This window comes from Streptomyces sp. NPDC049970, assembly GCF_040660235.1.
GTDB lineage: Bacteria > Actinomycetota > Actinomycetes > Streptomycetales > Streptomycetaceae > Streptomyces.
This window is the reverse complement of record NZ_JBFALP010000005.1, coordinates 339241-396911: the sequence shown is the minus strand read 5'-3', so window position 1 is coordinate 396911 and position 57671 is coordinate 339241. Positions and strand designations below refer to the sequence as shown.

Genomic DNA, 57671 nt, shown 5'->3' with positions numbered 1-57671 from the left:
GCAGCTCGCCGAGCCGGAGAAGACTCCGGCAGTCTGACCTGTCCCCCAACTCCACACTCCCCCGAAGCTAAGGAGGCCGCCGTGGCCGGCGCCCTGAAGAACGTAACCGACGACTCCTTCGATGAGGACGTCCTGAAGAACGACAAGCCCGTCCTGGTCGACTTCTGGGCCGCATGGTGCGGACCGTGCCGACAGATCGCTCCTTCTCTGGAGGCCATCGCTGCGGAGCACGGCGACCAGATCGAGATCGTCAAGCTCAACATCGATGAGAACCCCGCCACTGCGGCGAAGTACGGCGTGATGTCGATCCCGACACTCAACGTGTACCAGGGCGGCGAGGTGGCCAAGACCATCGTCGGTGCCAAGCCGAAGGCTGCGATTCTTCGCGACCTCGAGAACTTCATCGTCCAGAAGTAACAGCTGACTGTTTCACGTGAAACGGGCCCTCCCCTCGGGGTGGGCCCGTTCTGCATGATCTCCGATCATCGGGAGCCGCGGTCAGAGAGGCCGCAGTGCCGGCTCCTTCTGCACGGCGCCCAACAGCCGATCCAGTGCCAGCTCGACGTCTTCCTTCCAGGACAGCGTCGAGCGGAGCTCGAGCCTCAACCGGGGATATCTGGGATGTGTGCGCACCGTCTTGAATCCGACCGCGAGCAGGTGCTCCGCGGGCAGGACACACGAAGGCTCTCGCCACCTCGCGTCACCGAATGCCTCGATCGCCTTGAAGTCCCGTCGCAGGAGGTCCTTGGCAACTGTCTGGACCATCATGCGGCCGATCCCCTGCCCCTGGAAGCCCGGCACGATCAAAGCAGTCATCAACTGCACGGCATCGGGGGAGACAGGACTGGTGGGAAACGCAGTCGATCGAGGTACGTACGCGGGCGGCGCGTAGAGGACGTATCCCGCGGCAACATCATCCACGTAGACGACTCGCCCACAAGATCCCCACTCCAGCAGGACAGCGGAGATCCAGGCTTCCTTCTCCAGTGCTGATCTGCCTGCCTTTACCGCGGCTTCCCCGCTGACCGGATCAAGTTCCCAGAAGACGCACGAGCGGCATCGCTGGGGGAGATCCGGAAGGTTGTCCAGTGTGAGCGGTACAAGCCGACGCCCCATGAAGGCGGTTCCTCGCTTCCTTCGCCCGCCGCACCGCGTGCGGCCGCGAGCGCACTCCGTTCTCGGAACAGGCTGCCGACAAACCCCCCGACAGCTCCAAGTCCCAACCCGACTGACACCAGGTGGCTGCGATTCACTGATCGCACGGCCCCCGCCTCCTTTGAGGTGTATCGCAGTGGTGGATACGCCATACCAGAACGCATCGTATCCACCCAGAGGTGATGCGGATACCGAGAGACAGCAAAGGGCGGGCCGAGTTCCGGCAAGTTCTCCGGACCCGACCCGCCCCACTTCTCGCAGCAGGCTCAGCTCTCGTCTGCCTCGTCCTGCCCGTCCTCGGTACTCCGCTCCAGCACACGTCCCTCACCTGGAGCAAGGCTGCCAAGAATGCGATCCAGATCCTCCATCGAAGCGAATTCGACGACGATCTTGCCCTTCTTCTGACCCAGATCGACCTTCACTCGCGTCTCGAAACGGTCGGAGAGGCGCGAGGCCAGGTCGGTCAGAGCCGGTGAGACCCGCCCACCCGCCCGAGGGCCACGAGGCTTTGCAGAACTCGTGGGCTCGGAGCCAAGAAGATTCACGATCTCCTCGACTGCCCGCACCGACAGGCCCTCGGCCACAATCCGGTGAGCAAGCCGATCCTGCTCCTCCGAGTCGTCGACCGACAGCAGCGCCCGCGCATGCCCGGCGGAAAGCACTCCCGCCGCGACCCTTCGCTGCACAGGCGGAGACAGCCGCAGCAACCGAAGGGTGTTCGACACCTGCGGACGAGAGCGACCGATCCGGTCCGCGAGCTGGTCATGGGTGCACTTGAACTCCTTGAGGAGCTGGTCGTACGCCGCCGCCTCCTCCAAGGGGTTCAGCTGCGCCCGGTGCAGGTTCTCAAGGAGCGCATCCAGGAGCAGCTTGTCGTCGTCCGTCGCACGGACGATGGCCGGGATTCGCTCGAGTCCCGCCTCGCCGCATGCCCTCCAACGACGCTCACCCATGATGAGCTCGTAGCGGTCCTCAGCGACCTTGCGCACGACGACCGGCTGGAGAAGGCCGACCTCATTGATAGAGGTGACCAGCTCCGCAAGAGCGTCTTCGTCGAAGACCTCACGAGGCTGCTTGGGGTTCGGAGTGATCGAGGCAAGGGGGATCTCGGCGAAGTACGCACCGGCCGAGTCCGTGTGTTCCGTGACGGATTCCAGCTCGGCGACGAGTGAACTCGGCTCCGGAACCATGACGCCGGCGGGAAGCGCGGCGACCTTCGCGGCAGCCACACCTCGCTCGGCCGTCATGACCGGCGACACGGCAGTCCCGTTCGCACCGGATGCGGGGTTCGGGACCTGCTTCTCCTGCGGAGCTGCGGGAATCAACGCACCGAGCCCACGCCCCAGCCCCCTACGACGCTCGCTCACTGCATGCCCTCCGAATTACTCCGCTGACTGTTCTGGACGCCCGTGTGGGCATGTTCGGCCCCGGAGGCATGCTGCGCCTCGTAACGCACTCCGACGCCCCTCAGGGCGATCTCACGCGCGGCCTCGAGGTAGGAGAGGGACCCGCTGGAGCCCGGATCGTACGTCAGGACGGTCTGCCCGTAACTCGGCGCCTCCGAGATGCGTACGGAGCGCGGAATGCTCGTCCGCAGCACCTCCTTGCCGAAGTGTGTGCGAACCTCCTCCGCGACCTGCGAGGCCAGCCTGGTCCTGCCGTCGTACATGGTGAGCAGGATCGTGGACACGTGAAGATCAGGGTTCAGATGCCCACGGACGAGATCGACGTTGCGGAGCAACTGGCCGAGCCCCTCCAGCGCGTAGTACTCGCACTGGATCGGGATAAGCACCTCCGCACCGGCAACGAGCGCGTTGACGGTGAGCAGACCGAGGGAAGGCGGGCAGTCGATGAGGATGTAATCCAGCGGCTGCTCGTATGCCTGAATCGCCCGCTGCAGTCGACTCTCCCGCGCCACCAGCGACACCAACTCGATCTCCGCACCGGCGAGATCGATGGTCGCTGGGGCGCAGAAGAGACCCTCGACGTCCGGAACCGGCTGGACCACCTCGGAGAGCGGCATGCTCTCCACCAGGACGTCGTAGATGGAGGGGACTTCTGCGTGATGGTCGATCCCCAGAGCCGTGGAGGCGTTCCCCTGCGGGTCGAGGTCAACCACCAGAACCCGCGCACCGTGCAGTGCGAGCGAGGCGGCCAGATTGACCGTCGAGGTCGTCTTACCTACCCCGCCCTTCTGGTTGGCCACCACCATGACGCGTGTCCGGTCTGGTCGCGGCAGCCCCTCGCCGGCGCGGCCCAGGGCCTCGACGGCCAACTGGGCCGCACGGCCGATGGGTGTGTCGTCCATGGGAGGCGGTGTTTCACGTGAAACACCGTCCCCCAAGGACTCGGTACGGGGACCGGGGACCGGGTCGGTCATCGGTCCCGCGATGTTGGCGTCGGACCGCAAGGATTCACTCTCCTCGACTTCAGGCTCGCAATGAACAGAGCCTGCCATGCTTTCGGGGTCGTGAACCAGCGAGGCCGACTGTTCTGTGGATGAATCCGGTTCTGTGGACAACTTGACGACCCGCACGGGGGTACGGCCGCGCGGCGTGGCAGCCGCACGACCGCGGCCGATAATTCCCTGCAGCAGAGAGCGACGTTTCACGTGAAACACGATGCCTCCGCAGCCCAGCGGCACACCCCCGACACTCCGCAGACATTACATATCGATGCTTGCATGGAGCATCAAGGCTAAGCGGCGGAAACGACACCAAAAAGCAGTGAAACGGTCGCTGCGTAATCGGCTCAGCGACGCCGGCGAGCCCGTCCGGCCCGCGCGGCCTTGGCTCGTTTTGCGGCGAACCTCACACCGCCCGGGCTCTCCCCGACCACCACACGCACCACTGTGGCCGCGGGATCGACCAAGCCCTCACCGACGTGCAGCACCTCGGCCTCCACCACGCCGAGTTTGCTCAGGGCTGCACGGGCCCCCTGAATCTCCTCCTCGGCGGTGTCGCCCTTGAGTGCCAGCATTTCCCCGTACGGACGCAGCAGTGGAACGCCCCACCCTGCGAGCCGGTCGAGAGGAGCAACCGCACGGGCCGTCACCACATGCACGGGCTGCAAGGTCCCCAGGACCTCTTCGGCACGCCCACGGACAACCGTCACGTGGTCAAGCCCAAGCAGTTCGACGACCTCCTGAAGGAAGTTCGTACGACGCAGCAGCGGCTCAAGCAGCGTGATCTTCAGATCAGGACGCACCAGCGCCAGCGGGATGCCCGGAAGTCCGGCCCCCGATCCCACGTCGCAGACTGTCACGCCCTTGGGAACCACCTCGGAGAGAACCGCGCAGTTCAACAGGTGCCGCTCCCACAGACGAGGAACCTCGCGGGGACCGATCAGACCACGCTTGACCCCGGCGTCAGCGAGAAGCTCCGCATACCTGACAGCTTCTGGGAAGAACTCTCCGAATACCGCATGCGCCTCCTCGGGCGCCTGAGGGAGCTCTGCTTCCTCCGTCACGGGGACCGTCCTTCCGTACCGCACTCATAGGGTGTCGCTCAGATCATGCCGGGCTCTCGGACCCTGGCACTCGTGTGTGCGACCTGATCCGAACGAAGTCCCCGCCCCAATGTGGGTGGCTGACTATCAGGCTGACAAAGATCGGCCCCGCCTGCGAACAGACGGGGCCGACAGTACAGAGTTCCGGTCAGGCCGGGAGGACGACGACGAAGCGCTGCGGCTCCTCGCCCTCGGACTCACTGCGCAGACCGGCTGCCGCGATCGCGTCGTGCACGACCTTGCGCTCGAACGGCGTCATCGGATCCAGCTTCACCGGCTCGCCGGAGCTCTTGACCTCGTCCGCGGCCTTGGCACCGAGCGCGGCGAGCACCTCGCGCTTCTTGGCACGGAAGCCGCCGATGTCCAGCATCAGACGGCTGCGGTCACCGGTCTCACGGTGGACGGCCAGACGCGTCAGTTCCTGAAGCGCCTCCAGTACCTCACCGTCACGGCCCACGAGCTTCTGCAGGTCACGCGCAGATTCGCTGATGATCGAGACCGCGGCCCGGTCCGCCTCCACGTCCATGTCGATGTCGCCGTCGAGGTCGGCGATGTCGAGCAGGCCTTCGAGGTAGTCGGCCGCGATCTCCCCCTCCTGCTCGAGGCGGGTCAGAGTGTCGCTGCCCTCAGCGGCCGTGGTGGTGGTGCCTTCCGTCACGGAATGACTCCTTCTTACTTCTTGGACGGGTGCTTGGGACGCTGCGGACCCTTGCGCTGTCCGGACTTGGCTTGGCGTGAGGAACCGGACGCGGCGGGCTTGCCCGCCGGCTTCGGCTTGTCGTCCTGAGGTGCGTCCTGCTTCTCGAGCGAGGTCTTGGTTCCCGAGTCGGTGGAGTCGGATTCCTTCGCCGCACCGGGGTGCGTGGCAGCGGTATGACGCTTCGCCTTGGTCTGGCGCTTGGGCTGCTGCCGCTTGGCAGCGGTACCGCCCTCAGCCTCGAGTACGGCGGCATCGCTCTTGGCCACACTGCCGTCCTCCTGGGCCGCGAGACCCAGCTTGCCCAGGCCGGTGATGAACTTGCGCTCGATGTCGTTGCGGTCGGGCCCCTTGGCGAAGATCCGCTTGACGGTGTTGCGCCGCGTCCTGCCGCGGACCTCGCCATGGGCGGTGACGCTCTTCAGCAGTCGGCCGAGGTACTGGTCCTGCGCCTTGCTGCCCGGGGTCGGGTTCTGGTTGATCACGTACATCTGCTGACCCATGGTCCAGACGTTCGTGGTCAGCCAGTACACGAGGACACCGACAGGGAAGTTGATACCCATGACCGCGAAGATCACCGGGAAGATGTACATGAGCATCTTCTGCTGCTGCATGTACGGGGTCTTCACCGTGAGGTCGACGTTCTTGGTCATCAGCTGGCGCTGAGTGAAGAACTGGGACGCGGACATCATCACGATCATGATCGCGGTGACGACGCGGACGTCCATCAGCGAGGCGCCGAGCGCCTGCACCTTCTCCTCGCTGTCCATGAACTTGGCGGCCAGCGGGGCGCCGAAGATGTGGGCCTGACGTGCGCTGTCCAGCAGCGGCTGGTCGATGACGCCGATCGTCTTGCCCGAGGCGATGGCCGAGAGCACGTGATAAAGGGCGAAGAAGAACGGGGACTGCGCCAGGATGGGAAGGCACGAGGAGAGCGGGTTGGTGCCCGTCTCCTTGTACAGCTTCATCATCTCTTCGGACTGACGCTGCTTGTCGTTCTTGTAGCGCTCCTGGATAGCCTTCATCTTCGGCTGGAGCACCTGCATGTTGCGGGTCGACTTGATCTGCTTGACGAAGAGCGGGATCAGACAGATCCGGATCAAGACCACCAGGGACACGATGGAGAGGCCCCAGGCCCACCCCGTGTCATCGCCGAAGAGCGCTCCGTACAGCTTGTGGAACTGGACGATGACCCACGAAACAGGTGTGGTGATAAAGCTGAACAGACTGGCAATCGTGTCCACTAATCAGGCTCCTTGAGCTTTGGGCGAGGTCTCTGTGGCCGGGCTCAGGGGTTCGGAGACCGACCTCCCGGAAGGCACATCGGCGGCGGAGTCCCCGCCCTTGCCACCGCGCAGCGAGGTGCGCAGCAGTTCGTGCCAACGCGGACGTTTGCGTGGCGGAACGTGATCCACGCCACCGGGTGACCACGGATTGCAACGCAGGATGCGCCATGCGGTCAGCGCTGTTCCCTTGATCGCACCGTGCCGGTCGATCGCCGTATATCCATAGTGGGAACACGACGGGTAGTAGCGGCAGACAGGCCCGAGAAGCGGGCTGATCGTCCACTGGTACAGCTTGATGAAAGCCAGCAGCGGGTACTTCATCGCGCGCCCCCTCCCAGCAGCCGCCGGAGGGCGGCATCCAGGTCTCGGGCCAGCTGTGCATGGTCGGCGTCACCCGCTCCGGGCAACGCTCGTACGACAACAAGGCTACCGGGGGGCAGCTGGGCCAGCCGATCGCGGACAAGGTGACGAAGCTTCCGCTTCACCGCGGTGCGGACGACCGCTCCACCCACTGCTTTGCTGACAACGAAACCCGCACGCGGCTGAGGAGCACTCTCCCCAGACACGTGCGGGTCCGTTACACCGCTGCTTAGATGGACGACGAGTAGCGGGCGTCCTGCCCTACGTCCTCGTCGTACCGCGGTCGCGAAGTCCTCGCGCCGCCTCAGCCGGTTCTCTGTAGGCAGCACGTCATGGACCTGTAAGCGATCAGGCGGACAGGCTGCTGCGGCCCTTGCCACGGCGGTTCGCGAGAATCGCGCGGCCGGCACGGGTACGCATACGCAGCCGGAAGCCGTGGGTCTTGGCGCGACGACGGTTGTTCGGCTGGAAGGTGCGCTTGCTCACTCGGGGGCTCCAGAAATGATTCGTGTGTTGGCGGGACATCGCCTGGCTGTCACCGTGCGCCCACGAGGAACTCGCGTAAACGCCTTAGTGCACCGCTTCACAATCACAGATCGTGATCTTTGCCCATCGGAGGCAGGCGGCAGCAGCCATCGACAACTCGACCTGGTCACGGTACGCGCGGCTGCGCCATCCGGTCAAACCGGCTCCGCGCCACCCCGTGCTGTACACAGCCTGTGGACAACAACTTGAACCGTGCGGGTCGGCCTGACTACCGTGGCTGAACTCCGGTTCTTTTCCTACCCCCCTGCCGGGCCTCACCCGACCCGACCCATCCCGTCCCGAGAAGCACACATTCGTGGGACCTGCGAGAGAGCGTGCCTTGTGGCTGACGTACCTGCCGATCTTGCCGCAGTGTGGCCACGAGTGCTGGAACAACTCCTCGGGGAGGGCCAGCAGGGCATCGAGCCGAAGGACAAGCAGTGGATCGAGCGCTGCCAGCCCCTGGCACTCGTCGCCGACACCGCGCTGCTGGCCGTACCCAACGAGTGGGGCAAGCGCGTCCTGGAGGGCCGGCTCGCCCCGCTGATCAGCGAGACGCTCACCCGTGAGTGCGGCCGGCCGATCCGGATCGCCATCACGGTCGACGACTCCGCGGGAGAACCGCCGGCACCTCCCCTCCACCAGCCCCGCCAGATCCAGCAGCAGTCCCACCGGTACCAAGGTCCCCACCCACACGACGAGCCCCCGCACGACGACGGGTACGACAACTACGGCCGCAGGCCATCCGACGACGGCATGCCGACGGCCCGCCCCGCGTATCCGGACTACCAGCAGCACCGCCCTGAGCCCGGCGCGTGGCCCCGCACCCAGGAGGACCTCTCCTGGCAGCCCCGGCACGGCGGCTACCAGGAGCGCGACCCGTACGCGAGCCCGCGTCCCCAGCAGCCGCAGCACGACTACCGCCAGCAGCCGCCCGAGCACCAGGGCTACGAGCAGCAGCGGGACAACCGGGACCGCCGGGATCTGCAGGATCAGCAGCCGCAGCACCGCCAGGGCGGACCGGGTACCGGCCGGGCCGGGGGCGGCCCCATGGGCACACAGTCCGCGCCGCCGCCCGGCACCAACGAGCCGCACGCCAGGCTGAACCCGAAGTACCTCTTCGACACCTTCGTGATCGGCGCTTCCAACCGCTTCGCGCACGCCGCGGCCGTCGCCGTCGCCGAGGCGCCGGCGAAGGCGTACAACCCGCTCTTCATCTACGGGGAGTCCGGGCTCGGCAAGACCCACCTGCTGCATGCCATCGGGCACTACGCGCGCAGTCTCTACCCCGGCACCCGGGTGCGGTACGTGAGCTCCGAGGAGTTCACCAACGAGTTCATCAACTCGATCCGCGACGGCAAGGGCGACACCTTCCGCAAGCGCTACCGCGACGTGGACATCCTGCTGGTGGACGACATCCAGTTCCTCGCGAGCAAGGAGTCGACGCAGGAGGAGTTCTTCCACACCTTCAACACGCTCCACAACGCCAACAAGCAGATCGTGCTGTCCTCCGACCGGCCCCCCAAGCAACTGGTGACGCTCGAGGACCGCCTGCGCAACCGTTTCGAGTGGGGCCTGACCACCGATGTCCAGCCCCCGGAGCTGGAGACGCGCATCGCGATCCTCCGTAAGAAGGCGGTGCAGGAGCAGCTCAACGCCCCGCCGGAGGTGCTCGAGTTCATCGCCTCACGCATCTCGCGCAACATCCGCGAGCTGGAGGGCGCGCTCATCCGTGTGACGGCGTTCGCGAGCCTCAACCGCCAGCCGGTGGATCTCGGTCTGACCGAGATCGTGCTCAAGGACCTCATCCCTGGCGGCGAGGATTCGGCTCCCGAGATCACGGCGCCGGCCATCATGGCCGCGACCGCGGACTACTTCGGTCTGACGGTGGAGGACCTCTGCGGTTCGTCTCGCAGCCGTGTGCTGGTGACGGCCCGCCAGATCGCCATGTACCTGTGCCGCGAGCTGACCGATCTCTCGCTGCCCAAGATCGGCGCCCAGTTCGGTGGACGTGACCACACCACGGTCATGCACGCCGACCGCAAGATCCGCGCGCTGATGGCGGAGCGACGCTCCATCTACAACCAGGTCACCGAGCTCACGAACCGCATCAAGAACGGCTGAGGCAGACAGCGGCGGCGACCGTACTCCCGCCGCACAGCGCGTCCAAGGGCGCCTTGCGAGGACCACGGATGGTCCTCGCAAGGCGCCCTTCGTCGTCAGGAGACGGGTCGAGAGCGGGACGACAGGTACTCCGGAGAGTCGGCGAGAGGGGTCGGAAGGCCTCCGAGGGTCCGTTCCGGAGCCTGCTCGACGTCGTCCGATCCGCCGGCGGCCGAGCAAAGTGTTCGAATACAGGCTCTGCGAGGGCCCTTCTCCACAGATCAGCGGGGATTTCGGCGTCCACAGCCTGGGGACTGAGAAGTTGTTCAGATTGCGTCCACAGGGCCCGCTGCCGATACTCCATCAGGCCAGGTCACACGCCTGGGGATTTGTGGTCAACGATGATCCACAGCCTGTGGACAGAAAATTCGTCCACAGGGGCTCACTGCTGTTGTCCACCGGCGGCCCACAGGCGGGCGTCCGTTGTCCCCAGCTTCTCCACACCCCTGTCCACTGTTCGGCAACGCGACACCCGCCATCACCGGCACGAGTGAAAGGCGTCACACCAGGGGCCTGGGTTTAGCTGTGGGGAACGGGGGTAAACCTGGGGACAGCCTTGGGGAGAAGTCGCTCCGCCCTGTGTATCGGGTGTGCAGAACTTTCGGGTATCCACAGAAACGCCTGGTTGTCCACCGGTGTCACCCACAGGGTCGGTGGACAAAAAACCGCGTCTGACCTGCAAAAACGACGTTATCCACGGTTTCCACAGGGCCTACTACTACTACCACTCAGAGTTAGCCAGGAATCAGCTTCGAAGTGGGGCCTGTGCACAACTCGAGCGGCGAGCTCGGCGGACCTCTTGGCGCGACTTGACCCCGAGCAGCGACGGCTGTCGGCGCTGTACGTCAGACTGGACCCCGGCGGCCCACCCAGCCCATCGGCGGGGAGCCCCGGTCAGACGACGAAGGCCAGCAGGGCGAGCGAGCAACAGCAGGAGGCGGTTCCGGTGAAGATCCGGGTGGAGCGCGATGTACTCGCGGAGGCAGTGGCCTGGGTGGCCCGCAGCCTCCCGGCCCGTCCGCCCGCGCCCGTTCTCGCGGGCCTTCTCCTGAAGGCTGAGGACGGTGCCCTCAGCTTCTCGAGCTTCGACTACGAGGTCTCGGCCAAGGTGTCCGTGGACGCCGAGGTCGAGGAGGACGGCACGGTGCTCGTCTCCGGCCGGCTCCTTGCCGACATCTGCCGTGCCCTTCCCAACCGCCCGGTGGAGATCTCCACCGACGGTGTGCGCGCCACGGTGGTCTGCGGTTCCTCCCGGTTCACACTCCACACACTGCCTGTGGAGGAGTACCCGGCACTTCCGCAGATGCCGACCGCCACGGGCACCGTCCCCGGTGAGGTCTTCGCCTCTGCGGCGGCCCAGGTGGCGATCGCAGCCGGGCGTGACGACACCCTGCCCGTCCTGACCGGCGTCCGGATCGAGATCGAGGGCGAGACCGTCACCCTCGCCTCGACCGACCGCTACCGCTTCGCGGTCCGTGAGTTCCTCTGGAAGCCGGAGAACCCGGATGCCTCGGCCGTGGCCCTGGTGCCCGCCAAGACGCTCCTGGACACCGCCAAGGCACTCACCAGCGGCGACACGGTGACGCTGGCGCTGTCCGGCTCGGGTGCCGGCGAAGGGCTGATCGGTTTCGAGGGCGCGGGACGCCGTACGACCACGCGGCTGCTCGAGGGCGACCTGCCGAAGTACCGGACTCTCTTCCCCACCGAGTTCAACTCGGTCGCGGTCATCGAGACCGCCCCGTTCGTCGAGGCCGTCAAGCGTGTGGCACTCGTCGCCGAGCGCAACACCCCGGTGCGGCTCAGCTTCGAGCAGGGCGTCCTGATCCTGGAGGCGGGTTCGAGCGACGACGCACAGGCTGTGGAGCGCGTCGACGCGGTGCTGGAGGGCGACGACATCTCGATCGCCTTCAACCCGACCTTCCTGCTGGACGGGCTCAGCGCGATCGACTCCCCGGTCGCCCAGCTCTCCTTCACCACGTCGACCAAGCCCGCGCTGCTCAGCGGTCGTGCGGCCGTCGACGCGGAGGCCGACGACGCGTACAAGTACCTGATCATGCCGGTCCGCCTCTCCGGCTGATCCGGGGGTCGCTCCCGTCATCGCGGCTTCGGGTGGGCAGGCTCAGCGCAGTGCGTGCCCACCGTGCTGCACCCCGCCGTGCCGTCCCGGCCGGGCGTAGGCTCGGTCCCGGGTACGAATCGGCACAACGCTTAAGGAAATCTCTGATGGAGCTCGGTCTCGTCGGCCTCGGCAAGATGGGCGGCAACATGCGCGAGCGCATCCGCCGCGCAGGCCACACCGTCATCGGTTACGACCGCAACCCGGACGTCGCCGATGTCCACAGCCTCGAAGAGCTTGTGGGCAAGCTCAAGGGTCCGCGCGTCGTGTGGGTGATGGTCCCGGCGGGTGCCGCGACCCAGTCCACCGTCGACGAGCTGGCCGAGCTGCTCTCCCCGGGCGATGTCGTCGTGGACGGCGGCAACTCGCGCTGGACCGACGACGAGAAGCACGCGGTGGAGCTGGGCATCAAGGGAATCGGCTTCGTCGACTGCGGCGTCTCCGGTGGTGTCTGGGGCCTGGAGAACGGCTACGCCCTGATGTACGGCGGCGTCGCGGCCGACGTGGAGAAGGTCCAGCCGATCTTCGACGCACTCAAGCCCGAGGGCGAGTTCGGCTCCGTGCACGCGGGCAAGGTCGGCGCCGGCCACTTCGCCAAGATGGTCCACAACGGCATCGAGTACGCCATGATGCAGGCGTACGCCGAGGGCTGGGAGCTCTTGGAGAAGGTCGACTCCGTCACGGACGTGCGCGAGGTCTTCCGTTCCTGGCAGGAGGGCACGGTCATCCGTTCCTGGCTGCTCGACCTGGCGGTCAACGCGCTGGACGACGACGAGCACCTCGACCAGCTCCGCGGCTTCGCGGCGGACTCCGGCGAGGGCCGGTGGACCGTCGAGGCCGCCATCGACAACGCGGTCCCGCTGCCCGCGATCACCGCTTCCCTGTTCGCGCGCTTCGCCTCGCGACAGGACGACTCCCCGCAGATGAAGATGATCGCCGCGCTGCGCAACCAGTTCGGCGGCCACGCGGTCGAGAACAAGAAGTAGCCGCAGGCAGCAGGCGGCACAGCAGCACACAGCAGAGCAGTCGGAAAGGTCGGCGACCATGCACGTCACGCATCTCTCGCTGGCCGACTTCCGCTCGTACGCCCGGGTCGAGGTCCCTCTCGACCCGGGCGTCACCGCGTTCGTGGGGCCCAACGGGCAGGGCAAGACCAACCTGGTCGAGGCGGTCGGCTACCTGGCGACGCTCGGCAGCCACCGGGTGTCCTCCGACGCTCCCCTGGTCCGGATGGGAGCCGAGCGTGCCGTCGTGCGTGCGGCGGTGACCCAGGGCGAACGCTCGCAGCTGATCGAGCTCGAACTCAATCCGGGCCGCGCCAATCGTGCGCGTATCAACAGGTCGTCGCAGGTCAGACCTCGTGACGTGCTGGGGATCGTACGGACGGTGCTGTTCGCTCCTGAGGACCTCGCCCTGGTGAAGGGCGATCCGGGCGAGCGACGTCGCTTCCTCGACGAACTGATCACGGCGCGTTCCCCGCGCATGGCCGGCGTCCGCTCCGACTACGAGCGGGTGCTGAAGCAGCGCAACACCCTGCTGAAGTCCGCGGCCATGGCCCGCAGGCACGGCGGCCGGTCGATGGACCTGTCCACGCTGGACGTGTGGGACCAGCACCTGGGCCGGGTGGGGGCCGAACTCCTCGCGCAGCGGCTGGATCTGATCGCGACGCTGCAGCCCCTGGCGGACAAGGCGTACGCCGACGTCGCGCCCGGCGGTGGACCCTTGACGCTGGAGTACCGCAGTTCGGTCGGGTCCGAGCTGGAGCCCGCGCGCACCCGTGAGGAGCTCTACGAGCAGGTGATCGCCGCGCTGGAGCAGGCGCGGAAGCAGGAGATCGAGCGTGGCGTGACGCTGGTCGGACCGCACCGGGACGACCTGGTGCTCGGTCTGCGCGGGATGCCGGCGAAGGGGTACGCGAGCCACGGCGAGTCCTGGTCGTACGCCCTGGCGCTGCGGCTCGCCTCGTACGATCTGCTGCGCACCGAGGGCAACGAACCCGTCCTGGTTCTCGACGACGTGTTCGCCGAGCTGGACGCGCGGCGCCGGGAGCGGCTGGCCGAGCTGGTCGCCCCGGCCGAGCAGGTGCTGGTGACGGCCGCTGTCGACGACGACGTCCCGGGTGTGCTGGCGGGTGCCCGGTACGCGGTGTCGGCGGGGGCGGTGGAGCGGCTGTGAGCGGATCCGAGGGCTCGGACGCGCCCGGCCCCGCGAAGCAGCCGGAGGTGTCGGGCGTCGACCTGGCGCGGGTGGCTCTGCGCGCGGCGAAGGAGCAGGCCCGTGCGAGGGGCGCGGCGGCGCAGCAGAGGAAGCAGGCCAGGCGCGGTGGTGGGCTGCGTTCCGGAGCGCGCTCGGACGGCCGTGATCCGCTTGCGCTGGGCTCGGCGATCAACCGGCTGATCACCGAGCGCGGCTGGGAGACCCCGGCGGCCGTCGGCGGCGTGATGGGCCGCTGGCCGCAGATCGTGGGTGGCGATCTGGCCAATCACTGCGTCCCGCTGCGGTACGACGACGATCCGGCCGAGCGGGTCCTGACCGTGCAGTGCGACTCGACGGCGTGGGCGACGCAGCTGAGGCTGCTGGCTCCGCAGCTGGTGGCCCGGCTGAACACGGACCTCGGCCACGGCACCGTGCGGATGATCAAGGTTCTCGGGCCGGGTGGTCAGCAGCGCAGGTTCGGCCCGCTCCGGTCCCCCGGGAGCAAGGGGCCCGGCGACACCTACGGCTGAGCAGGGCCTTTCCGGCTGTCGAGCCCTTTCGGGACCGCTCGGCACAGAGGGTGCGGGTGATGCGAGAGCTCCCTTATGGCCCGCTTTGTCGAAACCTCGCTGATTCCGTTTCGTGCTGCTTCATGCGCTTTTGGGGTGGGCGGGGGCCATGAGGCGTCCCTCACGGTAGCGGGAGGTTGACAGCCCGAAGCGCGCAATGCCCTCGTGAGCCTCTCGGGGCCCCTTCCCGAATATGGGGAGTCGTCAGCCGCTGGTTCAGGGCGGCACATGCGTACTCAGGCACCGGCAAACCCCCATTCATGTCGGCGCTACCGGTAGACTGATGGACAATCCCGCTTCCTTGCGGGAGTCGTCGATACATGCCGAACGACGCAGCCGCTCCCGCCTGCCGGAGAACGGCCTGTGCTGTGCCAGAAAGGGCGCTTCGTGGCCGATTCCGGCAACCCCAACGAGAACATCCCGTCCACAGCCGGTGAGCACGGCGAGGTCACCGCCTCGTACGACGCCAGCGCGATCACCGTGCTCGAAGGCCTGGACGCGGTCCGCAAGCGACCCGGTATGTACATCGGGTCCACCGGTGAGCGCGGTCTCCACCACCTCGTGCAAGAGGTTGTCGACAACTCGGTCGACGAGGCCATGGCCGGGCACGCGGACACCATCGACGTCACGGTCCTCGCGGACGGCGGGGTGCGCGTCGTGGACAACGGCCGCGGCATCCCGGTCGGCATCGTGCCGTCCGAGGGCAAGCCGGCCGTCGAGGTCGTGCTCACCGTCCTGCACGCGGGCGGAAAGTTCGGCGGCGGCGGCTACGCCGTCTCCGGCGGTCTGCACGGCGTCGGCGTGTCCGTCGTCAACGCCCTGTCCACGCGGGTCGCGGTGGAGGTCAGGACGGACGGCTACCGCTGGACCCAGGACTACAAGCTCGGTGTCCCGACAGCTCCGCTGGCCCGTCACGAGGCCACCGAGGAGACCGGGACGAGCGTCACCTTCTGGGCCGACGGGGACGTCTTCGAGACCACCGACTACTCCTTCGAGACCCTCTCGCGCCGCTTCCAGGAGATGGCGTTCCTCAACAAGGGCCTCACCCTCAAGCTGACCGACGAGCGCGACGCCGCGAAGGCCACCGCCGGCGCGGACAGCGCCGAGGCCGTCGACGTACCCGAGGAGGAGGCGACGCGGACGGTCACGTACCACTACGAGAACGGCATCGTCGACTTCGTCAAGTACCTCAACTCCCGCAAGGGCGAACTCATTCACCAGTCGGTGATCGACATCGAGGCCGAGGACAAGGACCGTCTGCTCTCGGCCGAGATCGCCATGCAGTGGAACACGCAGTACACCGAGGGGGTCTACTCCTTCGCCAACGCGATCCACACGCACGAGGGCGGTACGCACGAGGAGGGCTTCCGCGCGGCGCTGACCTCGCTGGTCAACCGGTACGCGCGCGACAAGAAGCTGCTGCGCGAGAAGGACGACAACCTCACGGGTGAGGACGTCCGCGAGGGTCTTACGGCGATCATCTCGGTCAAGCTGGGCGAGCCGCAGTTCGAGGGCCAGACGAAGACCAAGCTGGGCAACACCGAGGCGAAGACCTTCGTCCAGAAGGTCGTCCACGAGCAGCTGACGGACTGGTTCGACCGGAACCCCAACGAGGCCGCGGACATCATCCGCAAGGGCATCGCGGCGTCCACGGCCCGGGTCGCGGCCCGCAAGGCCCGTGACCTGACACGGCGCAAGGGGCTTCTCGAGAGTGCCTCGCTGCCCGGCAAGCTCAGCGACTGCCAGTCGAACGACCCGACGAAGTGCGAGATCTTCATCGTCGAGGGTGACTCCGCCGGTGGTTCGGCGAAGTCCGGCCGCAACCCGATGTACCAGGCCATCCTGCCGATCCGGGGCAAGATCCTGAACGTCGAGAAGGCGCGCATCGACAAGATCCTGCAGAACACCGAGGTCCAGGCCCTGATCTCGGCCTTCGGTACCGGGGTCCACGAGGACTTCGACATCGAGAAGCTCCGCTATCACAAGATCATTCTGATGGCGGACGCCGACGTCGACGGCCAGCACATCAACACCCTGCTGCTGACCTTCCTGTTCCGCTTCATGCGTCCGCTGGTCGAGTCCGGTCACGTCTATCTCTCGCGCCCGCCGCTCTACAAGATCAAGTGGGGCCGCGACGACTTCGAGTACGCGTACTCGGACCGCGAGCGCGACGCCCTGGTGGCCCTCGGCAAGCAGAACGGCAAGCGGATCAAGGAGGACTCGATCCAGCGCTTCAAGGGTCTCGGGGAGATGAACGCCGAGGAGCTGCGTGTCACCACGATGGACATCGACCACCGTGTGCTGGGCCAGGTCACGCTCGACGACGCGGCGCAGGCCGACGACCTGTTCTCCGTGCTGATGGGCGAGGACGTCGAGGCGCGGCGCTCGTTCATCCAGCGCAACGCCAAGGACGTCCGCTTCCTCGACATCTGAGTCGGCCGTACAAGCAAGCCGCAGCGCGAAAGGACTTTGACCAGCAATGGCCGACGAGAACACCCCTGTGATGCCCGAAGAGGAGCCCGCCGTCCCGGGCGTGGGCATGCGTGTCGAGCCCGTCGGGCTCGAGACGGAGATGCAGCGCTCCTACCTCGACTACGCGATGTCCGTCATCGTGTCGCGTGCGCTCCCGGACGTGCGGGACGGTCTGAAGCCCGTCCACCGCCGGGTGCTCTACGCGATGTACGACGGCGGCTACCGGCCCGAGAAGGGCTTCTACAAGTGCGCCCGCGTCGTCGGTGACGTCATGGGTACTTACCACCCGCACGGTGACTCCTCGATCTACGACGCGCTCGTGCGACTGGCGCAGCACTGGTCGATGCGCATGCCGCTCGTGGACTCCAACGGCAACTTCGGTTCCCCGGGCAACGACCCGGCCGCGGCCATGCGGTACACCGAGTGCAAGATGATGCCGCTGTCCATGGAGATGGTCCGGGACATCGACGAGGAGACCGTCGATTTCAAGGACAACTACGACGGCCGCAACCAGGAGCCGGTCGTCCTGCCGGCCCGGTTCCCGAACCTGCTGATCAACGGCTCGGCCGGCATCGCGGTCGGCATGGCCACCAACATTCCGCCGCACAACCTGCGCGAGGTCGCCTCCGGCGCGCAGTGGTACCTGGAGAACCCGGAGGCCAGCCCCGAGGAGCTCCTGGACGCTCTGCTGGAGCGGATCAAGGGGCCGGACTTCCCGACGGGCGCGCTGGTCGTGGGCCGCAAGGGCATCGAGGAGGCGTACCGCACCGGTCGCGGCTCGATCACGATGCGCGCCGTGGTGGCGGTCGAGGAGATCCAGGGCCGGCAGTGCCTGGTCGTCACGGAGCTCCCGTACCAGACCAACCCCGACAACCTCGCGCAGAAGATCGCCGACCTGGTGAAGGACGGCAAGGTCGGCGGCATCGCGGACGTCCGTGACGAGACGTCCTCGCGTACGGGCCAGCGCCTGGTCGTCGTGCTCAAGCGAGACGCGGTCGCCAAGGTCGTGCTGAACAACCTCTACAAGCACACCGATCTGCAGTCGAACTTCGGCGCGAACATGCTGGCGCTCGTCGACGGGGTGCCGCGCACGCTGTCGATCGACGCGTTCATCCGGCACTGGGTGACGCACCAGATCGAGGTCATCGTCCGGCGGACCAGGTTCCGGCTGCGCAAGGCCGAGGAGCGGGCGCACATCCTACGTGGCCTGCTGAAGGCGCTGAACGCGATCGAAGAGGTCATCGCGCTCATCCGCCGGAGCAACACGGTCGAGATCGCGCGCGAGGGCCTGATGGGCCTGCTGGAGATCGACGAGATCCAGGCGAACGCGATCCTGGAGATGCAGCTGCGCCGGCTGGCCGCGCTGGAGCACCAGAAGATCACCGCCGAGCACGACGAGCTCCAGGCGAAGATCAACGAGTACAACGAGATCCTCGCCTCGCCCGCGCGTCAGCGTCAGATCGTCAGCGAGGAGCTGGCGGCGATCGTCGACAAGTTCGGCGACGACCGGCGTTCGAAGCTCGTGCCCTTCGACGGCGACATGTCCATCGAGGACCTGATCGCCGAGGAGGACATCGTCGTCACGATCTCCCGCGGCGGCTACGTCAAGCGCACGAAGACGGACGACTACCGCTCGCAGAAGCGCGGCGGCAAGGGCGTCCGCGGCACGAAGCTGAGGGAGGACGACATCGTCGACCACTTCTTCGTGTCGACGACGCACCACTGGCTGCTCTTCTTCACGAACAAGGGCAGGGTCTACCGGGCCAAGGCGTACGAGCTGCCTGATGCGGGCCGGGACGCGCGGGGCCAGCACGTGGCCAACCTGCTGGCGTTCCAGCCTGACGAGCAGATCGCGCAGATCCTGGCCATCCGCGACTACGACGCGGCGCCCTACCTGATCCTGGCCACCAAGGGTGGTCTGGTGAAGAAGACGTCGCTCAAGGACTACGACTCGCCGCGGTCCGGTGGCGTCATCGCGATCAACCTCCGGGAGACGGAGAGCGGCGCGGACGACGAGCTGATCGGGGCCGAGCTGGTGTCGGCCGAGGACGACCTGCTGCTGGTCAGCAGGAAGGCCCAGTCGATCAGGTTCACCGCGACGGACGACGCGCTGCGGCCCATGGGGCGTGCCACCTCGGGCGTCAAGGGCATGAGTTTCCGCGCGGGCGACGAACTGCTGTCGATGAATGTTGTCCGGCCCGGTACGTTCGTGTTCACTGCCACCGACGGTGGTTACGCGAAGCGGACCGCTGTCGACGAGTACCGCGTCCAGGGCCGTGGCGGTCTGGGCATCAAGGCCGCCAAGATCGTGGAGGACCGCGGTTCGCTCGTCGGTGCGCTGGTGGTGGAGGAGGCGGACGAGATCCTGGCCATCACGCTCGGCGGCGGTGTGATTCGTACGCGAGTCAATGAAGTCAGGGAGACGGGCCGTGACACCATGGGCGTCCAACTGATCAATCTGGGCAAGCGCGATGCCGTCGTCGGTATCGCGCGCAACGCCGAGGCCGGTCGTGAGGCCGAAGAGGTCGACGGGACCGATGAGGCCGAAGGCGCCATGGTCGAGGCCGATGCCGCGAACGTGGTCGAGGGCACAGTCGAGGGCACGGCGCCCTCGGCAGGGGAGCACGAGGAGTAGAGCGTGAGTGGAGCCACGGGCGATGGTTCGGCCGCTTCCGGAGCAGGTGCGAACGGCGCCCGTGGCCCTGCCACGGACTCCCAAGGGGGCACTGTGACGGACACTCGGGGACCTCAGCCGCAGTACGAGGGGTACGCGACCGGGCCGTTGCCCGGCGAGCGGGAGCCCGCACCGGGCCAGGCGGGGCCCTACCACCCGCCGCAGGCGTATCCGTCCCCCGCGGGCGGTACGCAGGGCGGCGGCACAGAGGGCGGAGCGCAGGGCGTGGGCGGCGTACAGGCGATGCGTAGGCCGCGGACGGGGGCGCGGACCACTCCGCGTACCCGGAAGGCGCGTCTGCGGGTGGCGAAGGCCGATCCTTGGTCGGTCATGAAGGTGAGCTTCCTGCTCTCCATCGCACTCGGCATCTGCACGGTGGTCGCGGCCGCGGTCCTGTGGATGGTGATGGACGCGATGGGCGTCTTCACCACCGTGGGCGGCACGATCAGTGAGGCGACGGGCTCGAACGAGAGCAACGGTTTCGATCTGCAGTCGTTCCTTTCGCTGCCGCGCGTTCTCATCTTCACGTCGGTCATCGCGGTGATCGACGTGGTGCTGGCCACCGCGCTGGCCACGCTCGGCGCCTTCATCTACAACTTGTCGGCGGGCTTCGTGGGCGGTGTCGAGCTCACTCTCGCCGAGGACGAGTAGGGCGCCGGGTATCGATTTTGGGACTGGCCCCGACGTGCGCTAATCTTCAGAAGTCAGCGCAGCAGCGCGGCGGGGCTATAGCTCAGTTGGTTAGAGCGCATCCCTGATAAGGATGAGGCCACAGGTTCAAATCCTGTTAGCCCCACCAGCACGAAGGCCCCCAGTCGATTCGACTGGGGGCCTTCGGTATGCAGGGGTGACATCAACGACGGTCACGGACCCGCCCCGGTGTCTCAGGCGTCGCGCCCGGTGTGCACGCCCCTTGAGGGGGACTGTGCAAGGCGAAGCAGCTGACCACGCGCCGGCACGACCAGCCGATCGTTCCGACCGGGTCCACCTGGCGATACCCGGGCACTCGAAGGTCCGTGCAGTAGGCGGCGCCCGGGCATACGAAAAGACCCCTGCCGGTGGGGACCGGGTCAGGGGCCTGGATGGCGTCAGCGACGCTTTCAGGGTGGCAGGGGGGTCGAGTCCCCTGCAGGGGCTCCGGCGCGGGTCGAGCGGGCGCCGTCCGTCGCGTGTGCCGCCGTGTCGCTGGAGTCCGCGGACAGTTGGCGGGTGGCCGGCGAGGAACCGTGCGCCTCGGCGCGGATGCGCTGCTTCATGGTCGGCGGCAGTGCCCTGTCACGCGGAAGGGTCCATCGCACCGACGGGGTGGTCGCGGTTGCCGCGGTCGCACCCGTGTGCTCCTGGGTCGTGTGCGCCGGCTCCGCGGCCGCGGTCTGGGCGGTGGCGAGGCCCAGTGAGGCGAGGAGTGCGAAGAAGGCTGTGATGAAGGCTGTCCAGATGCTCTTGACCCTGAAGGTGCTCATGGCCCCTCGCTTTCAGGTGGTCCGGTTTGCTTACCTTTCCGATGATGTGGATCCGGGCCGCGGATCCCGGGACCGACGCCCCCGGTGCGCCGATCTTCTGATGAACACCACTCGTATGGTTCAACCGGCTCGGACATGCTGATTCCGGGTCGCCGAGGGTCCTCGTGAAGGGTCGTGAACGGGGTGGCTGCGGGGGTCCGGGCAGGTCACCGATCGGTATCGGCCGGTGTGTATAGTCGGGCGGCAGAAGTCCCTTACGTCAAGGAAAGACGAGGTCGCGCGGTGAAGAAGCTTCTCCTGGTCGCACTGGCCGCCATCGGCGGGCTCCTCGTGTACCGCCAGATCCAGGCGGATCGCGCCGAGCAGGATCTGTGGACAGAGGCGACCGACTCCGTGCCCGCGGGTTCGGGTGTGTGAGACGGAACAGTCTGCTAAGAGCCCCGGTCGCCGAGCGGCCGGGGCTTCGTGCTGTCCGGGGCCCGCTGTTGCGGGACCGTGACAGCCGAACTCTTGAGTTCACTTCCGCAAATCGATAGCTTGCGTAAGCAAAGCGATTGGGGTGCGCGAGGGGGATTCGGTGAGTGCGTGGGCGAGGGCGGGGGTGAGCCGCCACATGGCAGGAGCGCGGTCGCGGCCGCTGCGGCGTTGTTCGCCCTGGTGGCGGGAGCTCCTGCCATGTGGCGGCCTTGCCGCAGGCAGGGCCGCGCGCCGTGGGACAGGACGGGCCGGGCTGCGGCAGCCCGACCATGGTGCTCGACTCCCAACTCTCCTCAGCCGGTTGCCGGTTGAGGGGCCGGCGGATCGAGGGAGCGGTCACGGCGGGCGGCGCGCAGGAGCTGGCTCCCGGACAGTGTCCGGACACGATCGGGCCCGGAGGAAAGTGGTACAGCGCCGTGGGCCCCGGCGACGCACCAAGGCGGACAAGAGCGGCAGTGCGGCTACGCCCGGCGACAGCAGTGGTGCGGGCGGGGCAGGATGGACCGGCATCGCGCCCGCTGGCGGAGCGGGCGCCGTGCTAGCCCTGATCGCCGTGCTCGCTTTCGTACGCGGCCGACGCGGGGCAGGTACGCACACGACGAGGGGGAGCGCGTGAACAGGCAGCGCAACAGGGGCCGGGTGACGTTGGCGTCGATCGCCGCGATGTGCGCGGTGGCATCGACGCCGGGTCAGGCGCAGGCTGCCGACAGCGCGGTGGCCTACACCTTCGATCCGGCGGCGACGTCCGTCCAGGGTGCCGAGTCGAACGCCGAGGCGACGGAGCTGAAGCCCGGTTCCGTCTACCGGAGTTCCATCGAGAAGGCGCAGAAGCTCTACTACCGTCTGGAGCTCGACGCCTCGACCGATGCGTACGTGTCCGCGGTGGCCGTGCCCAGGACGGCCGGGGAGGTCGCCTACGGGGACGGCATCACGGTGAGCATCAGGGACCTCGACGACAACCGGTGCAGCTCGCAGGACGCGGCTTTCGAGTCGGCCGAGTTCCCGCGGCCCATCGCCGCGTACGCCCACCGGACCGTGGAGAAGGGAGGCACCACGTGCGCGGCGGGTGGAACGTACAACGTACTGATCGAGCGGGAGAGCAAGGCGACCTCCGCCCCCGACGCCTGGGACCTGGAGCTGCGCTTCGAGACCGAGCCCGCGCTGAAGGACGGCGAGCCGATGCCTACGGAGGCGCCGGAGAACTGGCCCTCCGCGTCGCCTGTTCCGCCCTCGGGCAAGCAGAAGCGATCCGGCGGCAGCAGTTTCTACGACGCCACCAGCCTGGAGTCCGGTGAATGGGTGGACGGCATCGCGCCGGGACAGACGCGCTTCTACCGGGTGCCCGTGGACTGGGGGCAGCAGATCTTCGCCACGGCCGCGCTGAGCAACAGCGGCAAGTCGACCGAGTACCTGGGCAACGCCCTGGCGTTGTCGCTGGACAACCCGGCACGGGGGCACGTGGACGACGCGGCACTGTCCTACTCGGGGGCGCCCAACTCGGTGGCTCTGGATCCGCTGCCCCCGGTGGCCTACGAGAACCGTCACGACTCCGCGGAGGACGTCAGTGCCATGCGGTTCGCCGGCTGGTACTACCTGTCGGTGACACTCTCCCCGAAGGTCGCCGAGTACTACGGTGACGATCCCATCGGGCTGACGCTCAAGGTCAAGGTCGTCAACGACGGCAAGACGTCGCCCTACCAGGGGGACGCCGGCATCTTCGGGGTCACGGACGACGACCGGGACATGGCCAGGAGCGGTCGGAGCGCGCCGGAGGCGGAGAAGAGCGACACCATGAAGCTGGTGGCCGCGGCGGGTATCGGCGCGGGCGCGGTCCTGGTGCTCGGACTCGGCGCCTGGACGCTGCTCGCCAGGCGCCGGGCCGTGCCGCCTCCGCCGGCCTCGGGGGGACAGCGGCCGACCGGGGGACCGCCCCGGGCCTAAGGGCTGTCCCGTACTCCCCGGCGGGCGTACGACGACAGCTACGGCACCTCGCCGCGTTGTCGGATCGCCCGAATACGCCCAGTACGAGGACGACCCTCCGCCTTGCGATGCACCGCATCTGACGCCGCGCGCTGATCCACCGGGGAGTGCGGGACAGCCCTCAGGCGTTCCTTTCCGGATCAGGCTGGGCTCGCAGTCTGATCCGGACGACGGACTTGGCAGCCCGTCAGGACTCGATCAGAGCCCAGATGCCCACCGCGAAGCACACCAGAGCCACCAGCAGCACCGGGATCGCCACCTTCGGGGGCGGTCCAGGGCGCTTCGTGGGAGACGCGTGCGGAGCAGGTGTGACGGTCGGGGGAGCCTGGAGGTGATGGGCGGTGTAGGGGCGGGTGGCCGCCGCCCCGTACGGCACGGCGGCCGTGGGCGCCTGGGACGGATCTGGTGAGGCCTCGGTCGGGTACCGGAGCGGCGCGGCGGTCTGCGCCGGATGCGGAACGGCCGCCGGATACTGAGCGGGTGCCGACTGCTGCGGGGGCGGCGCGATGTGGAAGCTGCCCGTCTCCGACATGGATGCGTGCGACGCGTACGGCTGCTGCCCGGGACCTTGTGCGGGGGCGTACGGCTGGGGCGAGGGTGCCGCACCACCGGCCGCCTGTGCGGGCGTCCGCGGGTCACCGCCGGGAGCCTCCGGTCCGTCCGGGCCGAATCCTGCGGGCAGGGGGCCGATCTGGTCGAACACCTCGACCGTCTCGTCGTCGGGGCCCGGCTCCGGCAGCATCTCCACCGCGGCCGACAGCGCCTTGCGGGCGCCCGTTGCCGTACGGAAGCGTTGGTGCGGATCGGGCTGGAGCAGACCGGCGAGCACCTGCCACAGGGGCTCAGGCACGCCCTGAGGGGCGCCTGGGGTGCCGTGCGCGGCGAAGTACTCGATCAGCGCCTGGGCGTCGGGCTTCTTCCCCTCCAGCAGGTACAGCGCGACGAGGCCCACGGCGAACAGGTCCGCCGGGAAGTCGGGCTCCGACCCCATCATCTGCTCGGGTGCGAAGTAACCCGGCGTACCCACCACGTAGTTGGTCTCGGTCAGCCGCGGCTCGCCCTTGCGCATCGAGATGCCGAAGTCGGACAGCCGAAGGTGCGGCCGGCCCGTCCCGGTGGCCTCCATCAGGATGTTGGCCGGCTTGATGTCACGGTGTACGACCCCCTCGGCGTGCACCGTGGACAGCCCGGACAGCAGCTGGTCGAGGAGCAGGCAGACGAAACGCGGAGGCAACGCCCCGTAGTCGCCTATGACATGGGCCAGGGAGCCGCCGCTGACCAGGTCCATCGTGAACAGGACCTTGTCGTCGTCCGCAGCCCAGCTGGCCGGGGCGAGGACGTGCGGATGCTCGATCCGCAGCGCCTGCTCACGGACGAAGCGCAGCAGTGTGTGCGCGTCGCTCTGCTGCAGGACCTTGGCTGCCACGTAGCGGCGGCGGCGGTGGTCCCAAGCGCGCCAGACGGCACCGACCCCACCGCGTCCGATCGGATCGACCAGCTCGTACCGACCAGCGAAGACCTCACCCATTGTGCTGCGCCCGCTCCCGTTCCCGTATCGGTTCGTGCTCCGGCTTGTCGGGATACTGCCACGGCTCTGCCCTGTCCCGGGGCTGCTCCGGCCCCCGTGGCCCGCTTCCGGCTCCCCCGTGGCCTGCTCCCGGTGAAGGGGCTAGTTCTGGTGGCCTTCGTAGTGTGCGACCGCGTCCGCCGTGCGTCCCGCTCCGTACACCCTGAGGAACTCTGCCAGCTCCGGGTGCGCGGGCGCGAGGGAGTCGGCCGCGTCTATGATGTCGCCGGCCGCGGCGACCGACCGCAGCAGGGACTGGATCTCGCGGACCACCCGCCGCACGGTGGGGGCTCCGCCGGTGGTGGACGTCTGGCCGGTGTTGGTGAGGACCGAGCCGCCCTGCGACTTCTTGATCTCTTCCATCCGCTCGGTGGCCTCTCCCGCGCTGGTGCTGCCGTCCGCCACCTGTCCGGCGAGTTCCTGAAGCGCCTGGACGCGCTGGACCACGGCGGGATTGCCGATCTTGGCGCGCTGGCCGCTCATCAGCTGGGAGAGCATCGGGGCGGACAGCCCCAGCACCGCGGCGAGCCGTGCCTGATTCAGGCCCAGGTCGTCGATCAGCCTGCGGAAGAGCGCACCCAGCGGCTCTCCGTACCAGCTGCGCTGGAGCTCTCTGGCTCTAGCCGTCGCCTCTTGCTGTGCTGCGTCCATTGCGTCTCCCCTGCGCTGCGGCTTCGCTGCTGCGAACCTCGTCGTGCATCTTACGGAGAGCGGTTCCACACCGGGAGACCCAATCTTTTTGCAGGATTCGGGGGGTCACCCGGTACTCTGTTCTGCGACGGACATCGCGGCAGGAATGTGCCCTGTTGTGTCTGTTTTCGGGGCCTTAGCTCAGTTGGTAGAGCGCTGCCTTTGCAAGGCAGATGTCAGGAGTTCGAATCTCCTAGGCTCCACATTCAGAAGAGCCCCTCCTACCAGCGGAAACGCTGGTAGGAGGGGCTCTTCCGCGTTGGCGGTCCCGCCGGGACGGCGGACGGGTCTATCCGTGGTCCCGGCGCGGCTTCGTTTCACGTGAAACAGAGAGGGGCGCCGGAAGACCGTGAGGTCTTCCGGCGCCCCTCTCAGGCGTCGCTGCCGGACGGGGCGGGTCAGCGGTGGTCGTTGCCGTCCGTCGGGTCCGAGCCGGTCTCGGCCTCGTCCTGCTTGGCACGGACCTCAGGGTCGAGGACCGTATTGCCGCTCCCGTCGACCGAAGTCAGAGGAGCACGGTCGTCGGCCACCTCGGTGGGGGCCGGGGGCTCGACCAGCCAGTCCGGGTTGGCCTGCTTGTCCCACCACTTCCAGGCGGCGAAGGCTCCGCCCGCAAGGACGCCCAGCACCAGGAACCCCTTGGCCGCCCGGCCTGCCTTGGCCCGCCGCTCGTGCTTTCTGACGAGCTTCTGGATCTCCTTGGCAGTGACCTGGCCGCGCAGTGCCGCAAGTGCGGCCGCACTGCGGGCCGTGGCCTCCTCTGCCACGGGCCGACCGGCCGCCACGGCGTACTCGACGCGGGGCACGGTGTAGTCGGCCGCGGTCCGGGCGGCGCTGCGCGTCCGGGTAGCGGCCTTGTGCGCGGCCTCGTCCACCTTCGGAGGCACATGGGTCAGTGCCTGTTCGATGCGCGGTGCGAGATGCGCGCCGTACTGGACGCGGGCTTGCGCGGCTGCCTTCGACACCTTGGGCGCGAGCCGTGCGCGTGCCTCCTGTGCGTAGTGCGCGGCTTGTTCTTTGGCCGTGTCGGCATAGGGCGCCACCACTTCCGCGGCGTGCTGCGCGCTGTCCTTCGCCGAGTAGGTTGCGGCGCGCACGCTGTCGATGCGGGTCACGGGATCCTCCTCCTTGGTGGCGGGTAGGTACTCCGCCTATCCACCCAGTTCGAAATCATGCCCGCTGAGGCAATCAGCGCCATGCGGGACGGGCATCCGGGTCATGTCCAGCATTGTCGGGCAACGCAGTGCAAGGGGAGCGTGTCGACGACGATGTCACGGTTCGTGTCGGCCCGCCCCCGTCCGTCGGGCACTTGGCCGCGCTCAAAGCTGTTGCCCGGGAAGTGTGGGAATGGTGCGGGAAGGGCGCAACAAGGTGAGCGCAGCCAGGCCACGGGGCGGCGGCCGGGCTGTGGACGGGGCGCCCCGTGCGAGGATCGGTGGTCATCAGTGAGCACTTACGGAAGGCAGATCGTGGCCGAGCAGCTTTACGCCACTTTGAAGACCAACCACGGCGACATCGTGATCCGGCTCCTGCCGAACCACGCGCCCAAAACGGTCAGGAACTTCGTCGAACTCGCCCAGGGCGAGCGTGAGTGGACCGACCCGGAGACCGGCAAGAAGTCCACGGACAAGCTGTACGACGGAACTGTCTTCCACCGAGTCATCAGCGGCTTCATGATCCAGGGCGGGGACCCGCTGGGGAACGGAACGGGTGGCCCCGGATACGAGTTCGGCGACGAGTTCCACCCGGACCTCGCCTTCACCAAGCCGTACGTGCTGGCGATGGCCAACGCGGGGCCCGGCACCAACGGCTCCCAGTTCTTTCTGACCGTGTCGCCCACCGCCTGGCTGACCGGCAAGCACACGATCTTCGGTGAGGTCGCCGATGAGGGGGGCAGGAAGGTCGTGGACACCATCGCGGCCACTCCCACGAATCCGCGCACCGACCGTCCGCTCCAGGACGCGGTGATCGAGTCTGTCCTCATCGAGACCCGCTGATCCGACCGATGCCCGGCCCACGAGTCGCCGGCCCGGCGGATCGCTGCTGTCCGCCCAGGAACCCAAGGCACGGGAGCCCAACGGGGACCGGCCGGCCGGGAACCAACCGCCCTCCTCGTCCGTACTGTTACATAACGGGCGAGCGGGGGCGGTCGCATGTGCGCCGCCCCCACGGACGAGGACCGAAGGGGCCGTGACCCATGGAGAAGCAGCAGCCGCCGGAAGACCGGGACGGGTCCGCGGCTGCGGCCGGGCCTCCCACCTGTTACCGGCATCCGGACAGGGAGACGGGGATCCGCTGCACCCGGTGCGAGCGGCCCATCTGCACGGACTGCATGATCGGTGCCTCGGTGGGATTCCAGTGCCCTGACTGCGTCCGTGAAGCCTCCGGGACGGGTCATCACCCCGCGGCGGACCGGCCGCGGACCCTCGCCGGCGGTAGCGTCGCGTCCGATCCGAGGCTGATCACCAAGATCCTCATCGGCCTCAATCTCGCAGTCTTCGTGGCGGTCATGGCCAGGCACGCGCTGCTCAACGATCTCCTGCTGTTCGGCCGCGCCTACGTGGGTGACTCGTCGGCCGGCTACGAAGGGGTCGCCGAGGGGCAGTGGTACAGGCTGGTGACGTCGACGTTCCTGCACGAGGAGGTGTGGCACATCGCGTTCAACATGCTGGGGCTCTGGTGGCTCGGAGGCCCCTTGGAGGCCGCGCTCGGCCGTGCCCGGTACCTCGCGCTGTACCTGCTCTCGGGGCTTGCCGGCAGCGCGCTCACGTACCTCGTCGCCGACCCGGCGCAGGGCACGCTCGGTGCGTCCGGAGCGGTCTTCGGCCTGCTGGGTGCCACGGCGGTGCTGATGCGCCGGATGAACTACGACATGCGGCCGGTGATCGCGCTGCTCGTGGTGAACCTGATCTTCACCTTCAACCCCTGGGGCGGGATCGCCTGGCAGGCCCACGTCGGTGGACTGGTCGCCGGCGCCCTGATCGCCATCGCCATGGTCCACGCCCCGCGCGAGCGCCGGAATCTCGTGCAGTACGGCGCCTGCGCGTCGGTTCTGATCGTGGTCGTGGCCGTCGTCCTTGCCAGGACCGCTGCGCTCACCTGAGCGGAATCCGTTGCTCCGGGGGTGTAGTTGTCCACAGAACGTGCCGGATCTTGTGTACGACGCGGGGAACAGGTGTGCCCCTTGTCGCTGAACCGGGTTCTTCCAGTCAGGACAAGGGGCACACCCTCTTGCGATGCGTAAGTGTGTAGTCACACCGGCGTCAACCCCGAGGGAAGTTATCCACAGATCGTCTGACCTTTTCCCCCGCCTGTGGATAACTCTGTGGGTAACTTTAGGGCAGAGCTACTTCCACTGCGTGGAGACACCGAAGCCACCTGCGATGAAGCCGAAGCCCACCACGATGTTCCAGTTGCCCAGCGCGTCGATCGGCAGGTCGCCCTCGGTGACGTAGAAGACCACGATCCAGGCCAGGCCGATCAGGAAGAGCGCCAGCATCACCGGCGCCACCCAACTGCGATTGGTCAGCTTTATGCTCGTCGCCTGCTTCGTCGGCGGCGGCGTGAAATCTGCCTTCTTGCGGATACGTGACTTCGGCACGAGGGACTCTCCTGTCGATGCGCTGCGTGACCGCGCAGGGATCTGTGGCTGGCGCCGGGGCGCAAGGGGGAATGCTGCCTCCCCGGGGCGTCCGTTAGCGTAGTGCTTCCGTGGCGCCTAAGGAGATAAGGGTACGTTGAGCAATTCTGCCGACTCTCCTCGAGGTCCGGCCCGCCGCATGTCGCGCGGCCCGGCCCAAGGCCTCACCGCTGCCGTTTTCGCACTGGCCGGACTGATCTTCGTCACCAGTGCCAATACGGCCAAGGGGACCGATATCCGTACGGACTCCTCGCTACTGAAACTCTCCGACCTCATTCAGCAACGCAGTGAGAAGAACGCGGAACTGGACGAATCGACCGCAACGGTGCGTGGGGACATCGACACCCTCGCCCGGCGCGACGACGGGAGCACCCGTGCCGAGGACGCGGAGCTCGACGCTCTGGAGAAGGCCGCGGGCACCACGGAGATCACCGGTCAGGCGCTTTCCGTCACGCTGAACGACGCTCCGCCGAACGCCACGGCGAATCCCGGGTACCCCGATCCCCAGCCCAACGACCTGGTCATCCACCAGCAGGACCTCCAGGCCGTGGTCAACGCGCTCTGGCAGGGCGGGGCCCGCGGCATCCGGGTGATGGACCAGCGGCTGATCTCCACCAGCGCGGTCCGCTGCGTGGGCAACACGCTGATCCTCCAGGGCCGGGTCTACTCACCGCCGTACAAGGTCACCGCTGTCGGCGACCGGGGGAAGCTCAGGCAGGCGCTCGACGACTCCACCGCGATCCAGAACTACCTTCTGTACGTGAAGGCGTACGGACTGGGATGGAAGGTCGAAGAGGATGACAAGCTGACGCTTCCCGGCTATTCGGGCACCATCGACCTTCATTACGCACAGCCTGCGGAGTAGTCGGGTCCCGGATCCGGCACGGCGAGGCCCGTAGGGGCCTGTGGCGGACACCGTACGAGTGGCTTTCCACAGCTGACCCCCGCCTGTGCCCGGGCCGTTTAGTCTGGTGCCGTACCGAATGGAGGCAACAGCATGTACGGCTGGATCTGGCGGCATCTGCCGGGCAGCGCATGGGTGCGGGGATTCATCTCGCTCGTGCTCGCCTTGGCGGTTGTCTACGCGCTCTTCCAGTACGTCTTCCCCTGGGCGGAGCCGCTGCTCCCGTTCGGTGACGTGACGGTGGACGGCGAAGGCACCGGCGGAGCGGGGGCCGGGCAGTGAACGCACGCATTCTCGTCGTCGACAACTACGACAGCTTCGTCTTCAACCTCGTCCAGTACCTCTACCAGCTCGGCGCCGAGTGCGAGGTCGTACGCAACGACCAGGTGACCACGGCACACGCCGACGACGGCTTCGACGGGGTGCTGCTGTCTCCAGGACCAGGCACGCCCGAACAGGCCGGTGTCTGCATCGAGATGGTCCACCACTGCGCGCGGAGCGGCGTTCCGGTCTTCGGCGTCTGCCTGGGCATGCAGTCGATGGCCGTCGCGTACGGCGGTGTCGTGGACCGGGCTCCGGAGCTGCTGCACGGCAAGACCTCGCCCGTACTGCACGAGGGCAAGGGCGTGTTCGCCGGTCTGCCGTCCCCGTTCACCGCCACGCGCTACCACTCGCTCGCAGCCGAGCCCGCGACCGTACCGCCGGAGCTCGAGGTCACCGCACGCACCGCCGACGGCATCATCATGGGGCTGCGCCACCGCGAACAGGCGGTGGAGGGGGTGCAGTTCCATCCCGAGTCGGTACTCACGGAGCACGGGCACCTGATGCTCGCCAACTGGCTGGAGCAGTGCGGCGACATCGGCGCCGTCGAGAGATCGGTGGGGCTCGCCCCGGTGGTGGGCAAGGCCGCGGCGTGACCTCACTCCGCCCCGACGCCGGGCAGGAAGGCTCGCACGCGCAGGGAGCGTACGAGCCCGACGGCACGTTCGAGGCGGCGGTGGAACGGCTCGCCGATCCACTGAACGACCCGCTGCCCGGGCCGCATGCCTCACCTTGGTTCCCGGCGGAGACCGGCCAAGCCGGGGCGGAGGCGTCCCGGACGCCCGTAACCGCGGCTCAGGCGCCCGTGGAGGCCCCGGGCGAGTGGTATGACCCGGAGGGCTACCAACGCGACTGGTACGGGCAGCAGCGGCCTGGTGCGGCTCCTGCGTCAGGGGCCGACGAGGCGACGACGGTGATGCCCGGACTCGGGACCGCGATACCCGGACCCGGCCCCACGCCGACACCGGTCAAGGAGCCTGCGGAGGCGTCGCCGCCGGCCCCGAGCGACGAGACCATCGGCCTGCGGACGGCCGACACGCGGGCCGTTTCCGGCCGGGAGGTACCTGACTCCTCGACGACCGCTCCCGGAATCCTGCCGACGGGCGCGACGGGCGGCAGGGCTGAGCGCCGTAGGGCGGCCAAGGGGCGCGGCAGACGGCGGGCGGAACCCGAGCGCGTCGCCGTATCCGGCGCGGCGGGGCCCGCGGCCCCGATGTCGCGCCTGGAGGCGCGGCGCGCTGCCCGTGCGGCCAAGGACAGCCCGGCCGTCGTGGCCAGCCGGGTCGTCGGCGAAGTCTTCATCACCTTCGGTGTGCTGATGCTCCTGTTCGTCACGTACCAGCTGTGGTGGACCAACGTCCGGGCCGACCAGATCGCCGGCCGGGAGACGCACAAGATCCAGGACGACTGGGCGAGCGGCGAGCGGAGCCCCGGCGTCTTCGAGCCCGGCCAGGGATTCGCCATCATGCACATCCCCGAACTGGACGTGGTCGCCCCGATCGCCGAGGGCATCAGCAAGGAGAAGGTCCTCGACCGCGGCATGGTCGGCCATTACGGCGAGGGCAAGCTGAAGACCGCGATGCCGTCGGCGAAGCAGGGCAACTTCGCGGTGGCGGGCCACCGCAACACCCACGGCGAGCCCTTCCGCTACATCAACAAGTTGAAGCCGGGCGATCCGATCGTGGTCGAGACCCAGGACGCCTACTACACGTACGAGATGACGAGCATCCTCCCGCAGACGTCACCGTCCAACGTCGCCGTGATCGACGAAGTGCCCCCGGGCTCGGGCTTCGACGCCCCGGGCAGGTACATCACGCTGACGACCTGCACGCCGGAATTCACGAGTACGTACCGAATGATCGTGTGGGGCAAAATGGTCGAAGAGCGGCCGCGGAGCGAGGGCAAGCCCGACGCACTCGTCGGCTGACGCGGGCTGGACGACATCACGACAGGGGCGGGTGCGGTGGCAGCGAGGACCGAACAGGACGAGCGTGCCGATGCGCCGGCGCCCCCGAAGCGGAGCAGGAGCCGGCATCCCGTCGCGACGGCGGTGAGCCTCTTCGGCGAACTGCTCATCACCGCCGGCCTGGTGCTGGGGCTGTTCGTCGTCTACTCGCTGTGGTGGACCAACGTGCTCGCGGACCGTGAGGCGGACAAGCAGGGCAACACGGTCCGCGACCGTTGGGCAGGGGGTCCGGGCGCACTGGACACCGGGGACGGCATCGGCTTCCTCCACGTGCCCGCCATGAAGAACGGCGAGGTGCTGGTCGGAAAGGGCACCGACACCGCCACGCTCAACAACGGCGTCGCCGGCTACTACACGGACCCCGTGAAGTCGGCCCTGCCCTCCGCCGAGCGGGGAAACTTCGCGCTCGCCGCACACCGGGACGGGCACGGCGCCAAGTTCCACAACATCGACAAGGTGAGGAAGGGCGACGCGGTCGTCTTCGAGACCAAGGACACCTGGTACGTCTACAAGGTCTACGCGAAGCTTCCGCAGACGTCGAAGTACGACGTCGACGTCATCGCCTCGGTGCCCAAGGAGTCGGGTGTGAAGAAGCCCGGCCGCTACATCACGCTCACCACGTGCACCCCCGTGTACACGTCGAAGTACCGCTACATCGTCTGGGGCGAGCTGGTGCGCACCGAGAAGGTGGACAGGGACCGGACGAAACCCGCGGAGCTGCGCTGACGCCCGGCGGGCGGCAGTTCTCCGGTGAGAGCGCGCTCGGCCGGTGAGAGCGCGCTCGGCCGGTGAGAACACGGACCGCGTCGCTCCGGGCCTCGGGAACCGGCTCCGGGAGCGACGAAGGGCCCCGGTCACCTCGAAGGTGACCGGGGCCCTTTCGCCGTACGTTCGGCGCTACGCGGTCAGTCCGCCTGGCCGTTGGGCCCGCCGAAGATGTTCCCGTCGCCGCCTCCGCCACCGCCGATGGTGGTGAGGGTGACGGTGCTGCCCTTGGCCACCTGGCTGTTGGGGGCCGGATCGGACTGCACCACCAGCGCGTTCGGCTTGTCCGACGAGTTGGGGGCGAGCGCGACCACCAGGCCAAGGCCTTCGAGCGCGGACTTCGCGTCCTTGTACCGCTTGCCCTGCAGGTCACCCGGGACGGTGACCTGCTCAGGCTGCGGCGGACCCTTGGAGACCTTGAGGACGATCTGGGTGTCCTTGGCCTCCTTGCTGTTCGCCGCCGGTGTCTGCTCGATCACGGTGCCGGCCGGCTGGTCCGAGTCCACGTCGGTCCTGGAGACGTTGGCGAAGCCCACACCCTTCAGCTGGGCCTCGGCGTCGGCGAACGACCTGCCGACCACACCGGGTACGTTCTGGGTCGTCTTCTTGGCCACGGTGATCGTGACCTCGGAGTCCTTCTCGACCTTCGAACCGCCCTCGGGGTCCTGCGCGATGATCGTGTCCGGAGTCTTCTCGGACTCCGCGGACTTGACGTTCACCGTGAAGCCCTTGTCCTCGAGGGCCTTACGGGCGCTCTCCTCGGTGTCGTCGACGACGTCCGGGACCTCGACCTTCGGCGCACCGGTGGAGACGACCAGGGTGACGGTCTCGCCCGTCTTCATGCTGGCGTCGGGCGACGGGGACTGACTGCAGATCTTGTCCTTCTCCTGCGCCTCGCACGGTTCCTTGGAACCGATCTTCACCTCGACGCCGGCGTTCTCCGCGAGTCTCTGCGCCTTCTCGAACGTGGTGCCGACCATGTTCGGTGCGGCGGTCTTGCCGCTCTCGCCCTCGCTGTCGGTGAAGACCGCACGGCCGATCAGGATGGCCCCGATGAGCACGAGGACGCCCGCGACGACCAGGAGGATCGTCGAGGTGTTGCTCTTCTTCTGGCGTCGGCGGTCCGGGCGGTCGTCGTAGCCGTAGCCGCCGTCGTCCGGGTTGACCGGCGGGAGCATCGACGTCTGGGCGCCGTTCGGGTCCGCGCGCATGGCCGTGGTGGGCTGGTCGTTGTTGTAGGCGTTGTAGCCGCCGTAGCCCGCGGCGCCCATGGCCGCCGTGGCCGCTACCGGCTGGCCGTCGAGGCAGGCCTCGATGTCAGCGCGCATCTCGTCGGCCGACTGGTAGCGGTAGTCGGGGTCCTTGGTGAGCGCCTTGAGGACGATCGCGTCCATCTCGGGCGTGATCTCGGAGTCGAAGTTGCTCGGAGGCTGCGGCTCCTCGCGCACGTGCTGGTAGGCGACCGCTACAGGTGAGTCACCGACGAACGGGGGCCGGACGGCGAGCAGTTCGTAGAGCAGGCAACCGGTGGAGTACAGGTCGGAACGCGCGTCGACCTGTTCGCCCTTGGCCTGCTCAGGGGAGAGGTACTGGGCGGTGCCGATGACCGCGGCGGTCTGGGTCATCGTCATGCCGGAGTCGCCCATGGCACGGGCGATGCCGAAGTCCATGACCTTGACCTGCCCGGTACGCGTCAGCATGACGTTCGCCGGCTTGATGTCCCGGTGGACGATCTGGGCCCGGTGCGAGTACTCCAGTGCCTGCAGGATCCCGACGGTCATCTCGAGAGTCCGCTCGGGCAGCAGCTTGCGGCCGGAGTGCAGAAGCTCTCTGAGCGTCGAACCGTCGACGTACTCCATCACGATGTACGGGATGGAGACCCCGTCGACGTAGTCCTCGCCGGTGTCGTAGACGGCGACGATCGCGGGGTGGTTGAGCGATGCGGCGGACTGGGCCTCACGGCGGAACCGTGCCTGGAAGGACGGATCGCGGGCGAGATCGGCCCGCAGCGTCTTCACAGCGACGGTGCGGCCGAGCCGGGTGTCGTGCGCGAGGTAGACCTCGGCCATGCCACCACGGCCGAGCACCGAGCCCAGCTCGTACCGGCCGCCGAGGCGACGCGGCTCTTCCATAACTGATCCAGCCCTCTCCGTCAGTCCCGACCGCACCCGTGTGTGGTCCGGCGGTGCGCTGTTCGCGCATACGCTACCGGGCACGCCCGGTGTGATCGGCCCGCACCCTTCAGCTGATATCCGACCGGTATCCCAATGCGCCGGTGTGGACAGAAGTTGTGACGGGTGTCACCTCTTTCCGTCGAGTACCGCCTTCATCACGTTCTTGGCGATAGGGGCGGCCAGGCCGCCACCCGAGATGTCGTCCCGGTTGGCGTTGCCGTCCTCGACGACCACGGCCACCGCGACCGGAGAGCCGCTGTCGGTCTTGGCGTACGAGATGAACCAGGCGTACGGCTTCTCGCTGTTGTTCAGGCCGTGCTGCGCGGTACCGGTCTTGCCACCGACTGTGACGCCGTCGATCTGGGCGTTGGTTCCCGTGCCGTCCTTGACCACGGTCTCCATCATCTGCTGCACCTTCTGGGCGTTCTCCGCCGAGAGGGGTTGGCTGAGCTGCTCCTTCTCGTGCGTGTAGATGACGTCCAGGTTGGGGGCCTGGCGCTGGGCGACCATGTACGGCTGCATGAGCTTGCCGTCGTTGGCGATCGCGGACGCCACCATGGCCATCTGGAGCGGCGTGGCCCGGTTGGAGGCCTGGCCGATGCCCGCCATGGCGTTCTGCGGCTGGTTGTCCTTCGGGTAGATGCTGGCGTCGGCGCGGGTCGGAGTGAAGACCTCGTCGTTGAAGCCGAACTTTCCGGCCTGTTCGATCATCTTCTCGTTGCCGACGTCGTCGCTCATCTTGCCGAAGACCGTGTTGCAGGACCAGCGCAGCGCTTCCCGGAGGGAGGCGTCCTTGCAGGGGATGTTGCCCTCGTTCTGCAGCAGGTTGGTCGACTGCGGGAGGCGCCAGGGCAGCGGGGAGTCCGTCTTCGCGTCGATGTCGGTGTACAGGCCGTTCTCCAGCGCCGCGGACGCCGTGACCACCTTGAACGTCGAGCCGGGCGGGTAGGTCTCCCGCAGGGCCCGGTTCAGCATCGGCTTGTCCTTGTCGTCCAGGAGCTTCTGCCGGGCGTCCGAGTCCTTGAGCGAGTTGCCGGCGAAGACCGAGGGGTCGTACGAGGGTGTGCTGGCGAGCGCCAGGATGGCGCCGGTCTGGGGATCGATCGCGGCGACGGCGCCCTTCTTGTCGCCGAGGCCCTTGAAGGCGGCCTTCTGGGCGGCACCGTCGAGGGTGGTGACGATGTTGCCGCCGGTCTTCTTCTCGCCGGTGAACATCGACAGCGTGCGGTCGAAGAAGAGCTGGTCGCCGTTGCCCGTGAGGATGCCGTCCTCGATGCTCTCCAGCTGCGAGGAGTCGAAGGCCTGCGAGGAGTAGCCGGTGACGGGCGCCCACATGGGGCCGTTCTTCCAGACGCGCTTGTACTTGAAGTCGCTGTCCTCGGTCTCGACCGAGCCCGTCACGGGCTCACCGTCGACGATGATGTTGCCGCGCTCGTGGGCGTAGCGCTCGATCTGGACGCGGCGGTTGTGCTCGTTCGAGTTGAGCTCGTCGGCGCGGACGTACTGGACGTAGTTCGTGCGGACGAGCAGGGCGAGGACGAGGATGCCGCAGAAGATGGCGATCCTGCGGAGCGGCTTGTTCACGGTCGGACCACCTGGGTCATTTCGGCGTCCGGGGACGGTGCGGGGGCAGGCGCGGGCCGGCGTGCGGTGTCGCTGATCCTGATCAGGATGCCGATGAGGGCCCAGTTGGCGATGACGGACGAACCGCCGGCCGCGAGGAACGGCATCGTCATACCGGTCAGCGGGATGAGACCCATGACACCGCCGGCGACGACGAAGACCTGGATGGCGAAGGAGCCGGAGAGGCCGATCGCGAGGAGCTTGCCGAAGGGATCACGGGCGGCCAGCGCCGTACGGACGCCACGCTCGACGATCAGACCGTAGACGAGCAGGACTCCCATCATACCGGCGAGCCCGAGCTCCTCGCCGACGGTGGCGAGGATGAAGTCGGAGTTCGCCGCGAATCCGATCAGGTCCGAGTTGCCCTGACCGAGGCCGGTGCCGAGCGTGCCGCCGGAGCCGAAGGCCATCAACGACTTGGCCATCTGCTCGCTCGCCGGTTCCACGCCCCATCCTGCGAAGGGGTCGAGCCAGGCGGTGACACGGTCCTGCACGTGCGGTTCGAAGGTGGCCACACCGACGGCTCCGGCTCCGGACATCAGCAGACCGAAGACGATCCAGCTGGTGCGCTCGGTGGCGACGTACAGCATGACGACGAACATGCCGAAGAACAGCAGGGACGACCCGAGGTCGGTCTCGAAGACCAGGATCAGGATCGAGAAGGCCCAGACCATGAGAATCGGCCCGAGGTCACGGCCGCGAGGCAGGTACAGCCCCATGAACCGGCGGCTGGCCAGGGCGAGGGCGTCGCGCTTGACCATGAGGTAGCCGGCGAAGAAGACCGCGATGATGATCTTCGCGAACTCTCCCGGCTGGATCGTGCCGACTCCGGGGATCTTGATCCAGATCTTGGCGCCGTTCACTGCCGGGAAGAACATCGGAAGGATCAGCAGGAACAGCGCGACCAGCATGGAGATGTAGGTGTAGCGCTGCAGGATCCGGTGGTCCTTGAGCACCAGCAGGACGACCACCAGCAGTGCGACACCGGCCGCGGAGAAGATCAGCTGCTTGGAGGCGGCCGGGGCGAACGTCTTGAGAGCCTGGAATCGTTCCGACTGGTCCAGCCGCCAGATGAATGCCAGTCCCAGACCGTTCAGCAGAGTCGCCAGCGGAAGCAGCAGCGGGTCGGAGTACGGAGCGAACCTCCGCACCGCGAGATGTGCCACACCGCCGAGCAGCGCGAGGCCCAGCCCGTACCCGAGCATCCCGGCGGGCAGTTCTCCGTTGAGGGCGAGGCCCACGTTGGCGTACGCGAACACCGAGATCAGTACGGCGAAAGCGACCAGCGCCAGCTCGGTGTTGCGGCGGCTCGGCGCGTCGATCGCGCCGATGGTGGTGGTGTTGGTGACAACGCTCATGGTGCTGAAGGCCCCCTACGGCTTTACTGCTTACCGCACTGCGGGACCAGCTTCTTCTCTTCCTCCGAGAGGCTGGGGCCGGGAGTGGGAGTCGCGGTCGTCTTGGTCCCCTTGGCGGGGGACTTGGCGGAAGTGCTGTCGGTGGTCTTGTTCGCTTCGCTCGGGTCCTTGGCGGCATTGGTGTCCGCCTCGGCAGCGCGGCGCTGCGCGTCCTTCTTGCAGGCGGCGGCCTGTGCTTCGAGTTCGCCGACCTTCTTGCGGGCATCGGTGAGGTTGCCCTCGGCGATGGTCGCCTCGACCTGCTTGCGCTGGTAGGGCGGGAGGTACTTGAGTTCGACCTCGGTGTTCTCCTCGACCTTCGAGAGAGAGACCCAGGCGAGGTCCTGGCTGATGCCGCGGTACAGGGCGACGTTGTCGTCCTTCGTGCCGACGTAGAACTGCGTCTGGGTCCAGCGGTAACCGCCGTAGACGCCGCCGCCGATGACGGCCAGGGCCAGCACGATGTAGAACGACCGCTTCAGCCACCTGCGGCCGCCGCGGGGCTTGACGAAGTCCTCGTCGGTGTACGAGTCGAAGGAGCCGTCGGGACCCGGGTCGTAGCCCATGTCGTCCCCGCTGCCGGGAGGCCCGAAGCCGCCGGCGGGAGGCGGCACGGGGCGGCCGAGGCCGGCCGCACGCCCTGCCGGCGTCTCCATGGCCCGTCCGTCGTTCGCCTGGGCGGCCTGGTTCTCGGCGACCGCACCGACGATGACCGGGGTGTCGTTGAGCTGGCCACCGAGGGTGTCGTTGCTGTCCACGTCGAGGACGTCGGCGACGATGCAGGTGATGTTGTCGGGACCACCGCCGCGCAGGGCGAGCTGGATGAGGTCCTGGATGGTTTCCTGCGGTCCCTGGTAGCTGGCCAGGGTCTCTTCCATCGTCTGGTGCGAGACGACGCCGGAAAGCCCGTCCGAGCAGATCAGATAGCGGTCGCCCGCGCGGACCTCACGGATGGAGAGGTCGGGCTCCACGTGGTCGCCACTGCCCAGTGCCCGCATCAGCAGGGAGCGCTGCGGGTGGGTGGTGGCCTCTTCCTCGGTGATCCTGCCCTCGTCGACGAGACGCTGCACCCAGGTGTGGTCCTGGGTGATCTGCGTCAGTACGCCGTCGCGCAGAAGGTACGCGCGGGAGTCACCGACGTGCACCAGGCCGAGGCGCTGACCTGTCCAGAGGAGGGCGGTGAGCGTCGTGCCCATGCCCTCCAGCTGGGGGTCCTCCTCGACCATGACGCGCAGCTGGTCGTTGGCCCGCTGCACCGCCGTGCCGAGCGAGGTGAGGATGTCGGAGCCGGGGACGTCGTCGTCCAGCTGGACGAGTGTGGAGATCACCTCGGAGCTGGCGACCTCGCCGGCCGCCTGGCCGCCCATGCCGTCGGCGATGGCGAGAAGGCGGGGGCCGGCGTAACCGGAGTCCTCGTTCCCTTCCCGGATCATGCCCTTGTGCGATCCGGCGGCGAAGCGCAGTGACAAGCTCATGCGCACCTCGCCCGTCGGCTCGGGGTACAGCCGGTCTCGAGCCACACTGCCCACCCTCCGGTCGGGAGCCGGGCCGGGTCCGTCGTCAGGACCGCCGCGGCTCGCTCGCTCCGCTCGCTCATTGTCGTACTACTTCCGCAGCTCGATGACTGTCTTGCCGATGCGGATCGGCGAGCCCAGCGGAACAGGTGTCGGGGTGGTGAGCCGGGTCCGGTCGAGATACGTGCCGTTGGTGGACCCTAGATCCTCGACGATCCACTGGCCGTCACGGTCCGGGTAGATCCTGGCATGCCTGCTGGACGCGTAGTCGTCGTCCAGCACGATCGTTGAGTCGTGCGCCCGGCCCAGGGTGATGGTCTGCCCCTGGAGCGCGACCGTGGTGCCGGTGAGGATGCCTTCCGAGACGACCAGCTTGGTGGGTGCTCCACGGCGCTGGCGTCCGGACTGCTGGCGCTGCTGAGGCGGCGCCGCTTGCTGTTGGCGAGCCTGCTGCGGGCGCGCGTCGGCGGCAGTGCGGCGTGAGCCGCGCTGCGTGACGCGCGTACCGAACAGGTCGCTGCGGATGACCTGGACGGCCACGATTACGAATAGCCACAGAACAGCTAGGAAACCTAGCCGCATGACCGTCAGGGTCAGCTCTGACATTGCCCCCGCTTCACCCTTCGGCTTGCCGGTAAACGATGGTCGTGTTGCCCACGACGATCCGCGAGCCGTCGCGGAGCGTAGCGCGGGTGGTGTGCTGCCCGTCTACCACGATGCCGTTGGTAGACCCGAGATCCTGGATCGTCGAGGGCGTTCCGGTCCGGATCTCACAGTGCCGGCGGGATACGCCGGGGTCGTCGATCCGCACGTCGGCGTCGGTGCTTCGTCCCATCACCAACGTCGGGCGGGAGATCTGATGGCGGGTGCCGTTGATCTCGATCCAGCGCCGTACCTGGGAGTCCGGCATGGGCCCGGACGCAGCCGGCGGGCGCCAGTCGCTGGAAGGGCCTCCGGAGCGCCCGGAGCCCGGCGGCGGAGCCGCGGGCATGGGCGGAGCGGCGGATGGTGGGTAGCCGTAACCGCCCTGCCCCTGTGGGGCTGCGGGCCGTTCCGGCTGGGCGTGGGAGGCAGGGCCGCCCTGCTGTGACGAACTCGACGCCAAGGTCCGGCTGCGGACGCGGTAGAGACCGGTGTCCAGGTCGTCCGCCTTCTCCAGATGGACCTTGATCGGTCCCATGAAGGTGTACCGCTGCTGCTTGGCGTAGTCGCGCACAAGACCCGCCAGCTCGTCGCCGAGCTGTCCGGAGTACGGGCTGAGCCGCTCGTAGTCGGGGGTGCTGAGCTCGACGATGAAGTCGTTGGGCACCACGGTCCGCTCGCGGTTCCAGATCGTCGCGTTGTTGTCGCACTCGCGCTGGAGGGCTCCCGCGATCTCGACCGGCTGCACCTCGGACTTGAAGACCTTGGCGAAGGTGCCGTTGACCAGACCTTCGAGACGCTGCTCGAAACGCTTCATGACTCCCATGGGGCACCTCCTCCGGTGTCGTCATTCGTGAACTGCTTGCTGATCGTATCCACGCGTCGGGAAATCGGCTGGTTCCCCTTGTCTGCACAGTGGATGAGTGTCACCTCTCACACGGATCGTAGAGGTGGCCTCCTGACAGTGTCCCGCACTCCGGGTGCACCCAGGAGAAGTGGGTGTCGGCTTCCCGCGTTCCCGCTTCCCTCCGTGGGTCGGGCGAAACAACGGATGTGAATCCACCCTGTCCAGCGTGCTAATCTTCCGTTTGTCGCCAGGCGCTCGCACCGAGCAGTGAGAGAGTCTGGAACACCACTTATGCGCGAGTGGCGGAACGGCAGACGCGCTGGCTTCAGGTGCCAGTGTCCTTAGGGACGTGGGGGTTCAAATCCCCCCTCGCGCACAAAGGTAGTCGCTTGCGACCGCCGGACAGGTTCGACAGAACCCCCGCACCGGAAAGATTCGGTGTGGGGGTTCTTCGTTTTCGCCGCTCATGGTTGCCACCGGTTCTGCTGGGCCCGCGCGCGGGCCTCTCGATCGGGACGGGCGGTCGGGGTCGAGCGGGCGGTGCGTCCCTGGTCCGGCGCGATTTCGGCATCCCGGCCGTCTGTGAGTCGGGGGAGTTGCCGGTCTTCGGAGGCTTTGTCGACTGCTGCGCGCTGGGGCTTACGAACGCCTACGTCGCTGTGATGAAACACGCATCTGTCGTGGCATCGGCCGGAGAAGCGGGTGTTTCACGTGAAACATCGTGTCCGTGGGGCATAGCGCTGTTTGGTGGCGATGTTTCCCTTGTGTCGTCGGTGGCGAAGTCGACTTCCGGGCCTCCGTCCCCGCGTCTTCCAGGCAACGCCTGATCGGGCGATTTTCTGGATCAACTCGCAATCCTCGGGTGGGGCGCCGGAGGTGCGCGAGTCCTCGACGCCGGTCGCAGCGGTGGCCTGCCCGTCGGGGGCGGGATCCGTGGGATCGACGGCGAGGCCAGCGGTGATCACCTGGTCCAGCTGTGTTTCAGGGGCGGTGCTGGTCGGGGGGCAGCCGCGGGTTCGCGCTCTTAGCTGCCGAGTTGTAGCGCAGCAGGTAGTCGGCGAACCGGGTGAGATCGTCCGACGTCCATTCGCCGAGCCGCTCACGGTAGGCGGCGCGGCGGCTGGCCTGGGTGGAGGCGAGTACCTGGGATCCGGCGGCGGTGGGATGCAGCACCTGGATGCGGTGGTCGTCCGGGTCCGGGTGGCGCTCGATCAGGCTCAGCTTCTCCAAGGCGGCGACCTGTCGGCTCACCGTCGACTTGTCCAGCATGAAGTGGGTCGCGAGGTCCGCCGCGCGGCAGCCGCGCCGGTGCTCGATGTGGGCGAGCAGCGTGTACGGGACCAACGGCAGATCGGGATGGAGCTGTGCCGCCGTCGCGCGTGCGCGGCGCGCGAAAGCCGTCAGTTCGCGCTGGATGACGTCCAGTGAGTCCTCGCGTGCCCGGGGGGTGCCTGTCACGTCGTCGCCTTTCGGGATTGTAGTTGTATGATACAACGAATGGGAAGTTGTAAAAGCCAACCTTTGGAGGAGTGGCCGTATGTCCGCAGGTACGAGTTCCCGCGCCGACGCCGGTGCGCTGCGCCACGTGTTCAGCCACCTCGTGACGCCGCTGCTGATGTGCATAGGTATGGGGCTCGCCTATCTGGGGGCCTTCCACGCTCCTGAGCCGCACGACCTCGGAGTGGAGGTCGTCGGTTCCGGAGCGAGCGCCCAGGTGCTTGCGCAGAGCTTGCAGGACAGGGGCGACGGTGCGCTGAGTGTGCGTACGGTAGCCGACCGCGATACCGCCGAGAGCCACCTCAGGACGCAGCAGAGCTACGGTGCCTATCTGCCTGGGAGCAGCCCCGAGCTGATGGTCGCCAGCGCCTCGTCGGACACCAGCGCAACGGTCGTCCAGAAGGTGTTCACCGAGGTCGCCGCCGAGCAGGGTTCGCCGCTGCGGATGACCGATGTCGCGCCCACGGCCGACGGGGATCCGACCGGCCAGGGGATCTTCTTCCTGCTGGTCGCGGTCAGTATCGGGTCGTACGCGTCGGTCGCGGTGATAGGTGGTGCGGGAGCGGTGCTGGCTCTGCGGATCAGGGCCGCGCTCGCGGTCGGAACCGCGCTCGTGGTCAGCGCGATCGGGGCCGCGTTCGCGGGACCGGTGTTCGGGCTGGTCGACCAGGGGCTGGGCGGGCTCTGGGCGATGGCGTGGCTCTACTCGGCTGGAATCCTGTTGATCGGGGTCGGACTGCACACCTTCCTCAAGCGCTGGACCACGCTCGGCGTGATGACGCTCTTCGTCATGCTCAACTTCACGAGCTCGGGTGGCATATTCCGGCCCGAACTCCAGCCCGGCTTCTTCGGATCCCTCCACGCCTTCTGGAACGGTGCGGGTTTCGTCGAAGGCGTACGCAGCCACGTGTACTTCGGTGGTCACGCGCTGGGCGGACACGTGTTGGTGCTGGCCCTGTGGTTCGTCGCCGGGCTGGCCGTGACGGGGGTCGCCGGCTTGGCGGAGGCGAAGAGGCGTCGCGACGCCGCGGAGCGGGAGCGCGTGGTGGCGGTCGCGCGGATGTCGGCCGCTGCCGAGGAGGAGATGGAGGAGGCGGTCGGGGTCTGATCCGTGGCCGAACCGGATCCGTCGCCGCCCACTGATCCGCTGCCGACCCGGATCCGTGGGCGGTCCCGTTCAGGGGCAGGGGCAGGGGCAGGGGCAACGGGCGGTCGGGTCGGGGGTTCCGGAGCTGTGGGCAGGTGGTCGGTGGATGCCGTCGGCGGGGGGAATGTCTGGTAGGCAGACCGGTCAGCGGCCGGGAATGGCCGACGGGCAGCCCCGCTCCGCCTCCGCACTGTGTACCGGCATTTCCGCAGCGGCCCCTTGGCCGGGCAGTTCCCCACAGGTCGGCACCGAGGTTGTCCACAGGGGCAGACGCTGGTTGCGCAACGGTTGTAACGTCGTCCGCAGTTGATGTTGGACCGGGCTGGACGAGGCGGGGAGGCGGCGTTCCGTGGGCGAGGTCGAGGCGATCGTGCCGGCACAGCGGACGGTGGGAGCGCGACGCATCCCGATCGTGCCCGGGTTCGCGCGACGAGCAGTGGAAGGCGCGCGGCAGGGCGGGCCCGGTGAGCTGTCCCAGAAGGCATCCGGCAAGGCACTCAGACGCAAGGTCCCCCGCTCTGCGCACAGTTCGCTGGACCTACCCGCAGGCCGACCGGACGCGGTGGAGGCCGTCGAGGAGTCGAACCTCGGCCGGGTGCCGGGACTGACACCGATACGCGTGGGGCGGATGGCGGCGACTCCGTTCGCGTTCCTGCGCGGCTCGGCCGGGCTGATGGCCCATGACCTGATGGGCACACCGGTCACGGGAGTGGGCGCCCAGCTCTGCGGCGACGCGCACGCGGCCAACTTCGGCCTGTACGGCGATGCGCGGGGCAACCTCGTCATCGACCTCAACGACTTCGACGAGACCGTGTTCGGCCCCTGGGAGTGGGATCTGAAGCGGCTCGCCACCTCACTGGTGCTCGCCGGGCGCGAAGCCGGGGCGGACGAGGACACGTGCCGACAGGGAGCGTTCGACACCGTGGGGGCGTATCGCCGCACGATGCGTCTGCTGGCCGGCCTGCCCGCTCTGGACGCCTGGAACGCCATCGCGGACGAGGAGCTCGTCTCGCACACGGACGCTCGCGACCTGCTGGGGACGCTGGAGCGGGTGTCCGCGAAGGCACGCAACAACACGAGCGCCCGTTTCGCGGCCAAGTCCACCGAGGAGTGCGAGGACGGGGGCCGCCGCTTCGTGGACGCGCCGCCCGTGCTGCGCCGGGTGCCGGACGAGGAGGCGGCTGCGGTGGCGGCCGGACTCGAGGGATACCTCGGGACGATCTCGGCGGACAGGGTTCCGCTGCTGGCCCGCTACGCGATTCACGATGTGGCCTTCCGGGTGGTCGGGACGGGCAGTGTGGGGACCCGGTCCTACGTGGTGCTGCTGCTCGATCACCGTGGCGAGCCCTTGGTGCTGCAAGTGAAGGAGTCACGTCCGTCGGCGCTCTCGCCCTACCTCCCGAAGGTCGGCTTCGACGTGCCGGCCGTGGAGCACGAGGGGCGCAGGGTGGTGCTCGGGCAGAAGCGGATGCAGGTGGTCAGCGACATACTGCTCGGCTGGGCCGAAGTCGACGGGCGTCCCTACCAGGTGCGCCAGTTCAGAAACCGCAAGGGCAGCGTGGACCCGGCCGCGCTCGCGGCTGACCAGGTCGACGACTACGGGCGGATGACCGGGGCGCTGCTCGCCCGGGCGCATGCGCACAGTGCCGATCCCAGACTGCTCGCGGGCTACTGCGGTAAGAACGCCGAGTTGGACGCGGCGGTCGCCGACTTCGCCGTCACCTATGCCGACAGGACCGAGGCGGACCATGCCGAGCTCGTTCGCGCGGTCCGAGCCGGGCGAATAGCCGCCGAGCTCGATGTCTGACCGGGCTGCGCCGGCGCCTGGTGTCCTCGTGGTGCGCCATGGCCATACGCTGGACGGGTGACCCACGAAGCCGCCGGGGTGCCGACCACCCGGAACGACGAAGACCGGCAGGACCAGGACCGGCAGGACGAGCCTCAGCGCGCGCAGGGCGCGTCCCAGGGTGACGACCTGCGGGCGGATACCGGCCAGGGGCCGCAGGCCGCCGCCACGGCTGGTGAGGCGGGTGCTGGGCCCGTGGGAGACGAGGGCTTCGGCGCGGGCGGTGAGGCACCGACGGGTGAGGGTTCCGCTCCCCGGCCCGAGGAACGCCTGGCGAAAGCGGTCAGGGTCGCCGAACAGGCGTTGATCGAGTTCGAGATCGCGGTGGAGACCTTCCGGGTCGAGGTGGAGAACTTCTCCCGGCTGCATCACCAGAAGCTGGGCCCGATGTACGCCCGGCTGGACGAGCTCGATGCGCAGATCGCGGAGGCACGGGCCGCGAGGACGGGCGATCCCGAAGACGTGCTCAAGGCTCAGGAGGCGCGGGCGATCGTAATGCCGATGCCCGGGGTCGACGAGCTGTTCCACGACTGGATGGATTCGGACGGCCTCTCGCCCGAGGCTTCGGCCATGCTCACCGAGCAGCCCGTCCGGCCGCCCAAACGGGTCAGGCCGAGTGAGGAGGCGCGCAAGCTCTACCGCGAGCTGGCCCGCCAGGCCCACCCGGATCTCGCACCGGACGAGAAGGAGCGCACGCGGCGGGACGAGTTCATCGCCCGAGTCAACGCGGCCTACGGACGCGGTGACGTCGTTCTGCTGAAGGAGCTCGCAGCCGAGTGGGCGGCCGGACCGGTGGCGCCGGAGCTGCGGCTGAGCGAGAGCGAGGAGCTCTACGCCCGGCTCGACTGGCTCAGCCGTCGCAAGGAACTGCTCACCGTTCTGGCCCAGGAGCTGGAGGAGAGCGCGATCGGCTCGATGCTCAGGATGGCACCGGACGATCCCGACCGGCTGCTGGACGACATCGGCGAGAAGCTCCTCGCGGACGTGTCCCGGCGCGAGGCCGAACTGGCGGACCTGGTGCAGTAGCGTTCCGGGTGACTTGGCGCGCGTGAATCCGCGCGTACGTACGAGAGAAGGCAGACCTATGAATCACGCTTCACTGCCCTCGGTGGATGTCGCCGCGGTTCCGTCGGACGGCCTTGTGCTGGACGTCCGGGAGAACGACGAGTGGGCGGCCGGGCACGTGGAGGGTGCGCTTCACATTCCCATGAGCGACTTCGTGGGCCGCTTCGGTGAGCTGACCGAAGCGGCCGGTGAAGGGCGGCGTGTGCACGTGATGTGCCGGGTCGGCGGCCGGTCCGCCCAGGTCACCCAGTACCTGGTGCAGCAGGGCATCGACGCCGTGAACATCGACGGAGGCATGCTGGCCTGGGACGGTGCCGGGCGTCCGATGACCACGGACACCGGGAACTCGGCCTTCGTCCTCTGACGGCCGGCTTTTCCCTCCCGCTCCGGGCGTTGAGCGGGCCCCTCAACGGTCGAAGTCGATCTCCACTTCCGGCGTGACGGGGTGTGACTGGCAGGCCAGCACGAAGCCTGCCCCGGTCTCCTCCGGCTCGAGCGCGTAGTTGCGGTCCATCCGTACTTCGCCCGACACCAGGAATGCCCGGCAGGTCCCGCAGACGCCGCCCTTGCAGGCGTACGGAGCGTCCGCACGGCTCCGTAGAACCGTGTCCAGCAGCGATTCGCCGTCCTGCACCGGCCAACTGCCCGACCGTCCGTCGAGGGTCGCCGTGAGGCGGCTCTCCGTCGCGGCGGCCACCTGCGCAGCCGCGGGACGCGATGTTGTCTCGTCGGCGACGTGGAAGATCTCCTGGTGGACGCGCGCCCGGTCGGTGCCGAGTGCGCGGAGCGCGCCCTCTGCCTCCCGGACCAGCCCGAGCGGGCCGCACAGGAACCAGCCGTCCACGTCGGGCACCGACAACAGGGCGGGCAGCAGCGTGGTGAGCCGCTCGCGATCCAGCCGGCCCGAGGGGAGACCGGCGGCCTGCTCCTCCCGGGACAGGGCGGTCACCAGTTGGAAGCGATCCGGATAGCGGTCCTTGAGGTCGGCCACCTCGTCGAGGAACATCGTCGAGGCCGCCGTCCGGTCACTCCGGATGAGACAGAAACGGGCCAGTGGCTCGCGTGCCAGCAGCGTCGCCGCGATCGACAGCACGGGCGTGATGCCGCTACCGCCCACGATCGCCGCGAAGTGGCCGGGGCGTGGCTCGAGGACGAAGCGGCCCATCGGGGCCATCGCCTCCACATGGTCCCCGACCGCCAGTTCCTTGAGGGCGTACGTGGAGAACACGCCCCCGTCGACCATACGGATGCCCACACGCAGCGCCGGGTCGCCCGGGCGCTCTGTCGCCGGGGCACAGATGGAGTACGACCGGCGGACCTCCTCACCACCGAGCCGGTAACGGACGTTGAGGTGTTGGCCGGGTTTGTGGCGGAAGGTCTCGCGCAGCTCGGAGGGCACGGCGAGGGTGACGGCCACCGCGTCGTCCGTGATCCGTTCGACGGCGCTGACCCGGAGCGGATGGAACATCTACAACTCCTTGAAGTGGTCGAACGGTTCACGGCACGCCACGCACCGGCGCAGTGCTTTGCACGCGGTGGAGGAGAACCGGCTCAGCAGTTCCGTGTCCGTGGAGCCGCAGTGCGGGCAGCGCACCGAGAGTGTCAACGGGACCGGGCCGCCCGCCCCGCCTGCGGGGCGAGGCGGGGCTATGCCGAACTCCGCTAGCTTGCGGCGTCCTTCGTCGCTGATGTCGTTCGTCGACCAGGCCGGAGCTAGGACCGTGACCACGGCGACCTCGGCCACACCATGCTCGTGGAGCACCCGCTCGATGTCGGTGGACATGGTCTCGATGGCGGGGCACCCGGTGTACGTCGGAGTCAGGCGCACGGTGACCCGGCCCGGGCCGTCGGCCCGCACGCCTCGGAGCACACCGAGCTCGTCCAGGGTGAGGACCGGGAGCTCGGGATCGGGTACCGAGCCCGCCACCCTGTGGAGCTCCGCCTCCAGCGGTGTCTCGGCGGTCACCACGACGCCCCCGGGTGGCTGCGGTGCAGATGCTGCATCTCGGCGAGCATCCGCCCGAAAGACTCTGTGTGCAGGCCCTGCCTGCCCGCTCCCGCTGCCCAGGCCCCGGAACGAGGTCCCGAGGGCAGGACCAGGGTCGCCCGCTCCACCACGGCCGTGACGGCGGCCAGCCAGTCGTCGCGCAGGGACTGCCAGTCGATGTCCACACCCTCCACGGGCTCGAACAGTTCGCCGGTGAACCGCCACAGAGCGTCCAACGCGACCTGGGCGCGCTCATGGCTCTCCGCAGTGCCGTCACCGAGCCGCAGAACCCACTGCTCGGCGTGGTCGCGGTGGTAGGCGACTTCCTTGACTGCCTTGGCCGCGAGGTCGGCGAACTCGCCTTCACCTGCGGCCATTCGCTCGTACAGGAGGTGCTGGTAGACAGAGAAGTAGAGCTGGCGGGCGATGGTGTGGGCGAAGTCGCCGTTGGGCTGCTCCACCAGTTGGACGTTACGGAAGGCGCGCTCCTCCCGTAGGAACGCCAGCTCGTCCTCGTCTCCCACGAACGAGAGGAGGAGCCTCGCCTGGCCGAGCAGATCCAGGGCGATGTTGGCGAGGGCGACCTCCTCCTCCAGGACGGGGGCGTGGCCGGCCCACTCCCCCAGTCGGTGCGAGAGCACCAGCGCGTCGTCGCCGAGGGCGAGGGCCGCGGTCACAGGTGCTTCACCCCTTCCGGGATCTCGTAGAACGTGGGGTGGCGGTAGGGCTTGTCGCCCGCGGGTTCGAAGAACGAATCCTTCTCGTCCGGCGACGAAGCCGTCACCTGGGTGGAGGGGACCACCCAGACGGAGACCCCCTCGGAGCGGCGTGTGTACAGATCGCGGGCGTTGCGCAGGGCCATCTCGGCATCCGGCGCGTGCAGGCTGCCCGCATGGGTGTGGGACAGTCCGCGCCGGGATCGCACGAACACCTCCCACAGAGGCCAGTCGGTCGAGCTGCTCATGCGGTCGCCTCCACGGGCTGGGCGGTCGCGCCGGTGGTCCCGGTTTGTGCCGCGTGCTTCTCTGCGTAGGCCGCTGCCGCGTCGCGGACCCATGCGCCCTCTTCGTGGGCCGTGCGCCGCTGGGCGAGGCGCTGCTCGTTGCAGGGGCCGTTGCCCTTGAGGACCTCCTGGAACTCCGTCCAGTCGATCGCTCCGTAGTCGTGCTGCCCCAGGTCTTCGTTCCACCGGATGTCGGGGTCGGGGAGGCTGAGGCCCAGTGCCTCGGCCTGCGGGACGCAGATGTCGACGAAGCGCCGGCGCAACTCGTCGTTCGAGTGGCGCTTGATCTTCCAGGCCATCGACTGGGCGGAGTGCGACGACGAGTCGTCGGGAGGGCCGAACATCATCAGGGAGGGCCACCACCAGCGGTTCACCGCGTCCTGCGCCATCTCGTGCTGGGCAGGGGTGCCCCGGCTGAGGGCGAGGAGCAGTTCGTACCCCTGGCGCTGGTGGAAGGACTCCTCCTTGCAGATCCGGACCATGGCCCGTGCGTAGGGGCCGTAGGAGCAGCGGCAGAGCGGCACCTGGTTCGTGATCGCCGCACCGTCCACAAGCCAGCCGATCGCGCCGACGTCCGCCCAGGTCAGCGTCGGGTAGTTGAAGATCGACGAATAGCGCTGCCGACCGGCGTGCAGCTTGTCGAGCAGCTCCTCACGGCTGGTACCCAGCGTCTCCGCCGCGCTGTACAGATACAGCCCGTGTCCTGCCTCGTCCTGCACCTTCGCGATGAGGATCGCCTTGCGGCGCAGGGAGGGCGCGCGCGAGATCCAGTTGGCCTCGGGCTGCATGCCGATGATTTCGGAGTGCGCGTGCTGGGCCATCTGGCGGATCAACGTGGCCCGGTAGGCGTCGGGCATCCAGTCCCTGGGCTCGATCCGGTCATCTGCCGCCACCGTGGCGTCGAAGGCCGCGGCGCGAGCCCCGTCGACCGGATCCGCCGTGCCTGCTGTCCTCTGCGTCGTCTGGTCCGCAGTCACTGCCGCCATCCCGGGCTCCCTACCGACCGATCGTTCGGTTCCTTGGCTTCAATGGTGAGTCGGCGGCCCGTAGGGTGTCAACCCTGTGGATAACTGAGCGTTGATCGACGGTGAGCGGGGCGGCATGGATGCGGACCACGGCGGGCGTGCCGGAGACGAGAAGAAGCTCTCCTGGCCCGGTGCGACGAACCGCCCCGATGCAGTTCGGAACAGCGGCCCCCGCCTGGACCGGGATGCCGAGCCCCGCAGCGCCCAGGAAGCCGGTCCCGACGCCGCACCGCATCCGGACCCCCCCGGCTCCGTGACGGACGCGGGCGAGGGCGAGGGCGATCCACCCGCGGGGATATCGGGTGGAGCGGCGGACGTCGTTCCGGAACCCGGGGCCCTGGAGCGCGTCACTGCTGCGGCGGAACCCGGTGGCGTGCGCGGAGAGCCGACTGGGAGCGGAATGGCCGGTCTCTCCCTGCCCTACCAGGTCGCGGCAGCCATCGCGCTGTCCGTCATGGGCGTGTTGGCCTGCGGACATGTGGCAATGATCTTCCTGCATGTCGCGCCGTCCAACACCCTCACCAAGCAGCACGGTCAGGCGGTCGACGACTGGGTCTACCCCGAGTTCGAGCAGAACTGGAAGCTGTTCGCCCCCAACCCGCTCCAGCAGAACATCTCCGTCCAGGTGCGTGCCGAGGTCGGTGGTGCAGAGGGCCGCAGCACCACGCGCTGGATCGACCTCTCGCGTGAGGACGGCGCTGCGATACGCGGAAACGTCCTCCCCAGTCATGTCGACCAGAACGAGCTTCGCCGTGCCTGGGACTTCTTCAAGGGGTCCCATGACAGCGAGAACCGTCCGAACGGCATGCGCGGGGAACTGTCCGAGCGCTACATCCGCCGCATCGTCATGCTGCGCCTCGCCGAACACGACTACGGCGGCGCGGTCGAACGCATTCAGGTGCGGTCCGCCGTACGTTCCGTGGGGGCCCCGTCGTGGAGCGACGAGAAGATAAGTACGGAGCCGGACTACCGGGAACTCCCGTGGTGGATCGTCAGGGACTCCGATCTTCCCCGTACCGACACCGACACGGACCCGACCGCGGACAACGCCGTGACCACGAACACGCCGGATCAGGCATCGCGCGGCGCGGAGGCGGAGAAGTGAGCGCCCCCACCCGGGTCCCTGACGCGGGAGAGGTCGGCCGTGCGGCGGCCCGAGCCGTCCAGCGCATCACCGAAGGACCTCTCGGCGCCTACCAGAGCGCCGTCGTCCGGATCGGCATCTCCGCCACCTGCCTGCTCTTCCTGCTGCGCGAGCTGCCCCACCGCCACGAGTTGTACGGTCCCGACGGCCCGTGGAGCTGGGACATGGCCCACCGGCTCATCGCCAACAACGGTGCTTTCACCGCGTTGATGTGGTCGGACAGCGCGATCTGGTTCGAGACCGTCTTCATGCTCACGCTGGTGTCGGCCGCACTGCTGATGGTCGGCTGGCGTGCTCGGAGCACGTCGGTGCTGTTCATGGTCGGAGTGCTCTCCCTGCAGAACCGCAGCATCTTCATGGGTGACGGTGGCGACAACGTCATCCACCTGATGGCGATCTACCTCGTGCTGACGCGCTGCGCGCGGGTCTGGTCGCTCGACGCACGCCGTGCCGAGCGGGATGCCGCAAGAGTCGCGGAGGGGTCCGGACCGCCCCGGGATGTCGTCGGCCCGATTCTGTGGGTCGTTCTCGGTGCCGTGCTGCTCCCTGCCACGCTCCTGGGCGGGCTCGGCGGCACCTGGTGGCTGCCGTCCCTCCTGTGGATGCTCTGGCTGGGCAACGCCGGCTGGTGGGTCCTGAACCGCTACGCACCAGGCCACGAACTGCGCACCCTCCTCGACGTCGTGGCCAACCTCGCCCACAACGTCGCCCTGCTCGTGATCATGGCCGAGGTGTGCCTGATCTACGCCACCGCCGGCTGGTACAAGATCCAGGGATCCCGCTGGCAGGACGGCACGGCTATCTACTACCCCCTCAAGCTGGACTACTTCGCCCCGTGGCCGGGGCTCTCCGGCCTTGTGGCATCCAGCGCCCTGGCGGTCATGGTGATGACGTACGCCACGGTCATCGTGCAGGTCGCCTTCCCCTTCACACTGTTCAACCGGCGCGTCAAGAACGTGCTGCTGGTCCTCATGATCGGTGAGCACGCCGGGATCGCGGTCCTGCTGGGTCTGCCCTTCTTCTCCATGGCGATGATCGCTGCGGACGCCGTCTTCCTGCCGACGGTCTTCCTCGTGTGGCTGGGGCGCAGGGTCGTGATCGGTCGGCAGAGGCTGTTCTCCCGGCCTCCGAAGCGTCGTCCCGTGCCCGCACAGCGGCGGGCCGGCACGGACGAGGGGGAGGCACCGCGCGGCGGCGGGGCCAGTGGCCATACGCTCGTCGGGTGACCAGCGAGACCGGCAGTGCAGAAGAGCCCCCGTCCACAGCGGCGAAGGATCCGTCCGCGGACGCCGTCCAGTACGACGACGGGTACGGCAACGAGATCGGTGTCGGTCCTCATCCGCTCCCCTGGCCCGAGGCCGACCACTACGATCACGAGCTCCTCGCCCACGGTGACCGGCGCAACGTGGGCGACGGCTACCGGTACTGGACTCGCGAGGCGATCGTCGCCGATCTCGATCTCCGGCGCCACGACTTCCACGTGGCGGTGGAGAACTGGGGCCACGACTTCAACATCGGTTCTGTCGTGCGCACCGCCAACGCCTTCCTCGCGAAGGAGATCCACATCGTGGGGCGGCGGCGGTGGAACCGCCGGGGCGCGATGGTCACCGACCGCTACCAGCATGTACGGCACCACCCGGATACGGCGGACCTGACCGCCTGGGCTGAGGCCGAGGGGCTGCCGATCATCGGTATCGACAATCTTCCCGGGGCCGTGCCGCTGGAGCGGACCGAACTTCCCCGCCGATGCGTGCTGCTGTTCGGGCAGGAGGGTCCCGGGCTGACGGAAGAGGCGCGCGAGCACGCGTCGATGGTGTGCTCGATCGCGCAGTTCGGCTCGACTCGGTCGATCAATGCCGGTGCGGCGGCAGCCATCGCGATGCACGCCTGGGTGCAGCGGTACGCGGACATCCCGGACCCACGGGACCACTGACGGGTGGAGCGGGACCGTGGCCGGCGCACCGGGACCGGTGGTCGGTGGTCGGTGGAGCGAGGGTTCGCTCCACCGCCTCCACTTCCCGGGTTCCGCTTCGCGTGTCTGCCTGCCACCCGCAGGGACAGGCACTCAGGCCTGCCGGCGTACCTCCACGACCCGGAAGCGGTTGGACACGAACGCTCCGTCACACAGTGCCGCGTTCGCCGCCGGGTTGCCGCCCGAACCGTGGAAGTCGGAGAAGGCCGCGGTCTGGTTGACGAACACTCCGCCCGTGAGGTTGAGCGAGAGCTGAGCCGACTCGTCGAAGCAGACGTCCTCCACCGCGCGCTCCACTTCGGGGGAGGTGGTGTAGGCCCCTACCGTCATGGCGCCCTTCTCCCTGATCGTGCGGCGCAGCAGTGCCAGGCCGTGATCCGTCGACTTGACGGAGACGGCGAACGAGACGGGACCGAAGCACTCGGAGAGGTACGCCGCCCCGTCGTCCGGCTCGGAGCCGTCGAGCTTGACGAGCACCGGCGTCCGCACCACGGCGTCGGGGAAGTCGGGGTTGGCCACGTGCCGTGAGGCGAGGGCGACCTCGCCTAGGTCCGATGCGGCCTCCAGCCTGGCCCTCACGTCCGGATTCACCAGGGCGCCGAGCAGCCCGTTGGCCCGGGCGTCGTCACCGAGGAGCCCGTTCACCGCCTCGGCGATGTCCGTCACCACGGTCTCGTAGGACTTGTCACCCGCGTCCGTGGTGATGCCGTCCCACGGAATGAGCAGGTTCTGCGGCGTCGTGCACATCTGGCCGCTGTAGAGGGAGAGCGAGAAGGCCAGGTTGGAGAGCATGCCCCGGTAGTCGTCGGTGGAGTCGATGACGATGGTGTTGACGCCGGCCTTCTCGGTGTAGACCTGTGCCTGCCTGGCGTTGGTCTCCAGCCAGTCGCCGAAGGCGGTGGAACCGGTGTAGTCAATGATCTTGATCTCGGGCCGTACCGCCAGTGTCCTTGCGATGCCCTCGCCGGGGCGCTCGGTCGCCAGCGCGACGAGATTCGGGTCGAAGCCCGATTCGGCCAGCACCTCGCGTGCAAGCTGAACGGTCAGCGCGAGGGGCAGGACCGCACGCGGGTGCGGCTTGACCAGCACGGGATTGCCGGTCGCCAGCGACGCGAAGAGGCCGGGGTAGCCGTTCCACGTGGGGAAGGTGTTGCAGCCGATCAGCAGGGAGATGCCGCGTCCCGCCGCCGTGTAGGACTTGTGCAGCCGGAGGGGGTCGCGCTTGCCCTGGGGCTTCGACCAGTCGGTGGTACGCGGAGTGCGGGTCTGCTCCTCGTATGCGTAGGCCACCGCTTCCAGGCCGCGGTCCTGGGCGTGCGGGCCGCCCGCCTGGAACGCCATCACGAACGCCTGCCCGCTGGTGTGCATCACGGCGTGGGCCAGTTCGTGCGTGCGCGCACTGATCCGGGCGATGATCTCCAGGCAGACGAGGGCGCGGGTCTCGGGTCCCGCCGCACGCCAGGAGCCCATCGCGGCGCTCATGGCGGGGAGCAGGACGTCCGGATCGGCGTGCGGATACTCGACGCCGAGCTCGGGCCCGTACGGGGAGACCTCCCCGCCGGTCCAGCCGTCGGTACCCGGCTGGCCGAAGTCGAGCCGGGTGTTCAGCACGGCGTCGAACGCGGCCTTGCCCTCGGCTGCGCCGAGGCTGCCGGGGAGACCGCCCTCGCCGTAGGCCTTCGGGTGCTCGGGGTGCGGGGACCAGTAGGCGCGAGAGCGGATCGCTTCGAGTGCCTGGTCGAGCGTCGGGCGGTGGATCTCGGACAGCTTCTCAGGGGAAAGCGCGGCGGCCATCACGGACCAACTCCTCGTCGAGCCGGGCGGGTATGTACGGACGGAGTTAGAGTAACCGAACGATCGGTCGGGACAAGGGGCCCCGGAGAACCTGTGGACAACTCATGGGGGAGGATCGCGGACATGACCACGCCCAAGCGGGACACGTACACCCCGGAGACACTCCTCACCGTTGCCGTCCGTGTCTTCAACGAGCGCGGCTACGACGGCACGTCCATGGAGCACCTCTCCAAGGCGGCGGGCATCTCCAAGTCCTCGATCTACCACCACGTGGTGGGTAAGGAGGAACTGCTGCGGCGGGCGGTGTGCCGCGCGCTCGACGGGCTCTTCGGCATTCTCGACGAGGCCGGGGCGACACGCGGCCGAGCCATCGCCAGGGTCGAGTACGTCACTCGCCGCACGGTCGAAGTTCTGATGGACGAGCTGCCGTACGTCACGTTGCTGCTCCGGGTGCGCGGCAACACCAGGACGGAGCGCTGGGCCCTGGAGCGTCGGCGCGAGTTCGACCAGCGGGTGTCCGAGCTGCTCACGGCCGCCGTGGCGGAGGGCGACCTGCGGGCCGACGTGGACATACGCCTTGCCACCCGGCTGCTGTTCGGCATGGTGAACTCGCTGGTGGAGTGGTACCGCCCGCAGCCGGGCGGTACCTCGGAGGCGGAGCAGTTGGCCGATACGGTCGTCCGGCTCGCCTTCGACGGGATGCGCGCCGGCTGATCCTTAGGGCTGTGGGCTGTGGGCTGTGGGCCAGGGCGGTCGTGTGACAGGACCGCCGTGGTGCCAAGGCCCTCGTGTGTCGGGACCCGTCGCGTGTCGGGCGGGCGCCGTCGTGCGGCGGCGCGTCAGGCGAGCTCCGCCGGGCGTTCCGGACGCGGGCCCAGGTCCGTTTCCTCGAACACCAGCAGGGTTCGTGTAGAGAGCACCTCCGGTATGGCCTGGATCCGGGTGAGGACCAGCTCGCGAAGTGCCTGGTTGTCAGGGGTGTGGACCAGGAGCAGCACGTCGAAGTCGCCACTGACCAGGGCGATGTGGGTGGCGCCCGGCAGGGCCTGGAGCTGTTCGCGCACGGTGCGCCAGGAGTTCTGGACGATCTTGAGCGTGATGTAGGCGGACGCGGCCTGTCCCGCTCGTTCGTGGTTCACGCGGGCGCTGAAGCCCCGGATCACGCCGTCCTCGACGAGTCGGTTGATCCGGGCGTACGCGTTGGCCCGCGACACGTGGACGCGTTCGGCGACCGCGCGTATCGAGGCCCGGCCATCCGTCCGGAGGATGCGCAGGATGGCGCGGTCGGTGGAGTCCAGCGGGCGTGCGGGGGGAGTGCGGCCGGTATCCCCGCCCCGGTCAGCCATTTGTTCAGCTGCCATCTACCCGCGCCTCCCTGTTGTGGACGACCTGGCTCTATCACAGGCTGTGGAGAACCGTTTGTCCACAGGCTGAGGGTGCCTGTAGCCAAATTGCGCTCACGACCGAACAATCGGTAGGTGAGGCGCACCACACCGTCGCC

General features: G+C 68.2%; 55 protein-coding genes and 3 tRNA genes (1 of these 58 running past the window's edge). 30 read left to right on the top strand and 28 right to left on the bottom strand.

The window, feature by feature from the left end; all coding sequences use genetic code 11:
* Positions 1-37: the final stretch of a thioredoxin-disulfide reductase gene (gene trxB / locus AB0I83_RS12995; RefSeq protein ID WP_363304588.1), read on the top strand. The gene continues 935 nt to the left of window position 1, outside the view; the window shows 37 of its 972 coding nt (coding positions 936-972); its start codon lies beyond the left edge, outside the window; it ends in the stop codon at positions 35-37.
* A 44-nt stretch (positions 38-81) separates the two neighbouring features.
* The gene (trxA, locus tag AB0I83_RS12990) at positions 82-417 is read left to right on the top strand and encodes a thioredoxin (RefSeq protein WP_356534508.1); all 336 of its coding nucleotides are present in this window, start codon (positions 82-84) and stop codon (positions 415-417) included.
* A gap of 81 nt (positions 418-498) precedes the next feature.
* On the opposite strand, the gene AB0I83_RS12985 is transcribed toward trxA, so the two are convergent.
* From AB0I83_RS12985 to rpmH, 9 genes are all read right to left on the bottom strand, one after another.
* Complete coding sequence (locus AB0I83_RS12985) at positions 499-1116, bottom strand: GNAT family N-acetyltransferase (protein WP_356534510.1); 618 nt, start codon at positions 1114-1116, stop codon at positions 499-501.
* 305 nt (positions 1117-1421) lie between these two features.
* Positions 1422-2522 carry a ParB/RepB/Spo0J family partition protein gene (locus tag AB0I83_RS12980; RefSeq protein WP_363304587.1) on the bottom strand — a complete coding sequence of 367 codons (1101 nt, stop codon included), beginning with the start codon at positions 2520-2522 and terminating at the stop codon, positions 1422-1424.
* Positions 2519-3613, bottom strand: a complete 1095-nt coding sequence (locus AB0I83_RS12975; RefSeq protein ID WP_356841211.1) for a ParA family protein — start codon at positions 3611-3613, stop codon at positions 2519-2521. The genes AB0I83_RS12980 and AB0I83_RS12975 overlap by 4 nt, the downstream gene beginning before the upstream one ends.
* Positions 3614-3906: 293 nt before the next feature.
* Positions 3907-4623, bottom strand: a complete 717-nt coding sequence (gene rsmG, locus AB0I83_RS12970) for a 16S rRNA (guanine(527)-N(7))-methyltransferase RsmG (protein WP_356534512.1) — start codon at positions 4621-4623, stop codon at positions 3907-3909.
* Between the two features lie 187 nt (positions 4624-4810).
* Positions 4811-5320, bottom strand: coding sequence for a R3H domain-containing nucleic acid-binding protein (locus AB0I83_RS12965; RefSeq protein ID WP_356534514.1), 510 nt, complete (start codon positions 5318-5320; stop codon positions 4811-4813).
* Positions 5321-5334: 14 nt separating this feature from the next.
* Positions 5335-6603 carry a membrane protein insertase YidC gene (gene yidC / locus AB0I83_RS12960; RefSeq protein WP_356534516.1) on the bottom strand — a complete coding sequence of 423 codons (1269 nt, stop codon included), beginning with the start codon at positions 6601-6603 and terminating at the stop codon, positions 5335-5337.
* A gap of 3 nt (positions 6604-6606) precedes the next feature.
* A complete protein-coding gene (yidD, locus tag AB0I83_RS12955) occupies positions 6607-6966 on the bottom strand; it encodes a membrane protein insertion efficiency factor YidD (protein ID WP_363304586.1) in 360 nt (119 codons plus the stop codon).
* Positions 6963-7334 carry a ribonuclease P protein component gene (gene rnpA, locus AB0I83_RS12950; RefSeq protein WP_356534520.1) on the bottom strand — a complete coding sequence of 124 codons (372 nt, stop codon included), beginning with the start codon at positions 7332-7334 and terminating at the stop codon, positions 6963-6965. The genes yidD and rnpA overlap by 4 nt, the downstream gene beginning before the upstream one ends.
* A gap of 19 nt (positions 7335-7353) precedes the next feature.
* Positions 7354-7491 carry a 50S ribosomal protein L34 gene (gene rpmH, locus AB0I83_RS12945; RefSeq protein WP_003967884.1) on the bottom strand — a complete coding sequence of 46 codons (138 nt, stop codon included), beginning with the start codon at positions 7489-7491 and terminating at the stop codon, positions 7354-7356.
* Positions 7492-7872: 381 nt separating this feature from the next.
* Between rpmH and dnaA the strand changes: the two genes are divergently transcribed.
* The 9 genes from dnaA (at position 7873) to AB0I83_RS12900 (ending at position 20519) form a co-directional block, all read left to right on the top strand.
* Positions 7873-9654: a chromosomal replication initiator protein DnaA gene (gene dnaA / locus AB0I83_RS12940; RefSeq protein WP_356534522.1), complete on the top strand. Its 1782-nt coding sequence runs from the start codon at positions 7873-7875 to the stop codon at positions 9652-9654.
* 985 nt (positions 9655-10639) lie between these two features.
* Positions 10640-11770 (top strand): DNA polymerase III subunit beta, encoded by a 1131-nt coding sequence (gene dnaN / locus AB0I83_RS12935; protein WP_356534524.1) that lies wholly within the window; start codon positions 10640-10642, stop codon positions 11768-11770.
* Between the two features lie 146 nt (positions 11771-11916).
* A complete protein-coding gene (gnd, locus tag AB0I83_RS12930; RefSeq protein ID WP_356534526.1) occupies positions 11917-12795 on the top strand; it encodes a phosphogluconate dehydrogenase (NAD(+)-dependent, decarboxylating) in 879 nt (292 codons plus the stop codon).
* Positions 12796-12853: 58 nt separating this feature from the next.
* A complete protein-coding gene (recF, locus tag AB0I83_RS12925) occupies positions 12854-13984 on the top strand; it encodes a DNA replication/repair protein RecF (RefSeq protein ID WP_363304585.1) in 1131 nt (376 codons plus the stop codon).
* Between the two features lie 47 nt (positions 13985-14031).
* Positions 14032-14535, top strand: a complete 504-nt coding sequence (locus tag AB0I83_RS12920) for a DciA family protein (RefSeq protein WP_356534643.1) — start codon at positions 14032-14034, stop codon at positions 14533-14535.
* Positions 14536-14937: 402 nt separating this feature from the next.
* Positions 14938-17007 (top strand): DNA topoisomerase (ATP-hydrolyzing) subunit B, encoded by a 2070-nt coding sequence (gene gyrB, locus AB0I83_RS12915; RefSeq protein WP_363304584.1) that lies wholly within the window; start codon positions 14938-14940, stop codon positions 17005-17007.
* A gap of 46 nt (positions 17008-17053) precedes the next feature.
* Positions 17054-19681: a DNA gyrase subunit A gene (gene gyrA / locus AB0I83_RS12910; RefSeq protein ID WP_356534531.1), complete on the top strand. Its 2628-nt coding sequence runs from the start codon at positions 17054-17056 to the stop codon at positions 19679-19681.
* Between the two features lie 93 nt (positions 19682-19774).
* Entirely contained in the window at positions 19775-20371 is a 597-nt protein-coding gene (locus AB0I83_RS12905) for a DUF3566 domain-containing protein (RefSeq protein WP_356534533.1), read from the top strand.
* Positions 20372-20442: 71 nt separating this feature from the next.
* Positions 20443-20519 (top strand) — tRNA-Ile (locus tag AB0I83_RS12900).
* A gap of 301 nt (positions 20520-20820) precedes the next feature.
* On the opposite strand, the gene AB0I83_RS12895 is transcribed toward AB0I83_RS12900, so the two are convergent.
* Positions 20821-21183: a DUF6344 domain-containing protein gene (locus tag AB0I83_RS12895; protein WP_363304583.1), complete on the bottom strand. Its 363-nt coding sequence runs from the start codon at positions 21181-21183 to the stop codon at positions 20821-20823.
* A 282-nt stretch (positions 21184-21465) separates the two neighbouring features.
* Here AB0I83_RS12895 and AB0I83_RS12890 point away from each other — a divergent pair, with 282 nt between their 5' ends.
* Both AB0I83_RS12890 and AB0I83_RS12885 read left to right on the top strand, forming a co-directional pair.
* On the top strand, positions 21466-21600 hold the full coding sequence (locus tag AB0I83_RS12890) for a DLW-39 family protein (RefSeq protein WP_003958712.1): 135 nt from the start codon (positions 21466-21468) through the stop codon (positions 21598-21600).
* A 672-nt stretch (positions 21601-22272) separates the two neighbouring features.
* The gene (locus AB0I83_RS12885) at positions 22273-23601 is read left to right on the top strand and encodes a hypothetical protein (RefSeq protein ID WP_363304582.1); all 1329 of its coding nucleotides are present in this window, start codon (positions 22273-22275) and stop codon (positions 23599-23601) included.
* Between the two features lie 226 nt (positions 23602-23827).
* Here the strand turns inward: AB0I83_RS12885 and AB0I83_RS12880 are convergent, their stop codons facing one another.
* Both AB0I83_RS12880 and AB0I83_RS12875 read right to left on the bottom strand, forming a co-directional pair.
* Complete coding sequence (locus AB0I83_RS12880) at positions 23828-25168, bottom strand: protein kinase (RefSeq protein ID WP_363304581.1); 1341 nt, start codon at positions 25166-25168, stop codon at positions 23828-23830.
* A gap of 141 nt (positions 25169-25309) precedes the next feature.
* Positions 25310-25858 carry a DNA-binding protein gene (locus AB0I83_RS12875; protein WP_363304580.1) on the bottom strand — a complete coding sequence of 183 codons (549 nt, stop codon included), beginning with the start codon at positions 25856-25858 and terminating at the stop codon, positions 25310-25312.
* A 169-nt stretch (positions 25859-26027) separates the two neighbouring features.
* Here AB0I83_RS12875 and AB0I83_RS12870 point away from each other — a divergent pair.
* A tRNA-Ala gene (locus AB0I83_RS12870) sits at positions 26028-26100 on the top strand.
* 195 nt (positions 26101-26295) lie between these two features.
* Here the strand turns inward: AB0I83_RS12870 and AB0I83_RS12865 are convergent.
* On the bottom strand, positions 26296-27012 hold the full coding sequence (locus AB0I83_RS12865; RefSeq protein ID WP_363304579.1) for a DUF5324 family protein: 717 nt from the start codon (positions 27010-27012) through the stop codon (positions 26296-26298).
* Between the two features lie 354 nt (positions 27013-27366).
* Here AB0I83_RS12865 and AB0I83_RS12860 point away from each other — a divergent pair, with 354 nt between their 5' ends.
* A complete protein-coding gene (locus AB0I83_RS12860; protein WP_363304578.1) occupies positions 27367-27894 on the top strand; it encodes a peptidylprolyl isomerase in 528 nt (175 codons plus the stop codon).
* 200 nt (positions 27895-28094) lie between these two features.
* Entirely contained in the window at positions 28095-29000 is a 906-nt protein-coding gene (locus tag AB0I83_RS12855; protein ID WP_356841145.1) for a rhomboid family intramembrane serine protease, read from the top strand.
* 243 nt (positions 29001-29243) lie between these two features.
* On the opposite strand, the gene crgA is transcribed toward AB0I83_RS12855, so the two are convergent.
* Complete coding sequence (gene crgA / locus AB0I83_RS12850; RefSeq protein WP_356841146.1) at positions 29244-29498, bottom strand: cell division protein CrgA; 255 nt, start codon at positions 29496-29498, stop codon at positions 29244-29246.
* Between the two features lie 178 nt (positions 29499-29676).
* Between crgA and AB0I83_RS12845 the strand changes: the two genes are divergently transcribed.
* The 5 genes from AB0I83_RS12845 to AB0I83_RS12825 all read left to right on the top strand — a co-directional run bounded on the left by AB0I83_RS12845 (position 29677) and on the right by AB0I83_RS12825 (position 33454).
* On the top strand, positions 29677-30402 hold the full coding sequence (locus AB0I83_RS12845; RefSeq protein WP_363304577.1) for a DUF881 domain-containing protein: 726 nt from the start codon (positions 29677-29679) through the stop codon (positions 30400-30402).
* 132 nt (positions 30403-30534) lie between these two features.
* Positions 30535-30723, top strand: coding sequence for a hypothetical protein (locus AB0I83_RS12840; RefSeq protein ID WP_356534546.1), 189 nt, complete (start codon positions 30535-30537; stop codon positions 30721-30723).
* Positions 30720-31358 carry an aminodeoxychorismate/anthranilate synthase component II gene (locus tag AB0I83_RS12835; protein WP_356841147.1) on the top strand — a complete coding sequence of 213 codons (639 nt, stop codon included), beginning with the start codon at positions 30720-30722 and terminating at the stop codon, positions 31356-31358. The genes AB0I83_RS12840 and AB0I83_RS12835 overlap by 4 nt, the downstream gene beginning before the upstream one ends.
* Positions 31355-32689, top strand: a complete 1335-nt coding sequence (locus AB0I83_RS12830) for a class E sortase (RefSeq protein ID WP_363304576.1) — start codon at positions 31355-31357, stop codon at positions 32687-32689. Before AB0I83_RS12835 ends, AB0I83_RS12830 begins: the two co-directional genes overlap by 4 nt.
* Before the next feature lie 36 nt (positions 32690-32725).
* Positions 32726-33454, top strand: a complete 729-nt coding sequence (locus AB0I83_RS12825; protein WP_363304575.1) for a class E sortase — start codon at positions 32726-32728, stop codon at positions 33452-33454.
* 179 nt (positions 33455-33633) lie between these two features.
* On the opposite strand, the gene pknB is transcribed toward AB0I83_RS12825, so the two are convergent.
* From pknB to AB0I83_RS12795, 6 genes are all read right to left on the bottom strand, one after another.
* On the bottom strand, positions 33634-35625 hold the full coding sequence (gene pknB / locus AB0I83_RS12820; protein WP_356841150.1) for a Stk1 family PASTA domain-containing Ser/Thr kinase: 1992 nt from the start codon (positions 35623-35625) through the stop codon (positions 33634-33636).
* 168 nt (positions 35626-35793) lie between these two features.
* The gene (locus AB0I83_RS12815) at positions 35794-37251 is read right to left on the bottom strand and encodes a penicillin-binding transpeptidase domain-containing protein (protein ID WP_363304574.1); all 1458 of its coding nucleotides are present in this window, start codon (positions 37249-37251) and stop codon (positions 35794-35796) included.
* Positions 37248-38648, bottom strand: coding sequence for an FtsW/RodA/SpoVE family cell cycle protein (locus AB0I83_RS12810; protein WP_356534553.1), 1401 nt, complete (start codon positions 38646-38648; stop codon positions 37248-37250). The genes AB0I83_RS12815 and AB0I83_RS12810 overlap by 4 nt, the downstream gene beginning before the upstream one ends.
* 23 nt (positions 38649-38671) lie before the next feature.
* Positions 38672-40162, bottom strand: a complete 1491-nt coding sequence (locus AB0I83_RS12805) for a Stp1/IreP family PP2C-type Ser/Thr phosphatase (RefSeq protein ID WP_356841151.1) — start codon at positions 40160-40162, stop codon at positions 38672-38674.
* 129 nt (positions 40163-40291) lie between these two features.
* Positions 40292-40807, bottom strand: coding sequence for an FHA domain-containing protein (locus tag AB0I83_RS12800; protein WP_356534557.1), 516 nt, complete (start codon positions 40805-40807; stop codon positions 40292-40294).
* A 10-nt stretch (positions 40808-40817) separates the two neighbouring features.
* Positions 40818-41669 carry a DUF3662 and FHA domain-containing protein gene (locus AB0I83_RS12795; protein ID WP_356841153.1) on the bottom strand — a complete coding sequence of 284 codons (852 nt, stop codon included), beginning with the start codon at positions 41667-41669 and terminating at the stop codon, positions 40818-40820.
* Between the two features lie 314 nt (positions 41670-41983).
* Between AB0I83_RS12795 and AB0I83_RS12790 the strand changes: the two genes are divergently transcribed.
* Positions 41984-42066: transfer RNA gene (locus tag AB0I83_RS12790), tRNA-Leu, on the top strand.
* A gap of 605 nt (positions 42067-42671) precedes the next feature.
* Here AB0I83_RS12790 and AB0I83_RS12785 read toward each other — a convergent pair.
* Positions 42672-43148, bottom strand: coding sequence for a MarR family winged helix-turn-helix transcriptional regulator (locus AB0I83_RS12785; RefSeq protein WP_363304573.1), 477 nt, complete (start codon positions 43146-43148; stop codon positions 42672-42674).
* Positions 43149-43227: 79 nt separating this feature from the next.
* Between AB0I83_RS12785 and AB0I83_RS12780 the strand changes: the two genes are divergently transcribed.
* From AB0I83_RS12780 to AB0I83_RS12765, 4 genes are all read left to right on the top strand, one after another.
* Positions 43228-44295, top strand: a complete 1068-nt coding sequence (locus tag AB0I83_RS12780) for a hypothetical protein (RefSeq protein WP_356841155.1) — start codon at positions 43228-43230, stop codon at positions 44293-44295.
* A 388-nt stretch (positions 44296-44683) separates the two neighbouring features.
* Positions 44684-46141 carry a DUF2252 domain-containing protein gene (locus AB0I83_RS12775; protein ID WP_363304572.1) on the top strand — a complete coding sequence of 486 codons (1458 nt, stop codon included), beginning with the start codon at positions 44684-44686 and terminating at the stop codon, positions 46139-46141.
* A 57-nt stretch (positions 46142-46198) separates the two neighbouring features.
* A complete protein-coding gene (locus AB0I83_RS12770; RefSeq protein WP_363304571.1) occupies positions 46199-47206 on the top strand; it encodes a J domain-containing protein in 1008 nt (335 codons plus the stop codon).
* A gap of 58 nt (positions 47207-47264) precedes the next feature.
* The gene (locus AB0I83_RS12765; protein ID WP_356534565.1) at positions 47265-47609 is read left to right on the top strand and encodes a rhodanese-like domain-containing protein; all 345 of its coding nucleotides are present in this window, start codon (positions 47265-47267) and stop codon (positions 47607-47609) included.
* A 42-nt stretch (positions 47610-47651) separates the two neighbouring features.
* Here the strand turns inward: AB0I83_RS12765 and AB0I83_RS12760 are convergent, their stop codons facing one another.
* From AB0I83_RS12760 to paaA, 5 genes are read right to left on the bottom strand one after another with little or no spacing between them, the layout of a single operon-like run.
* The gene (locus AB0I83_RS12760; RefSeq protein ID WP_363304570.1) at positions 47652-48713 is read right to left on the bottom strand and encodes a 2Fe-2S iron-sulfur cluster-binding protein; all 1062 of its coding nucleotides are present in this window, start codon (positions 48711-48713) and stop codon (positions 47652-47654) included.
* Positions 48714-49211: a 1,2-phenylacetyl-CoA epoxidase subunit PaaD gene (gene paaD / locus AB0I83_RS12755; RefSeq protein WP_363304569.1), complete on the bottom strand. Its 498-nt coding sequence runs from the start codon at positions 49209-49211 to the stop codon at positions 48714-48716. It lies immediately after the preceding gene.
* Positions 49208-49909 (bottom strand): 1,2-phenylacetyl-CoA epoxidase subunit PaaC, encoded by a 702-nt coding sequence (paaC, locus tag AB0I83_RS12750; RefSeq protein WP_356534570.1) that lies wholly within the window; start codon positions 49907-49909, stop codon positions 49208-49210. Before paaC ends, paaD begins: the two co-directional genes overlap by 4 nt.
* Positions 49906-50196, bottom strand: coding sequence for a 1,2-phenylacetyl-CoA epoxidase subunit PaaB (gene paaB / locus AB0I83_RS12745; protein WP_356534571.1), 291 nt, complete (start codon positions 50194-50196; stop codon positions 49906-49908). The genes paaC and paaB overlap by 4 nt, the downstream gene beginning before the upstream one ends.
* Entirely contained in the window at positions 50193-51221 is a 1029-nt protein-coding gene (paaA, locus tag AB0I83_RS12740; protein WP_363304568.1) for a 1,2-phenylacetyl-CoA epoxidase subunit PaaA, read from the bottom strand. The genes paaB and paaA overlap by 4 nt, the downstream gene beginning before the upstream one ends.
* Positions 51222-51336: 115 nt before the next feature.
* Between paaA and AB0I83_RS12735 the strand changes: the two genes are divergently transcribed.
* The 3 genes from AB0I83_RS12735 to AB0I83_RS12725 are packed head-to-tail and all read left to right on the top strand — an operon-like array spanning position 51337 to position 54337.
* Entirely contained in the window at positions 51337-52365 is a 1029-nt protein-coding gene (locus AB0I83_RS12735) for a DUF5819 family protein (protein ID WP_363304567.1), read from the top strand.
* Entirely contained in the window at positions 52362-53630 is a 1269-nt protein-coding gene (locus tag AB0I83_RS12730) for an HTTM domain-containing protein (protein ID WP_356534574.1), read from the top strand. Before AB0I83_RS12735 ends, AB0I83_RS12730 begins: the two co-directional genes overlap by 4 nt.
* On the top strand, positions 53627-54337 hold the full coding sequence (locus tag AB0I83_RS12725) for a TrmH family RNA methyltransferase (RefSeq protein ID WP_363304566.1): 711 nt from the start codon (positions 53627-53629) through the stop codon (positions 54335-54337). The genes AB0I83_RS12730 and AB0I83_RS12725 overlap by 4 nt, the downstream gene beginning before the upstream one ends.
* A 132-nt stretch (positions 54338-54469) precedes the next feature.
* Here the strand turns inward: AB0I83_RS12725 and paaN are convergent, their stop codons facing one another.
* Positions 54470-56170 carry a phenylacetic acid degradation protein PaaN gene (paaN, locus tag AB0I83_RS12720; protein ID WP_363304565.1) on the bottom strand — a complete coding sequence of 567 codons (1701 nt, stop codon included), beginning with the start codon at positions 56168-56170 and terminating at the stop codon, positions 54470-54472.
* 123 nt (positions 56171-56293) lie between these two features.
* Here paaN and AB0I83_RS12715 point away from each other — a divergent pair, with 123 nt between their 5' ends.
* Positions 56294-56884, top strand: coding sequence for a TetR/AcrR family transcriptional regulator (locus AB0I83_RS12715; RefSeq protein WP_363304564.1), 591 nt, complete (start codon positions 56294-56296; stop codon positions 56882-56884).
* Between the two features lie 125 nt (positions 56885-57009).
* Here the strand turns inward: AB0I83_RS12715 and AB0I83_RS12710 are convergent, their stop codons facing one another.
* Positions 57010-57531, bottom strand: coding sequence for an Lrp/AsnC family transcriptional regulator (locus tag AB0I83_RS12710; protein WP_356534580.1), 522 nt, complete (start codon positions 57529-57531; stop codon positions 57010-57012).
* Between the last annotated feature and the right edge of the window lie 140 nt (positions 57532-57671).

Coding starts and splice junctions, on each gene's coding strand:
- AB0I83_RS12880 (WP_363304581.1), bottom strand. CDS start 25,168: ATGGGTGAGGTCTTCGCTGGTCGGTACGAGCTGGTCGATCCGATCGGA.
- gnd (WP_356534526.1), top strand. CDS start 11,917: ATGGAGCTCGGTCTCGTCGGCCTCGGCAAGATGGGCGGCAACATGCGC.
- paaA (WP_363304568.1), bottom strand. CDS start 51,221: ATGGCGGCAGTGACTGCGGACCAGACGACGCAGAGGACAGCAGGCACG.
- recF (WP_363304585.1), top strand. CDS start 12,854: ATGCACGTCACGCATCTCTCGCTGGCCGACTTCCGCTCGTACGCCCGG.
- AB0I83_RS12895 (WP_363304583.1), bottom strand. CDS start 21,183: ATGAGCACCTTCAGGGTCAAGAGCATCTGGACAGCCTTCATCACAGCC.
- AB0I83_RS12975 (WP_356841211.1), bottom strand. CDS start 3,613: ATGGCAGGCTCTGTTCATTGCGAGCCTGAAGTCGAGGAGAGTGAATCC.
- AB0I83_RS12710 (WP_356534580.1), bottom strand. CDS start 57,531: ATGGCAGCTGAACAAATGGCTGACCGGGGCGGGGATACCGGCCGCACT.
- yidD (WP_363304586.1), bottom strand. CDS start 6,966: ATGAAGTACCCGCTGCTGGCTTTCATCAAGCTGTACCAGTGGACGATC.
- AB0I83_RS12760 (WP_363304570.1), bottom strand. CDS start 48,713: ATGTTCCATCCGCTCCGGGTCAGCGCCGTCGAACGGATCACGGACGAC.
- AB0I83_RS12855 (WP_356841145.1), top strand. CDS start 28,095: ATGGAGAAGCAGCAGCCGCCGGAAGACCGGGACGGGTCCGCGGCTGCG.
- AB0I83_RS12845 (WP_363304577.1), top strand. CDS start 29,677: ATGTCGCGCGGCCCGGCCCAAGGCCTCACCGCTGCCGTTTTCGCACTG.
- AB0I83_RS12780 (WP_356841155.1), top strand. CDS start 43,228: ATGTCCGCAGGTACGAGTTCCCGCGCCGACGCCGGTGCGCTGCGCCAC.
- AB0I83_RS12875 (WP_363304580.1), bottom strand. CDS start 25,858: ATGGACGCAGCACAGCAAGAGGCGACGGCTAGAGCCAGAGAGCTCCAG.
- paaN (WP_363304565.1), bottom strand. CDS start 56,170: ATGGCCGCCGCGCTTTCCCCTGAGAAGCTGTCCGAGATCCACCGCCCG.
- AB0I83_RS12795 (WP_356841153.1), bottom strand. CDS start 41,669: ATGGGAGTCATGAAGCGTTTCGAGCAGCGTCTCGAAGGTCTGGTCAAC.
- AB0I83_RS12735 (WP_363304567.1), top strand. CDS start 51,337: ATGGATGCGGACCACGGCGGGCGTGCCGGAGACGAGAAGAAGCTCTCC.
- AB0I83_RS12810 (WP_356534553.1), bottom strand. CDS start 38,648: ATGAGCGTTGTCACCAACACCACCACCATCGGCGCGATCGACGCGCCG.
- AB0I83_RS12805 (WP_356841151.1), bottom strand. CDS start 40,162: ATGAGCTTGTCACTGCGCTTCGCCGCCGGATCGCACAAGGGCATGATC.
- paaB (WP_356534571.1), bottom strand. CDS start 50,196: ATGAGCAGCTCGACCGACTGGCCTCTGTGGGAGGTGTTCGTGCGATCC.
- AB0I83_RS12765 (WP_356534565.1), top strand. CDS start 47,265: ATGAATCACGCTTCACTGCCCTCGGTGGATGTCGCCGCGGTTCCGTCG.
- AB0I83_RS12800 (WP_356534557.1), bottom strand. CDS start 40,807: ATGTCAGAGCTGACCCTGACGGTCATGCGGCTAGGTTTCCTAGCTGTT.
- AB0I83_RS12715 (WP_363304564.1), top strand. CDS start 56,294: ATGACCACGCCCAAGCGGGACACGTACACCCCGGAGACACTCCTCACC.
- AB0I83_RS12840 (WP_356534546.1), top strand. CDS start 30,535: ATGTACGGCTGGATCTGGCGGCATCTGCCGGGCAGCGCATGGGTGCGG.
- AB0I83_RS12985 (WP_356534510.1), bottom strand. CDS start 1,116: ATGGGGCGTCGGCTTGTACCGCTCACACTGGACAACCTTCCGGATCTC.
- pknB (WP_356841150.1), bottom strand. CDS start 35,625: ATGGAAGAGCCGCGTCGCCTCGGCGGCCGGTACGAGCTGGGCTCGGTG.
- gyrA (WP_356534531.1), top strand. CDS start 17,054: ATGGCCGACGAGAACACCCCTGTGATGCCCGAAGAGGAGCCCGCCGTC.